This is a genomic window from Lacrimispora brassicae (assembly GCF_054772055.1).
In genome coordinates, this window is record NZ_BRYH01000055.1 from 57,672 (window position 1) to 115,342 (window position 57,671).

48 protein-coding genes, 1 other RNA gene, 1 riboswitch and 1 other annotated feature (2 of these 51 cut by a window edge) are annotated in these 57,671 nt (G+C 45.9%); of the genes, 44 read left to right on the forward strand and 5 right to left on the reverse strand.

What is annotated here, in order from left to right; all coding sequences use genetic code 11:
* Together ACYVD3_RS24495 and cysK are read left to right on the forward strand one after the other, a co-directional pair.
* Positions 1–49: the 3' end of a carboxypeptidase M32 gene (locus tag ACYVD3_RS24495; RefSeq protein ID WP_460645118.1), read on the forward strand. Its footprint begins 1,448 nt before the window's first position; the window shows 49 of its 1,497 coding nt (coding positions 1,449–1,497); the start codon falls outside the window, past its left edge; the stop codon is at positions 47–49.
* Between the two features lie 113 nt (positions 50–162).
* Positions 163–1,092, forward strand: coding sequence for a cysteine synthase A (cysK, locus tag ACYVD3_RS24500; protein ID WP_460645119.1), 930 nt, complete (start codon positions 163–165; stop codon positions 1,090–1,092).
* A gap of 72 nt (positions 1,093–1,164) precedes the next feature.
* On the opposite strand, the gene ACYVD3_RS24505 is transcribed toward cysK, so the two are convergent.
* Positions 1,165–2,001, reverse strand: a complete 837-nt coding sequence (locus ACYVD3_RS24505) for a YihY/virulence factor BrkB family protein (protein ID WP_460645120.1) — start codon at positions 1,999–2,001, stop codon at positions 1,165–1,167.
* A gap of 229 nt (positions 2,002–2,230) precedes the next feature.
* Between ACYVD3_RS24505 and ACYVD3_RS24510 the strand changes: the two genes are divergently transcribed.
* Positions 2,231–3,121 (forward strand): SPL family radical SAM protein, encoded by an 891-nt coding sequence (locus tag ACYVD3_RS24510; RefSeq protein WP_460645121.1) that lies wholly within the window; start codon positions 2,231–2,233, stop codon positions 3,119–3,121.
* Here ACYVD3_RS24510 and ACYVD3_RS24515 read toward each other — a convergent pair.
* Positions 3,118–3,288, reverse strand: coding sequence for a hypothetical protein (locus ACYVD3_RS24515; RefSeq protein ID WP_460645122.1), 171 nt, complete (start codon positions 3,286–3,288; stop codon positions 3,118–3,120). The genes ACYVD3_RS24510 and ACYVD3_RS24515 overlap by 4 nt on opposite strands.
* Positions 3,289–3,401: 113 nt before the next feature.
* Between ACYVD3_RS24515 and ACYVD3_RS24520 the strand changes: the two genes are divergently transcribed.
* The 18 genes from ACYVD3_RS24520 to ACYVD3_RS24605 all read left to right on the forward strand — a co-directional run bounded on the left by ACYVD3_RS24520 (position 3,402) and on the right by ACYVD3_RS24605 (position 29,146).
* Entirely contained in the window at positions 3,402–5,132 is a 1,731-nt protein-coding gene (locus ACYVD3_RS24520; RefSeq protein WP_460645123.1) for an ABC transporter ATP-binding protein, read from the forward strand.
* A 1-nt stretch (position 5,133) separates the two neighbouring features.
* The gene (locus ACYVD3_RS24525) at positions 5,134–6,879 is read left to right on the forward strand and encodes an ABC transporter ATP-binding protein (RefSeq protein WP_460645124.1); all 1,746 of its coding nucleotides are present in this window, start codon (positions 5,134–5,136) and stop codon (positions 6,877–6,879) included.
* Between the two features lie 313 nt (positions 6,880–7,192).
* Positions 7,193–7,432, forward strand: a complete 240-nt coding sequence (locus ACYVD3_RS24530; protein ID WP_460645125.1) for a hypothetical protein — start codon at positions 7,193–7,195, stop codon at positions 7,430–7,432.
* 254 nt (positions 7,433–7,686) lie between these two features.
* A complete protein-coding gene (locus ACYVD3_RS24535) occupies positions 7,687–7,878 on the forward strand; it encodes a hypothetical protein (protein WP_460645126.1) in 192 nt (63 codons plus the stop codon).
* 73 nt (positions 7,879–7,951) lie between these two features.
* Positions 7,952–8,199 (forward strand) — a binding site (T-box leader).
* 79 nt (positions 8,200–8,278) lie between these two features.
* On the forward strand, positions 8,279–9,298 hold the full coding sequence (gene pheS, locus ACYVD3_RS24540) for a phenylalanine--tRNA ligase subunit alpha (RefSeq protein WP_460645127.1): 1,020 nt from the start codon (positions 8,279–8,281) through the stop codon (positions 9,296–9,298).
* A gap of 18 nt (positions 9,299–9,316) precedes the next feature.
* Positions 9,317–11,737, forward strand: coding sequence for a phenylalanine--tRNA ligase subunit beta (gene pheT, locus ACYVD3_RS24545; protein ID WP_460645128.1), 2,421 nt, complete (start codon positions 9,317–9,319; stop codon positions 11,735–11,737).
* Between the two features lie 146 nt (positions 11,738–11,883).
* Positions 11,884–13,086: a phosphopyruvate hydratase family protein gene (locus ACYVD3_RS24550; RefSeq protein WP_460645129.1), complete on the forward strand. Its 1,203-nt coding sequence runs from the start codon at positions 11,884–11,886 to the stop codon at positions 13,084–13,086.
* Positions 13,087–13,740: 654 nt separating this feature from the next.
* Positions 13,741–16,302: an LPXTG cell wall anchor domain-containing protein gene (locus ACYVD3_RS24555; RefSeq protein WP_460645130.1), complete on the forward strand. Its 2,562-nt coding sequence runs from the start codon at positions 13,741–13,743 to the stop codon at positions 16,300–16,302.
* 381 nt (positions 16,303–16,683) lie between these two features.
* Positions 16,684–17,655, forward strand: a complete 972-nt coding sequence (locus ACYVD3_RS24560) for a DUF1861 family protein (protein WP_460645131.1) — start codon at positions 16,684–16,686, stop codon at positions 17,653–17,655.
* Positions 17,652–19,052 (forward strand): ABC transporter substrate-binding protein, encoded by a 1,401-nt coding sequence (locus tag ACYVD3_RS24565; RefSeq protein WP_460645132.1) that lies wholly within the window; start codon positions 17,652–17,654, stop codon positions 19,050–19,052. Before ACYVD3_RS24560 ends, ACYVD3_RS24565 begins: the two co-directional genes overlap by 4 nt.
* A gap of 61 nt (positions 19,053–19,113) precedes the next feature.
* The gene (locus ACYVD3_RS24570; protein WP_460645133.1) at positions 19,114–20,013 is read left to right on the forward strand and encodes a carbohydrate ABC transporter permease; all 900 of its coding nucleotides are present in this window, start codon (positions 19,114–19,116) and stop codon (positions 20,011–20,013) included.
* 35 nt (positions 20,014–20,048) lie between these two features.
* Positions 20,049–20,879, forward strand: coding sequence for a carbohydrate ABC transporter permease (locus tag ACYVD3_RS24575; protein WP_460645134.1), 831 nt, complete (start codon positions 20,049–20,051; stop codon positions 20,877–20,879).
* A gap of 69 nt (positions 20,880–20,948) precedes the next feature.
* Positions 20,949–22,028 (forward strand): glycoside hydrolase family 130 protein, encoded by a 1,080-nt coding sequence (locus ACYVD3_RS24580; protein WP_460645135.1) that lies wholly within the window; start codon positions 20,949–20,951, stop codon positions 22,026–22,028.
* 22 nt (positions 22,029–22,050) lie between these two features.
* Positions 22,051–23,088 (forward strand): LacI family DNA-binding transcriptional regulator, encoded by a 1,038-nt coding sequence (locus tag ACYVD3_RS24585; RefSeq protein ID WP_460645136.1) that lies wholly within the window; start codon positions 22,051–22,053, stop codon positions 23,086–23,088.
* Positions 23,089–24,675: an alpha-amylase family glycosyl hydrolase gene (locus ACYVD3_RS24590; RefSeq protein WP_460645137.1), complete on the forward strand. Its 1,587-nt coding sequence runs from the start codon at positions 23,089–23,091 to the stop codon at positions 24,673–24,675.
* 48 nt (positions 24,676–24,723) lie between these two features.
* Positions 24,724–27,162: a beta-mannosidase gene (locus tag ACYVD3_RS24595; RefSeq protein ID WP_460645138.1), complete on the forward strand. Its 2,439-nt coding sequence runs from the start codon at positions 24,724–24,726 to the stop codon at positions 27,160–27,162.
* Positions 27,162–28,895 (forward strand): phospho-sugar mutase, encoded by a 1,734-nt coding sequence (locus ACYVD3_RS24600; protein WP_460645139.1) that lies wholly within the window; start codon positions 27,162–27,164, stop codon positions 28,893–28,895. The genes ACYVD3_RS24595 and ACYVD3_RS24600 overlap by 1 nt, the downstream gene beginning before the upstream one ends.
* Complete coding sequence (locus ACYVD3_RS24605; RefSeq protein ID WP_460645140.1) at positions 28,892–29,146, forward strand: hypothetical protein; 255 nt, start codon at positions 28,892–28,894, stop codon at positions 29,144–29,146. The genes ACYVD3_RS24600 and ACYVD3_RS24605 overlap by 4 nt, the downstream gene beginning before the upstream one ends.
* A gap of 325 nt (positions 29,147–29,471) precedes the next feature.
* Here the strand turns inward: ACYVD3_RS24605 and ACYVD3_RS24610 are convergent, their stop codons facing one another.
* Positions 29,472–30,191, reverse strand: coding sequence for a MarR family winged helix-turn-helix transcriptional regulator (locus ACYVD3_RS24610; RefSeq protein WP_460645141.1), 720 nt, complete (start codon positions 30,189–30,191; stop codon positions 29,472–29,474).
* A gap of 502 nt (positions 30,192–30,693) precedes the next feature.
* On the opposite strand from ACYVD3_RS24610, the gene secG reads away from it, so the two are divergent.
* The 9 genes from secG to ilvC all read left to right on the forward strand — a co-directional run bounded on the left by secG (position 30,694) and on the right by ilvC (position 40,987).
* Positions 30,694–30,927 (forward strand): preprotein translocase subunit SecG, encoded by a 234-nt coding sequence (gene secG / locus ACYVD3_RS24615; RefSeq protein ID WP_013272878.1) that lies wholly within the window; start codon positions 30,694–30,696, stop codon positions 30,925–30,927.
* A gap of 176 nt (positions 30,928–31,103) precedes the next feature.
* Positions 31,104–33,212, forward strand: coding sequence for a ribonuclease R (gene rnr / locus ACYVD3_RS24620; RefSeq protein ID WP_460645225.1), 2,109 nt, complete (start codon positions 31,104–31,106; stop codon positions 33,210–33,212).
* Between the two features lie 300 nt (positions 33,213–33,512).
* Positions 33,513–34,385 (forward strand): zinc ribbon domain-containing protein, encoded by an 873-nt coding sequence (locus ACYVD3_RS24625; protein ID WP_460645142.1) that lies wholly within the window; start codon positions 33,513–33,515, stop codon positions 34,383–34,385.
* Between the two features lie 200 nt (positions 34,386–34,585).
* The gene (gene smpB, locus ACYVD3_RS24630) at positions 34,586–35,050 is read left to right on the forward strand and encodes an SsrA-binding protein SmpB (protein ID WP_460645143.1); all 465 of its coding nucleotides are present in this window, start codon (positions 34,586–34,588) and stop codon (positions 35,048–35,050) included.
* A gap of 87 nt (positions 35,051–35,137) precedes the next feature.
* Positions 35,138–37,120 carry a BMP family ABC transporter substrate-binding protein gene (locus ACYVD3_RS24635; protein ID WP_460645144.1) on the forward strand — a complete coding sequence of 661 codons (1,983 nt, stop codon included), beginning with the start codon at positions 35,138–35,140 and terminating at the stop codon, positions 37,118–37,120.
* Positions 37,098–37,703 (forward strand): metallophosphoesterase family protein, encoded by a 606-nt coding sequence (locus ACYVD3_RS24640; protein ID WP_460645145.1) that lies wholly within the window; start codon positions 37,098–37,100, stop codon positions 37,701–37,703. The genes ACYVD3_RS24635 and ACYVD3_RS24640 overlap by 23 nt, the downstream gene beginning before the upstream one ends.
* Positions 37,704–37,827: 124 nt before the next feature.
* Positions 37,828–37,922, forward strand: a riboswitch (NiCo riboswitch).
* 115 nt (positions 37,923–38,037) lie between these two features.
* Positions 38,038–38,976 carry a cation diffusion facilitator family transporter gene (locus tag ACYVD3_RS24645; RefSeq protein ID WP_460645146.1) on the forward strand — a complete coding sequence of 313 codons (939 nt, stop codon included), beginning with the start codon at positions 38,038–38,040 and terminating at the stop codon, positions 38,974–38,976.
* Between the two features lie 388 nt (positions 38,977–39,364).
* Positions 39,365–39,865 (forward strand): acetolactate synthase small subunit, encoded by a 501-nt coding sequence (gene ilvN, locus ACYVD3_RS24650; RefSeq protein WP_460645147.1) that lies wholly within the window; start codon positions 39,365–39,367, stop codon positions 39,863–39,865.
* 111 nt (positions 39,866–39,976) lie between these two features.
* On the forward strand, positions 39,977–40,987 hold the full coding sequence (gene ilvC, locus ACYVD3_RS24655; RefSeq protein WP_460645148.1) for a ketol-acid reductoisomerase: 1,011 nt from the start codon (positions 39,977–39,979) through the stop codon (positions 40,985–40,987).
* 82 nt (positions 40,988–41,069) lie between these two features.
* Here the strand turns inward: ilvC and ACYVD3_RS24660 are convergent, their stop codons facing one another.
* Positions 41,070–41,969: a LysR family transcriptional regulator gene (locus ACYVD3_RS24660; protein WP_460645149.1), complete on the reverse strand. Its 900-nt coding sequence runs from the start codon at positions 41,967–41,969 to the stop codon at positions 41,070–41,072.
* 179 nt (positions 41,970–42,148) lie between these two features.
* Here ACYVD3_RS24660 and leuC point away from each other — a divergent pair, with 179 nt between their 5' ends.
* The 5 genes from leuC to ACYVD3_RS24685 all read left to right on the forward strand — a co-directional run bounded on the left by leuC (position 42,149) and on the right by ACYVD3_RS24685 (position 46,398).
* Positions 42,149–43,414: a 3-isopropylmalate dehydratase large subunit gene (gene leuC, locus ACYVD3_RS24665; protein ID WP_460645150.1), complete on the forward strand. Its 1,266-nt coding sequence runs from the start codon at positions 42,149–42,151 to the stop codon at positions 43,412–43,414.
* Between the two features lie 12 nt (positions 43,415–43,426).
* Positions 43,427–43,915: a 3-isopropylmalate dehydratase small subunit gene (leuD, locus tag ACYVD3_RS24670; protein ID WP_460645151.1), complete on the forward strand. Its 489-nt coding sequence runs from the start codon at positions 43,427–43,429 to the stop codon at positions 43,913–43,915.
* 227 nt (positions 43,916–44,142) lie between these two features.
* Complete coding sequence (gene ybaK / locus ACYVD3_RS24675; RefSeq protein ID WP_460645152.1) at positions 44,143–44,616, forward strand: Cys-tRNA(Pro) deacylase; 474 nt, start codon at positions 44,143–44,145, stop codon at positions 44,614–44,616.
* Positions 44,617–44,926: 310 nt separating this feature from the next.
* Entirely contained in the window at positions 44,927–45,829 is a 903-nt protein-coding gene (locus ACYVD3_RS24680) for a cell wall hydrolase (protein ID WP_460645153.1), read from the forward strand.
* Positions 45,830–45,933: 104 nt separating this feature from the next.
* Complete coding sequence (locus tag ACYVD3_RS24685) at positions 45,934–46,398, forward strand: NanQ anomerase/TabA/YiaL family protein (protein ID WP_460645154.1); 465 nt, start codon at positions 45,934–45,936, stop codon at positions 46,396–46,398.
* A gap of 56 nt (positions 46,399–46,454) precedes the next feature.
* On the opposite strand, the gene ACYVD3_RS24690 is transcribed toward ACYVD3_RS24685, so the two are convergent.
* Positions 46,455–47,420, reverse strand: a complete 966-nt coding sequence (locus tag ACYVD3_RS24690; RefSeq protein ID WP_460645155.1) for a pectinesterase family protein — start codon at positions 47,418–47,420, stop codon at positions 46,455–46,457.
* Between the two features lie 154 nt (positions 47,421–47,574).
* Between ACYVD3_RS24690 and ACYVD3_RS24695 the strand changes: the two genes are divergently transcribed.
* The 9 genes from ACYVD3_RS24695 to ACYVD3_RS24735 form a co-directional block, all read left to right on the forward strand.
* Entirely contained in the window at positions 47,575–49,266 is a 1,692-nt protein-coding gene (locus ACYVD3_RS24695) for a phosphoenolpyruvate carboxykinase (ATP) (RefSeq protein ID WP_460645156.1), read from the forward strand.
* Between the two features lie 162 nt (positions 49,267–49,428).
* Complete coding sequence (locus tag ACYVD3_RS24700; RefSeq protein ID WP_460645157.1) at positions 49,429–50,073, forward strand: HAD family hydrolase; 645 nt, start codon at positions 49,429–49,431, stop codon at positions 50,071–50,073.
* A 103-nt stretch (positions 50,074–50,176) separates the two neighbouring features.
* A complete protein-coding gene (locus tag ACYVD3_RS24705) occupies positions 50,177–50,440 on the forward strand; it encodes an HPr family phosphocarrier protein (RefSeq protein WP_460645158.1) in 264 nt (87 codons plus the stop codon).
* Between the two features lie 91 nt (positions 50,441–50,531).
* Positions 50,532–50,710: non-coding RNA, 6S RNA (gene ssrS, locus ACYVD3_RS24710), on the forward strand.
* A 100-nt stretch (positions 50,711–50,810) separates the two neighbouring features.
* Positions 50,811–52,043, forward strand: a complete 1,233-nt coding sequence (locus ACYVD3_RS24715) for an AI-2E family transporter (protein ID WP_460645159.1) — start codon at positions 50,811–50,813, stop codon at positions 52,041–52,043.
* A 9-nt stretch (positions 52,044–52,052) separates the two neighbouring features.
* Complete coding sequence (locus ACYVD3_RS24720) at positions 52,053–54,329, forward strand: SpoIID/LytB domain-containing protein (RefSeq protein WP_460645160.1); 2,277 nt, start codon at positions 52,053–52,055, stop codon at positions 54,327–54,329.
* Positions 54,330–54,375: 46 nt separating this feature from the next.
* Positions 54,376–56,079 (forward strand): S8 family peptidase, encoded by a 1,704-nt coding sequence (locus ACYVD3_RS24725; RefSeq protein WP_460645161.1) that lies wholly within the window; start codon positions 54,376–54,378, stop codon positions 56,077–56,079.
* A gap of 77 nt (positions 56,080–56,156) precedes the next feature.
* Entirely contained in the window at positions 56,157–56,990 is an 834-nt protein-coding gene (locus tag ACYVD3_RS24730; protein WP_460645162.1) for an AraC family transcriptional regulator, read from the forward strand.
* Between the two features lie 155 nt (positions 56,991–57,145).
* Positions 57,146–57,671 carry the 5' portion of a deoxyguanosinetriphosphate triphosphohydrolase gene (locus tag ACYVD3_RS24735; RefSeq protein WP_460645163.1) on the forward strand. It continues 485 nt past the right edge of the window, so only the first 526 of its 1,011 coding nucleotides appear in the window; its start codon is at positions 57,146–57,148; its stop codon lies off the right edge, out of view.

The following is a 57,671-nucleotide window of genomic DNA, read 5'->3' on the forward strand; positions in this document are numbered from 1 at the left end:
CATTCAGTATCTGAAGGAAAAATACAGAAAGCTTTATGAACTGTCATGAGGGCTGGGCGAACCGCTTCCATCCGGTGAAACAAAAGGCAGAAGGGTCCGGCAGGGCTGAAATAAAAAAGGGAATTTAAATCACAATATTTTGCAGTCGAAAAGAGGATGAATATGGAAAATATTAAAAAAAGCGCATCTGAACTCATCGGCCGTACTCCCCTTGTGGAATTGTGCAATTATGGGAAGCGGCATAAGGCGGCAGCTTCCATTATAGCAAAGCTGGAATATTTTAATCCGGCGGGAAGCGTAAAGGACCGGGCTGCCCTTTACATGATTCAGGATGCAGAGAATTCCGGCGCCTTAAAGTCTGGTGCAACGATTATAGAACCTACCTCCGGCAATACGGGAATCGGCATTGCCAGCATTGCGGCCATGAGGGGATATAGGGCCATCCTTACTATGCCGGAGACCATGAGCGTGGAACGGCGCAATCTTTTAAAAGCATACGGAGCGGAAATCGTATTGACAGAAGGAGCAAAGGGGATGGCAGGAGCCATTGCAAAGGCAAAAGAGCTTCAAAAGGAGATCGCCGGTTCCCTTATTCTGGGCCAGTTTGACAATCAATCCAATTCCAGAGCCCACTTTGAAACCACCGGTCCGGAGATCTGGGAGGACACTGATGGAATGGTGGATATTCTCATAGCCGGTGTGGGAACCGGAGGCACTATCACCGGAGCAGGAGAATACTTAAAAAGCAGGAATCCTGAGATAAAGGTGATCGCAGTGGAACCTGCCGCCTCGCAGGTTCTTTCCGGAGGCAAGCCGGGTCCTCACGGGATCCAGGGGATAGGAGCCGGATTTATTCCATCCATCCTGAACAGGGAGATTTATGATGAAATCATACCGGTGGAAAATGGGGATGCTTACGAGACAGGAAAGGAAATCGCACAGACAGAAGGGATCCTGGTAGGAATATCTTCCTCTGCGGCCGTATGGGCTGCAAAAGAAGTGGCAAAGCGTCCGGAATATGCAGGAAAGAGGATCGTTGTAATCCTTCCTGATACAGGGGACAGATACTTATCCACTCCTTTGTTTACCTAAATGATTTTATTGAAGCTGAAATAAATTAAAAACCAGGGCTGCCCATATTCTGCAGGCCCTGGTTTTTCTTAGTTATGAGCGTGTATGCTCCTTCCAGCTTAAGGAATAATAATAATTAATCTCGGCTCCGAAAAACAGGATGCAAATGCAGGAGTAAATCCACAGCATCAGCAGCACAATGGCGGTAAGGCTGCCGTACATGACTGAGTAATTACCGAAATTATTAAAGTAAATGGAAAATGCAAAGGAAAAAGCGATCCATCCCAAGGTAGAAAAGGCGGCTCCCGGAAGCTGCTTATAAAATTCCTGCTTTTTTTCCGGAACATAAGTATAAAGAACGGCAAAGCAAGCTGTCAGCATGAAAACCAGCATGGTGCGAAATGTAAGAACATACTGGGTGATCTCGCCTAACAGGGGAAAATGGCGGTTCATAAAGCCTTGAATGGAGCTTCCAAGAACCAGGAGCACAAGGGTCATGAGGCAGATGGCCATAAAGATAATGGTATATCCTGCACAGATGATCCGGGTCACAAAATAATTCCGCTTTTTCTCATGACCGTATACCCGGTTTAAGCCCCTTTCAATGCTAAGCATCCCTCTGGAGGCGGACCATACGGCAGCTACTGCGGTAGCGGAAAGGACAGCCACAGGAGAATTGGTGTAAAGGTCATCAATGACAGTTACGATTATGCTGTTCATTTCCAGGGTACTTGGGATGATCGTGATAATAAGCTGAAGCAGATTGGCTTTTGTAATGGATGGAATAAGCTGTATCAATGCCAGCAAAAGCATCATAAAAGGAAATGCCGCAATGATGGAGAAGAAGGAGGCCTGGGCCGCATACACCGTCATTTCATCCTTGCTGTATTTGTCGTAGATTTGTTTACAGCGCAATAGCAATCGAATCATAAGATCTCCTTTTCCTGTCATGATTTTTTTTCGCTGGTATTAGCATATTATCATGGGACAAAAAAAATATCAAGGCATTCCGCTTCGCTTCTTATCAGTGGGGGGAGATTGCTTGTTTGCGTTCAAATAACCGGTAAATAATCCGTACATGATTGACAGATCCGGTCATAAATCATAGAATGGATCCAGTGAGTATCAGGATGGGCAGTGAGGAAAGGAATGAAAACGGATGGAATATATTCCTGCAAAGACCATAGTGACCAAAACAAAAGGCTCCCAGTGGTTTGGCATTGATTACAATATGAATATTTATAAAGGGTGCTGCCATGGCTGCATTTATTGCGACAGCCGTTCGGATTGTTACAGGATCCAGGATTTTGACACGGTACGGGTGAAGGAGGATGCCCTTCGGATCATCCGGGATGATTTAAGGCGCAAGGTAAAAACCGGCGTTGTGGGAACAGGAGCCATGAGCGATCCCTATAATCCCTTTGAACGAGAGCTTGAATTGACAAGGCATGCCCTTGAGCTTATTGATGCATACGGTTTTGGGGCGGCAGTTGCCACAAAAAGCGCTCTTCTTAAGCGGGATATGGACATTCTCAAAGGGATCAAGGAGCATTCCCCTGTTTTGTGCAAGGTGACTGTTACCACTATTGATGACGGTCTGGCGAAAAAAATTGAACCCCATGTGTCCAGCCCCACGGAGCGGCTGGATTTGATTGAGAGTTTAAGAGCAAACGGCATATTTGCAGGAATCTTATTAATGCCGGTGCTTCCGTTTCTGGAGGATAGTGAGGAAAATATCCGTTCCATTGTAAAAGCAGCCCATGATACAGGGGCCTGTTTCATTTATCCTGCTTTTGGCGTAACCCTGCGGAACAATCAAAGAGAATGGTATTTTGATTCCCTTAAGGAGCTGTTTCCTCAAAGAGATCTGGTTTCCCAATATATTAAAAGCTATGGAAACAGTTATGAATGCACAAGTCCAAGGGCAAGGAAGCTGTGGCAGGTATTTTCCAAGGAGTGCGAAGGGTACGGAATCTTATACCGGATGAAAGACATTATCCATGGATACAAAAAGAACTATGAGGTGACCCAGTTAAGCCTTTTTGATTAGGCAAGAGACATCAGCGCTCCGAAATAGGAAACAAATTCCCTGGCTATGATTGAAACATAGCCGTTTTTCTTATAAACGGCAGCCATTCTGGTTACAGTATCTTCAGAGTCGATTTCCCGGTAAACGAGATTGGTGTGCTCTGATGTTTTTCTGATGGATTCAGGCACATTGGGATATCCTCTATTTCATATTTATATATTGTAATATTATACTGAAATGATATAATGTTACAATATGCTGTATCAAAAAAGTGTGAATTTTTAATTGGGGAGGAATTAGGATGAAAAAACTCCTGAAATATCTGAAAGACTATAAAAGAGAAAGCGTTATGGGGCCGTTATTTAAGCTTTTGGAAGCCTGCTTTGAACTATTGGTGCCTCTTGTAATGGCAAAGGTCATTGATGTGGGGATCAAATCCCAGGACATGCCCTATATATTTAAGATGGGCGGATTCCTGGTACTGCTGGGTATCATAGGTCTTGTCTGTTCTATTACGGCCCAGTATTTTGCGGCAAAGGCAGCGGCGGGCTTCGGCACTGCCCTGCGGAATGATCTGTTTGCCCATATAAACAGGCTTTCCTACCAGGAGATCGATTCCATTGGAACCGCGACACTGATCACCCGGATCACCAGCGATGCCAATCAGGTTCAGTCGGGTGTGAACTTGTTCCTTCGTTTGTTTCTGCGTTCTCCCTTTGTGGTGTGCGGGGCCATGATCATGGCATTTACCATCAATGTCAGGGCAGCTTTTGTTTTTGCGGTCCTGATTCCCCTTCTTTCCCTGGTAGTATTTGGCATTATGCTGCTTAGCATCCCACTGTATAAAAAGGTGCAGAGACAATTGGACCAGGTACTTCTGACTGTCAGGGAGAATCTTGAAGGCGTCCGTGTCATCCGTGCCTTTGCCCGTCAAAACGATGAGATCCGGCGGTTTGATGAGGAAAACGGCCTTCTCGTTCGCTTTCAGGTATTTGTAGGAAAAATTTCAGCTTTAATGAATCCCCTTACCTATGTAATGATCAACGTAGGGATCATCGTTCTTATAAATACCGGTGCCGGACAGGTCCAAGGAGGCATCATCACCCAGGGGGCTGTGGTTGCTTTGGTAAATTACATGTCCCAGATTTTAGTGGAGCTTGTAAAACTGGCAAACTTAATCATCACGATCTCAAAATCCCTGGCCTGTGGGAGCCGTATAAACGCTGTGCTTGAACAGGAACCGGGAATCGTGGAAACCGTTCACAAGGCTGTGGAAGAGGAGCCAGGCGCACCAAAAGTGGAATTTGACCATATGTCTTTTACTTATGGAGGGGCAAAAGAGGCGGCCTTAAGCGGCATATCCATAAAGGTCATGAGGGGAGAGACCATTGGGATCATCGGCGGGACAGGCTCCGGCAAGACTACCCTGGTAAATCTGATCCCCAGGTTTTATGATGTCAGTTCGGGCTCCGTAAAGGTGGGAGGAGTTGATGTAAAACAATATCCTTTGAAGCAGTTGAGGGAGCTGGTGGGCATTGTGCCTCAAAAGGCAGTGCTTTTTAAGGGAACCCTTCGGGATAATATGAAGTGGGGGAAAAAGAATGCCACGGATGAGGAGATTTACCAGGCTCTTGCCATCGCCCAGGCAAAGGATTTCGTAGAGGAAAAGGGTCAGGGACTGGAGCTCATGATCCAGGCTGGCGGGAAAAACCTTTCCGGCGGGCAGAAGCAGAGACTTGCCATTGCCAGGGCTTTGGTAAAAGACCCTCAGATTCTTATTATGGATGACAGCGCTTCTGCCCTGGATTTTGCTACCGATGCAAAGCTGAGAATGGCAATAAAACAAAACACCAGAGACATGACCGTATTCCTTGTATCCCAGAGAGCTACCACCATTAAAAACGCGGACAAGATCCTGGTTTTAGATGACGGGCAGATGGCAGGCTGGGGAGATCATAAGGCGCTGTTTGCTTCCTGTGAGGTTTACCGGGAAATCTGTTTATCCCAGTTGTCAGAAGAGGAGGTACAATAACATGGATATGAAAAAATACAGATCCACCGTCAAACGGATCCTTGGCTGCATCGGCCGGTATCAATGGGGAGTCTTTGCTTCCCTGGCCTGTGCCTTTGTCACAGTCCTTCTGACCTTATACGTTCCCATCCTCATAGGCCGGGCCATTGACTGTATTGCTGGAACAGGAACCGTTGATTTTCCCGGCATGTGGAAGATTTTAAGGCAAATCGGAATCATCATAGCCATAACGGCAGCATCCCAGTGGCTTATGAGCCATATCAATAATCTGGTGACCTACCGGGTGGTAAAGGATATCAGGACCCAGGCATTTAATAAGCTGGAAATCCTGCCTTTAAAATATATTGACTCTCATTCTCACGGAGATATGATAAACAGGATCATTGCGGATATTGATCAGTTTTCCGATGGGCTGTTAATGGGCTTTACACAGCTTTTTACCGGAGTCCTGACTATTTTTGGAACTCTGTTTTTCATGTTTTCCATGAACCCGGCTATAGCCATTGTGGTGGTGGTGGTGACGCCTGTTTCCCTGTTCGTTGCCAGTTTTATTGCAAGAAGGACCTACCGGATGTTCAAGATGCAGTCCCAGACCAGGGGAGAACTGACTTCTCTTGTGGAAGAGATGCTGGGGAACCAGAAGGTGGTGCAGGCTTTCTGCCATGAAGATGATGCCCAGGAACAGTTTGAAACCATCAATGAGGATTTACGCCTGTGGAGCCTTAAAGCCACATTTTTTTCATCCATCACAAATCCGGCCACGCGCTTTGTAAACAGCCTTGTTTATGCCAGCGTAGGAATTGCAGGCGCCTTTGCTGCTGTAAAGGGACTTTTATCCGTTGGCCAGCTTGCCAGCTTCTTAAGCTATGCCAATCAGTATACAAAGCCCTTTAATGAAATATCAGGAGTGGTCACAGAACTTCAAAATGCCCTGGCCTCTGCGGCACGGGTGTTTGAATTGATTGACCAGGAGCCTCAGGTGCCGGAGGATTCTGACGCTGCTGTGCTTTGCAATGCAAGGGGTGAAATCTCCCTGGAGCATATGTACTTTTCCTATAATCCGGAGATTCCTTTAATCGAAGATATGAATCTAAAGGTACTGCCGGGCCAGAGGATCGCCATCGTAGGCCCCACCGGCTGCGGAAAAAGCACGGTAATCAATCTTCTCATGCGTTTTTATGATGTGACTTCCGGTTCTATCCGGGTGGATGGGACAGATGTGCGCCATATGACAAGGCAGAGTTTAAGGACCAATTACGGCATGGTGCTTCAGGAAACGTGGCTGAAATCCGGGACTATCCGTGACAATATCGCATATGGAAAGCCGGATGCATCGGAGGAAGAGATCATCCTGGCGGCAAAGGAAGCCCATGCCCACGGCTTTATCAGGCGAATGACTGAGGGATATGACACCGTCATATCGGAAGACGGCGGGAACTTATCCCAGGGTCAGAAGCAGCTTTTATGTATTGCCAGAGTCATGCTGTGCCTTCCTCCCATGCTGATCCTTGACGAAGCAACTTCTTCCATTGATACCAGAACCGAAATAAAGATACAGAAGGCTTTTGGAAAAATGATGGAGGGCCGGACCAGCTTTATTGTTGCCCACCGGCTTTCTACCATCAGGGAAGCGGATGTGATACTGGTAATGCGGGATGGCCATATCATCGAACAGGGAACGCATGAAAGCCTGATTTCCCAAAACGGTTTTTATGCGCGGCTTTATAATAGCCAGTTTGCTGTGTAACTCAGATGAAAAAGCTGACAAACAGCGCCAAAAACATATCCGGGATATGCTTTTCTGGCGCTATTCTTTTTTCTTATTATGAAATCTCCTATAAAGTTCGATATTCAATACAAAAAGAACTTTACAAAGGCGGTAGAAACATGTCTGAAATCACGATGAATGTCAGGGAAACTGCCTCTTTCAGGCCCGCAAGAATCCCGTTGCAGTATACGGATCAGGGAAGGGATTATGGGTGAGTTTTTAAGATACAGTTTCTGTAAAAGGCAGTGAAAATAATTGTTATATGTTATGTTTTAAAGAACAGGGGGAAAAAATGAGTTTTTTAGATATCATATTGATGGGTGCATTGCTTATTGAAAGTGCACTCCTGATTTTGTTGGTTCATTTTTATAAAAAAGAAAAAGAAAAGGTTCAGGTTGAAAAAGTTAAAAGAGCGGAAGATAAGGAATATATTGATGTTTTTATTGAGCACCTGGAAAAAAGGGCGGAAACATATGAGATACTCCTTGAGTTTAAGCGCATCCTGGAAGAATCCTATAAGGATGCCATTTGAGAAAAGAAAACAGACGGATGGTCCCATTTCTCTTAAGCTTCAGAAAAGGGAAGTGATTGAAAAAATAATGAAAATATAGTATAATTATAAATACTAAATGGTGGAGAGGGGGATAAAGGAACTGTTTTTACGTCCACAGTTCCTGGAAAATCATGAAAGTATGTCCGCACTGCGGGAATCAGATTCCTGATGATAACAACAATATTTACTGCCCTTATTGCAATCACATAGCAAATGAAGAGGTGCTGCTCCGTATGAAAATAGAGAAACAACTGCACAAGCCGGAGAGCGAGCCCAAAAAGCCGGTGACAGGCAAAAGCCGTTATGATGATGATGACTTTGATACAGTAAAGGTTTCCCATGACAGGAACCCTTATATTTCTGCGGCGGTCAGTATTGCTGTAATCGCAGTTGTTATTGCGGCCTTTTATTTCCTTTTGAGATAAGCCATATAAAAATAATCCTTGACATTTTGAACATCCGTTATTACAATGGTACCTAACGTTACAATTAAAAATATCAAATGCAATGAAGGTGTCAGTAAATCCTTATTTTCTTCCAGAGAGAAGGGGCCATCGGCTGCAAGCCCTTTTAAGTTCAGATAAGAGATTGAATTTCCCACCGAAGCAGCATGATTGAAACCAGAAGACAGCTTTGGCTGCCGGTCTGGCGGGTAAGTCATGACGTCCGTACACGTTATGTATACCGAGTGCCTGTGTCACACACAGGAATGAGGGTGGTACCGCGAATATAGCTTCGTCCCTTTTTGGGGCGGAGCTTTTTTTAGTGCATTTTGACGTTAAAGCGGGCGAAAACAAAATTTGATCATGAAAGAAGGAGAGCAGGATGAAAGATCAATTAGAAAAAATCAAACAGGAAGCATTGAAGCAGATTGAAGCTTCGGATGCTCTGGAAAAACTTAATGACATCAGGGTTGCTTATCTTGGAAAAAAGGGCGAGCTGACCAGTGTATTAAAGAGCATGAAGGATGTTGACCCGGAAGACAGGCCAAAGGTGGGCCAGATGGTCAATGACGCCAGGGCTTTGATCGAGGGAAAATTAGAAGAGGCCATGTCCGTTCTCCAAAAAATGGCCAGGGAGGAACAACTGAAAAAGGAAGTGATTGATGTAACACTTCCTGCTAAACGGAACAAGGTAGGTCACACCCACCCTAATACCATAGCCCTGGAAGAGGTTGAGAGAATCTTCATTGGCATGGGATATGAGGTCATCGAAGGGCCGGAGGTGGAATACGATTCCTATAATTTTGAAAAATTAAATATACCCAAAAATCATCCGGCAAGAGATGAACAGGATACCTTTTATATCAGTGACAACATCGTATTAAGAAGCCAGACATCACCGGTCCAGGTGCGTACCATGGAAAAGGGCAGGCTGCCCATCCGCATGCTGGCTCCGGGCCGGGTATTCCGTTCCGATGAGGTGGACGCCACCCATTCTCCTTCCTTCCACCAGATCGAAGGACTGGTAATTGATAAAAATATCACATTTGCGGATTTAAAGGGAACCCTGGCAGAATTCGCAAGAGAGCTTTTTGGACTGGAAACAAAAGTGAAATTCCGTCCTCACCATTTCCCATTTACAGAGCCAAGCGCGGAAATGGATGTTACCTGCTTTAAATGCGGGGGAAAAGGCTGCCGTTTCTGTAAAGGCTCCGGCTGGATTGAGATCCTGGGCTGCGGCATGGTTCATCCAAACGTGCTGACAATGAGCGGAATTGATCCGGACGAATATTCCGGCTTTGCATTCGGTGTTGGATTGGAGCGTATTGCCCTGTTAAAATATGAAATTGATGACATGAGATTATTATATGAGAACGATATCAGATTCTTAAAGCAGTTTTAGGGAAAGGGAGATAGATCAATGAATACACCATTATCATGGATTAAAGCATATGTTCCGGATTTAGATGTAGCGGCTCAGGAATACACGGATGCCATGACGCTTACCGGATCAAAGGTTGAGGGCTATGAATGCCTGGATAAAAACTTAGAAAAAATCGTAGTTGGACAGATATTATCCATTGAGCGCCATCCGGATGCGGATAAGTTAATCATCTGCCAGGTTGACGTTGGAACGGAAACCGTCCAGATCGTTACAGGCGCATCCAATGTAAAAATAGGAGATAAGGTTCCTGTGGTATTGGATGGAGGAAAAGTGGCAGGAGGCCATGACGGCGGTCCCCTTCCGGAAGAAGGAATCCGGATCAAAAAGGGAAAGCTGAGAGGAATCGAATCCTGCGGCATGATGTGCTCCATCGAGGAATTGGGATTTTCCAATGAAATGTATCCGGATGCTCCGGAAAGCGGAATTTACATTCTGCCTGAGGATACAAAAACAGGTGCTGACGCCATTGAAGTGCTGGGCTTACATGATTCCGTATTTGAATACGAAATCACCTCAAACCGTGTGGACTGTTACAGTGTCATAGGAATTGCAAGGGAAGCGGCTGCAACCTTTCATAACCCCTTTGTGCCGCCGGTAGTGGCCGCTACAGGCAACGGGGAGGATATCAATGATTATTTGAAGGTGACCGTGGAGAACAGCCGCCTCTGCCCCCGTTATTGTGCCAGAATGGTGAAAAATATAAGGCTTGCTCCTTCTCCGGCCTGGATGCAGAGACGTCTGGCAGCATGCGGAATCCGCCCCATTAATAATATCGTTGACATTACCAACTATGTGATGGAAGAGTATGGCCAGCCCATGCATGCATTTGATTATGATCTCCTTGTAAATCATGAGATCGTTGTAAAATGCGCCAAAGAAGGGGATACTTTCCAGACCCTTGACGGACAGGAGAGAAAGCTGGACAGCGCGGTTCTCATGATCAATGATGGGGAAAAGGCGGTGGGGATTGCCGGTATCATGGGGGGAGAGAACTCCAAGATCACCGATGAGGTGAAGACCATGGTATTTGAAAGCGCCTGCTTTGATGGAACCAATATCCGTCTTTCCTCCAAAAAAGTGGGATTAAGAACGGATGCTTCCGGTAAATTTGAAAAGGGCCTTGATCCTAACAATGCAGAAGAGGCGATCAACCGCGCCTGCCAGTTAATCGAAGAGCTGGGAGCAGGAAAAGTCGTAGGGGGAATGATCGACATTTATCCAGAAAAGAGAGAAGGAAAAAGACTTCCTTTTGAGCCGGAAAAAATGAACAGGCTTCTGGGAACAGAGATCCAACCGGAAACAATGCTGGGATACTTTAAAAAGCTGGATTTGGGATATGACGAGGCTGCCGGTGAGATCCTTATTCCCACCTTCCGCCAGGATTTAGACTGTATGGCCGATCTTGCGGAGGAGGTTGCCAGATTCTTCGGATATGACAAGATCCCTGTATCCCTGCCAACAGGCGAGGCAACCACCGGTAAGCTGTCCTATAAATTAAGGGTGGAAGAGGTGGCAAGAGAAGTGGCGGAATTCTGCGGATTCTCCCAGGGAATGACTTATTCCTTTGAAAGCCCCAAGGTATTTGACCGGCTTTTGATTCCAAAGGACAGCCCCCTCCGTGTGGCGGTGAATATTTTAAATCCTCTGGGAGAGGATTTCAGCGTTATGAGGACCTCTCCACTTCATGGATTGTTAAATTCTTTATCCACCAATTATAACCGCCGGAATAAGAATGTCCGCCTTTATGAGCTGGCTAATATTTATCTTCCAAAGGCGCTTCCTTTAACCGAGCTTCCTGATGAAAGAATGCAGTTTACCCTGGGCTTTTACGGAGACGGTGATTTCTTCCATATGAAGGGCGTCATTGAAGAATTTTTCGATAAAACGGGAATGCACAAAAAGCCACATTATGATCCAAAGAGCGGAAAAACATTCCTTCACCCGGGAAGACAGGCAGATATTGTTTATGATGGAGTGACCATTGGATATCTGGGAGAAGTCCATCCGGAGGTAGCTGACAATTACAAGATCGGAGACCGGGCCTATGTGGCTGTGATTGATATGCCATCCATGATTCCGTTCACCAGCTTTGACCGGAAGTACACCGGAATTGCAAAATATCCGGCTGTTACCAGAGATATCAGCATGGTGGTTCCCAAGGAAATCCTGGTTGGGCAGATTGAAGAGGTTATTGAACAGCGGGGCGGAAAAATATTGGAAAGCTATGAGCTTTTTGATATTTATGAAGGATCACAGATTTTATCAGGATATAAGTCCGTTGCCTATTCCATCACCTTCCGCGCAGGAGACCACACTTTGGAGGAGCAGGAGGTTCTTACTGTGATGAAGAAGATTCTTAACGGATTACAGGGACTGGGAATTGAACTTCGGGCATAAGAGCTTTTTATGGATAATTAATTAGGAAAGATGTCAGGATGAAAGGCGAATTCATCCTGGCATTTTTTTCTCTGTACTTGCATGGATATGGTAAATTCCGTCAATCCTTACGGTAAGAATGCAAGAAAAGGCAGGGAGGCAAAACAATGTTAAACGAACTTGATATTATAGAAGTAACAGCAAGGACAGTCCGGGATTCCTGGGGATATCCCGGGATTGAAGCCGAGGTGGTGCTGGAAAACGGCGCACATGGAAGGGCGGCAGTTTCTCTGGGAAACACAGGCAGGGCAGAAGAACTGGCAGACACCGTCAATGACCGGCTTTCGGAAATCATATTATTTGAGGATGCATCGGATCAGGGAAAAATAGACCGGATGCTTTTGCAGGCAGCAGAGGAGAGCGGAGCGGAAAAAAACGGAAATCAAGGAATTCTGGCTTTATCCATGGCCGTTGCAAGGGCGGCAGGCGCGGGACTTGGCCTTCCTCTTTACCGTTATCTGGGAGGCACTTCTGCTCCGGTGATGCCGGTTCCCATGATGAGCATGATAAGCGGAGGCGGCGGAGATAAAGGTCTTGATTTTCATGAGATCATGATCGTGCCTCAGGGAGCCCGGTCTTATTCAGAAGGGCTTCGTATGGGGGTGGAAATTTATCAGACCTTAAAAAGGCTTTTATCCATGAGCGGGCTAAGTACCTCCACGGGAGACGGCGGCGGCTTTGAGCCGGATATGAAAAATTCAGAGGAAGCGCTCCACTACTTAATGGATTCCTTTAAGCTTACGGGATATAAACCGGGGACTGATGTGCTGGTGGCCATCAATGCAGGGGCGGACCGGCTATATGTAAAGGAAGATGGGACTTACTGTTTTTCAAAAGAAAGTAAAAAAGGCGGAATCTCCATCAACAGGGAGCAAAAGGATATGATTGCCTATTACATGAGGCTGGCGGACGGATTTCCCATTTGTGCGGTCATGAACGGACTGTGGAAAGCGGACTTAGAGGGTAGAAGACAAATGATGAGTCTGCTGGAGCATCGTACTCTCATGGTATCCGATGATTTTACTGCAGCTAACGCCACGATCATCCGCATGGAACAGGCAGGGACCGTTACCGGGGCACTGGAAATGGTGGAAAAGGCGAGGAAAGCCGGGCATAAGGTGATCATTGCCAGTGATGTCAGGGATACGGAGGAGTCTTTCATTTCCGATATGGCTGCGGCTGTCCGTGCCGACTATGTGAAAAGCGGCGCACCCTGCAGAGGGGAGTGCACCGCCAAATACAATGAGCTTTTGCGCATTGAAGAATTTTACAGGAAGCCTTGGCGGTTGGCGGCAGAATATTCTTATTGACCGGCTTGAAGAAAAAAGAAATGGGGTCAGCTTCCTGCCGGGAAAATCCCGCGCATATGGCTATATAATTACGGTCATTTCGTAATTTTAAGACCGGAACAATTTATGCTGTTTTGCCTGAAAACTGACTGTTATAAATATCAGCATAAACACCGTCTTTGGAAATCAGTTCTTTGTGGGTACTTGTTTCTGTAATGTCACTGTTTTGCCTTACCACAATGTTGTCACCATATGGCATTTTGTATAACCATTTCGGTGCGCTGTTCATATGGATGTGGTGCTGATGATGCAGGAAAGTTTTTCAATAATTCATTAAAATTTACAGGTCAGCCAACTATAAATGGCTGGCCTTTTTTACTTTATAGGAAATTTTTCATATCGCAAAAAAATAGTGTATAACAGGTTTGAAATAAAAAAAGGCATGGCATAAGAGTGAGGTGTGACTTCGCGATGACATTGTTTGTGAAGTTTTTTGTTTCAAGTGTTGACTGCATTATTTGACGATTTTGAGAATGCCGGGAATCAGCCACAGGAATCAGTCAGAAGAAAAAATCGCTACATGAAAAGCCTTATTAAGTACATTTTAAATCAATTTCTTAATTCTCAATCTATACTTATCGTTTCAAAGTGCTTTAATATGCTAGGAGGAATGCTATGAAAATAAAAAAGGTGCTATCACTGCTTTTGGCTGTGTATTTGCTGATACTCATATTTCCCGCAGCAGCATTCGCATTGGACGAATCGGCAGAAAAATTTTCGCTATCTGGGAGCGAGACTGTAATAGAAAGTCCGTCGGTGGAGGAACAAGCGGCAGAAGAGCAGGAGGTCATATCTGCAGGAGGGTCAGAATCAGAGGCAGCGGAAACAGAGACAGCAGAAACAGAGGCAGCAGAAACAGGGGCAGCAGAAACAGAGACAGCAGAAACAGATGCAGCAGAAACAGGGGCATCAGAGGCAGAGGCAGCAGAAACAGAGGCATCAGAGACATCAGAGGCAGCAGAAGTAGAGACAGCAGAAGCAGAAGCTTCAGCAGAGGAGGAGCCGACGGAAGATCCTGACCTTCTTGAACTGGATTTACTGGATTCGTTTCCTATTGAGATCGACATTGAAACTGTTTCAGGAAGCGGCAACGGTTATATCTTTAACAATGATATATTGTCTTTCACTGGGAGTGCAACGGGCAATGAATATGTTCTTACCGGAACCTCCGCCACTAGAAGAATTGTAGTGGAGAATGGCGCAGATACACAGATTATGATTAAGGATCTTCATATAGAAGCCAATGATGAGCCGGCTTTTGAGCTTCAAAACAATGCAAGGTTAACGCTCATTCTTGAGGGAATGAATACCTTGAAGTCTCAAGGAATTGGATTTACGAATACTGCAGGCTTAAGCGTTTCTGCCGGGACAGAAATCAACATTAGCGGTGACGGAAAGCTTGAAGCCATAGGAGGAGAGTTGGGGGCGGGAATCGGCGGCGGCTATTACGGTGCCGGCGGTACGATCATTATTTCTGATAAGGCAGTTGTTACCGCAAAAGGCGATTTTTATGGAGCAGGAATCGGAGCCGGCTTTGGTGGCGCTGGCGGTACGGTTACCATCTGTGATGATGCAGTTGTTGATGTAACGGGCCCGTATGGAGCAGGAATCGGCGGGGGCTGTAGTGGTGCCGGCAGCACGATTACCATTTCTGATAGGGCAAATGTTAATGCAACGGGCGGTTGGACTGGAGCGGGAATCGGCGGCGACTATGGTGGTGCTGGCGGTACGATTACCATCTCTGGTGATGCAGTTGTTAATGCAACGGGTGGTGAATTTGGAGCAGGAATCGGCGGGGGCGATAGTGGTGCCGGTGGCACCATTACCATTTCTGATAGGGTAGCTGTTACCGCCAAAAGCATTTTATTTGGAGCAGGAATCGGCGGCGGCTATTACGGTGCTGGCGGTACGATTACCATCTCCGATGATACAGTTGTCGATGCAAAGAGCAGTTGGGCAGGAGCAGGAATCGGTGGCGGCTATGAGGGCGACGGCGGTACGATTACCATCTCCGGTAATGCAGTTGTTGAAGCAACAGGTGGTGCATATGAGGGGGCCGGAATCGGTGGCGGCACAAATGGCAATCCTGCAAACATCCATATCGGCAGCGCAGTGGTTGTAAAGGCATATGCGCGTAATGTTGCCGCGATTCATGCTTCGGGAAATAATAACGGCATCGGCGGAGATGTGGGATATTATGTAAATGTATATTTTGATAATCCCGATTTCTCCGGAATGCATTCAGCCGTAGATCGCAACAATGAAACAGAGTTTCGCATTTTCAATACGAATCAGAAGACCGGTCCTTTAAAACTTCCGGCGGACTATACCAGTTTTGCTTATACGACGAGAAATACGAATCCGGAGGACAGCAAGATCTTCGCATACAATATGGGAGGAACCGCGTTGGGAACGGTCGTTACGGTGGCGGGCGATTTGCCGCAAATCGGCTCTGTCAACACAAACGCAGTCCTGCCAGTGAAGCTGGTTTCTCTTCCGGCACCTTTTGCTGGAACACCTTCCGCAGTCAATGTTACTCAAACCAGTGCGGAGCTTATTAACACAGGCCACTACCTTGACGGTGATGTTTTCCTGTCCGGCAGATTTCAGTACTCCACTCAGACTGATGCGGCCGGCAAGCTTACCGGCAGTATCGTAACTGTTTTATGGGATCATGATCAGTCTGCACCTGTTACAAAGGGAGTCATTGGACTTACGCCGGATACGAAGTATTATCTGCAAACCTGTTTAAGTACCGACACCGGAGAGTATTTAAGCACCGTAGTTTCCTTTACCACTCTGTCCAGCTCAGGAGGCGGCGGAGGCAATAGCGGAGGAGAACCCGGTGGAGGAGAAACCGGCAACGGCGGCAGCGAAACCGGCAGTTCCGGAAACAAAGAAACCGGTGGTGCATCCACACCTAGGCCTGTTCCCGCTCCAAGCCCCGGAACTCACAATCCAGGTAATCGGCTGGAACCCCAAGCTGACGGCGACGTCCCTCTGGGCACCTGGATCCTGGGAGATGACGGACAGTGGATCTTTGACGAGGCTGTTCCGCTGGATGGCCTGCCAAAGACCGGAGAAAGCAGGGATTTGTCGATTGCAGCCATCTTGATGCTGGCGTCTATGTCCGCATTGATTTATCTGTTTGTTAAGCGGAAGAAACTTTCTGCGTGATTTCATGCGGTTTTCCTGAGGGCCGTTCCGTTACTTAGAACTACATGGAAATCACTGGGATTGATCTTGTAAATTTTTAAAAGTATATATGATTGTATCTTTATTGAGAGGCGGATTCATCTGCCTCTCGTTTTTTTTGTACATAAATCAAGCACTGAAGGAATTGGCTTTTCCCCCAAAACCCATAGAAGGTATGACGGGGCAGGAACAGAAAGTATTTGGAGCAGCTCTGGAAATCGAATCTCTTCATTCCCTGATATAGATTGTATAATTCAAGTAACTATTAATTGAATTAAAGTAAAAGTAAGAATAGTATAAAACCACAGACAAAATAAATAAGCAAAAAGTGTAAAAAACCAAAGGGAAAGGGGGGAGAAAAACATGCATATATCACAATTTAAGACAAAAACAATACGGACTTGCAGGGAATTGCAGCTTGAATTAGACGAAAAGAAGATTCAAGTAAATTCAAGTAAAATAAAGTTTGTGCTCAGGCAGAAGAAAAAAGACATCTATAATATCACTTCTCCATTTTTGTCAGATGGAAAAACATGGATTGCAGGGAGAGTGGAATCAAGAGACAATGAATACTCCAGAATCGGTTTTTTTGAAGAAGGGGACGGTGAGTGGGTAGAAGCCGAACCGGAACCGATCCATCTTCAGGACCCGTTTGTAACAAGAATCAGGGGTGAATTGATTCTTGGCGGTGTAGAAGTCTTTGATGATGAAGAAAATCCGGGACGTCTGAATTACAGAACCGTATTTTATAGGGGAGATGGGATTTGGAATTTGACCCGGTTTGCCAGCGGCCCCGACCGGATGAAGGATATCCGGCTCTGTGAAATGGAGGATGGAAGAATCCTGACGTTTACAAGACCCCAGGGAGAAAAGGGCGGCCGCGGAAAGATCGGCTGGTGTTTTCTTGATGGTTTAGAGGAATTGACCGCAGAGAAACTGGATCAGGCCGTTTTGATGGAAGAACAGTTCATGCCTGAGGAATGGGGAGGGGCAAACCAGCTTCACCGTATAAGGGGAAGAAAAATCGGGGTGCTTTCTCATATTGCGCGGTTTGATGAGGAAGGAAACCGGCATTACTATTCTACAGCCTTTTGCTTTGATCCGGAAACCGGGGAGTACGGCCCCATGAAAATGATTGCAGAGCGGAAATATTTCCAACCGGGACCGAGTAAGCGGCCGGACCTGGAGGACGTCATTTTTTCTGGGGGATTGTTAAGACTTGGAAATGGAAAGGCGGAGTTGTACTGCGGAGTCGGCGACGCTGAAGGTCAGAAAGCAATAATAGATGATCCATTTGACGAATATGAAAATGAAGAGAAGGAGAAGAGGGTATGAAGATGAAGAGAGCAATGGCAATTGTGACAGCAGCGGTAATGGCGGCAACGGTCCTGGCTGGATGCGGAAAATCAGGGGGAAACAGTGCGGCAGCAAATGGAAGCAGCTCAGAAGGAGTGATTGCGGTGGAATTTTGGACGGCTCCACAGCAGGTTCAGTATAATTTCTGGGAATCCAAGGCGCAGGCGTTTAATGAAGCAGGGATTACAATAGACGGGAAAAAAGTGGGGGTCAGGGTCCAGCAGATGCCGGAATCCCCATCTTCCGAAGCGGGGATTCAGAACGCCATTGCAACAGGAACCGTACCGGCCGTTTCTGAGAATATCAACCGGGGATTTGCAGCAACCCTTGCAGCCTCTGGTGCAGTCTATGATTTGTCCGGGGAGGAGTGGTTTAAGGAAGTGATCGGGGCCAGGAAGATGGAAGAAACGATCACAAACTGGGCAATTGGCGGAAAGCAGTATGTCCTGCCGGTCTATGTCAATCCGATGATATGGCAGTGGAACATGAAGGCGCTCAAGGCTCTGGGATTTGAGGAAGCTCCCAAGACTGTGGACGAATTAACTGTGGTTATTAAAGAGTTTGCTGCACAGCGCGGCAATACCATGAAAGAGATGGGAGTGACCCATTCCTTCTACCGTCCATCCTTAACCCGTCCGGACCAGTGGTGGGACAGATGGTATGATTTCCAGATGCCTTATGAGGCGTTAACAGGCGGTAAGCCATGGGTAGAGGGCAATAAGCTGGTGCTTGATAAAGAGGGAGCCATAGAAGCGTTTGAGCTGATCGGTCTGTTCGGCAATTCCATTCAGTCCGGTGAGATTTCCAGTATCTGGACAGAAGCCAATCCCTCCGTTCTGGTGACCATCAATGCGCCATGGGAGATTTCTCTTTATCGCGAAAATAACAAGGTTTACGGAGAAGATTACATCTATGGACAGGCAATCGTGAAGAACGAAGGAGATGTTCCCTATAACTTCGCTGATTCCAAGGGTCTGGTTTTCTACAATAATAAGAGCATCAGTGAAGAAGAGCATAAGGGCGCGGTGGAGTTCGTGAAATGGGTTTACAATAAAGAGAATTCAGCCCAGACCGATTTAGACTGGCTGAACGCTACCACCATGCTCCCGGTCCGGGGCGATTTAAATGACAATGAAGCATTTGCGGATGTCATGAAAGAGTATCCGGAGCTTGCCGCTTTAGCGGAGGCAGTGCCGTATTCAATCCCCAGCATTGCCACGGAAAAGGTAACTGAAATTCAGACTGCGTTGACGGAAAACGGGACGGCGCCATATATGAACGAAGTGATGAATGCGGAACCGGGGAATGCGCCGGATGCGACCCCTTATGTGGAAGCGGCCATGGAAGCCATGAAGCAGGCCGGAGGTTTGGAATAACGCGGCTTTTCGGAGGCAGGATCTGTTTCCTGTCTCCTCATAAAAAAGGAGAATGGTTTTTATGAAGAGAAAAAGCATTACGGGCAGTAGGAAGAGCGGAGTCATGGGGTGGCTGCTCAATGCCCCTTATCTGATTTATTCCCTCATCTTTTTCCTGATTCCGTTATTGTGGGCATTCTGGCTTTCTACGATGGACTGGAATCTGATGGCCGAGAAAAAAACCTTTGTGGGAATAAAAAATTTTACCAATCTTTTTTCAGATGCCCGGGTCAGAGCGGCATTTATCAATTCCTACCGTTATCTCCTGCCCATTGTGCTTCTGTGTTTTCTGGGCGGCCTGATCATAGCGCTTCTGGTATCCAACCTTCCGGAAAAGGTCAAGGGCCTGGTGGCGGTGCTGTTTTTTATCCCCTATCTGACGTCGGGAGTTGCTACCAGCGTGGTGGTAAAGTATTTCTTTAATTACAATTCCGCGTTTAACGCTTTTTTGAGGGAGCACTTTGATCTCACTATAAACTGGCTGACAGACCAGAGGTATGCGTTTGCCGTTATGGTCGGAATCGTGATCTGGAAAATGTCGGGCTATTACGCCTTATTCATTCTTTCGGGAATCGAGAATATCGGAGACGACGTGACGGAAGCGGCAATGCTGGATGGCTCTACAGGGCTTCACAAGCTGCTCTATATTACGCTTCCTATGATTATGCCTACATTGACCACGGTTATCGTGCTGGCTACCGGCCTGGCATTCGGAGTTTTCACTGAGCCTTACCTGCTGACAGGAGGGGGGCCAGGCATGAGCACCACCACGTGGCAGTTGGAAATCTACAATACATCCTTTACCAGATTCCAGTCCGGCTATGGTGCGGCCATGGCAATTGCCAGTGCGGTGCAGATTTTTATAACTCTGAGGATTATCAATGGGGTTACAGACCGGCTGAACAGAAGATTTGGATGGTAAGTCTATATTAGTGCACATAACAAGGAGGAGATAAGATGGGAAGAAAAAAGAAATTCGGCGTAAAGACCTGCATCATAACGGCGGTCACCCTGGCGCTTCTGGCAATATCTTTGTTCCCTTACTATTATATGGTGATCCAGTCCTTTACTGCCTGGGACAAGGTGGATAAGGTGATGGTTCCCCGTGGGTTTTCGTTCAGGAGCTATGAATATCTGATTGGAAAAGGAGGGGCCACGAATTCCATGATGTGGGGCAGAGCCTTGGTCAATTCATTTCTGGTGGCATTCCCCACTGCTATTATTTCGGTCATTATTGGTCTGTGCAACGGATATTCCGTGTGTAAGCTGAAATTTAAGGGAGACCGGTTCATTATGGACTCTCTTCTGTTCCAGATGTTTTTCCCGACCATCATCCTCCTGGTTCCCAGATATATGATTGCTAAATCCATGGCGAATACATATGGTGGCATGATCATTCCAATGTGCATTTCCATCTGGGCTATTTTCATGTATATCAACTACTTTAAGACGTTGCCGGATGAAGTATTTGAAGCTGCGAAGATTGATGGCGCCGGAGAATTGCGGATCATCTTTTTCGTCGCATTTCCGGTGACGAAATCGGTAACGACCATTGTATTTTTATCCATCTTCATGCAGAGGTGGTCGGAACTGATGTGGGATATGCTGATTGCGCCCAATATTCAGATGCAGACGTTAAACGTGCTGATTTCCACACAGTTCAGACCTATGGGAGCATTTCCGGGACCTATGTATGCGGCATCCGTGATTCTGACTTTGCCGATCATCATTCTGTTCCTGTGCTTCTCCAGGTATTTCAAAGAAGGTATCAGCTTTATGCTTAAATAAGATAATCTAAGGAAATCAGACACGAAAGTGCCCTGACAGGATTTGATCAAGAAAAATAGGAGAAATAACATGTTGGAAGTAAAAAGATGTGCCGAAAATCCCCTTCTGTCCCCGGAAATAGTAAAGCCCAGCCGGGAAGATTTTAAGGTAGAAGGGGTGTTCAACTGCGGTGTTGCAAGATATGAGGATGAGGTGATTCTGCTGTGCAGAGTGGCGGAATCCGTCCGTGGAGCCAGTGAGGGCGAGGTTCTGGTTCCTGTTGTAAAGAAGGTCAGGGGAAAGGATGAGATCACCGTGGTTCGTATGAACAAGGCGGAATACCCGGACTTGGATTTTACGGATTCCAGGACCATCAATAAGATGACAACGCAGGGAAAGAGAACTGTGTACTTAACGTCGCTGTCCCATCTGCGGGTGGCGAGATCAAAGGATGGCGTTCATTTCACCATCGAGGATACCCCATTTGTATTTCCCAGTTCAGAGGAAGAAAGCTGGGGCATGGAAGATCCAAGAATTACGCAGATCGGAGACACCTATTACATCAATTATACTTCCGTAACGGAAAACGGTGCTTCCACTTCCCTGATCAGTACAAAAGATTTTAAACAGTATGAACGCCATGGGATAATTTTTGCACCTGAGAATAAGGATGTGACGATCTTTCCTGAAAAAATAAGCGGGATGTACATAGCATTCAACCGCCCGGTTCCTGGTGGGATCGGCAACCCGGAAATGTGGCTTGCAGAATCGCCGGATATGATCCATTGGGGCCGCCAGAAGCATTTCTGCGGAATTTCCCATGAGGACGGTTGGGATAATGGCCGGATTGGCGGAGGTGCGGTCCCCTTTAAGACAGAAAAGGGCTGGGTGAAGATCTACCACGCCGCCGACAGAAATAACCGTTACTGCCTGGGTGCATTCCTTCTGGATGAAAAAGACCCTTCCAGGGTCCTGGCGAAGACGGCGAAGCCCATTCTGGAGCCCGAGGCTGTTTATGAGACAGATGGATTCTTTGGAAACGTGGTCTTTACCTGTGGCTGCTTGGTGGAGAATGGAATCGTATCCATTTACTATGGAGCCGCGGATGATAAGATATGCCGGGCAGATTTTTTCGTCAACGATCTGTTGGCCGAGATGAAAACGCTTTAAAGGATGAAAGGTGAAATGTGATATGAAGAAGCGGGTTACCATGAAGGATATAGCGAAAAGACTGGATCTTTCCATCAATGCCGTTTCCCTCGCATTAAATGACCGGGCCGGTGTCAGTGATGAGACGAGGAGGCTTGTTTTAAACGCCGCTGAGGAGACCGGGTATTTAGACCAGAGCGCAAAATATACGGCATCCTATTCTAATAAAAATATTTGTATCCTTCTGGAAGACCGTTTCTTTAAAGATATGCAGTTCTACGGAAGAATTCTTCTTGGACTGGAGGAGGCGGCAAAGAAAGCAGGGTACGACTTATTTATTAATTCCTTTGAAAAAAACCATGAAATACCCGCCTGTGTGGAGCAGCACAAGGTTTCCGGGCTGATTGTGGTAGGAAAGATCGACGAAGAGTACTTAAAGAGGCTGAAGGGCTATGCCATACCGGTTCTTTTACTGGACCACGAGTCCGTGGAAACGCCTACTGACTGTGTGATGACCAACAATGTGGCCGGTGCCTATAAGCTGACGAAATACCTGCTGGATAAGGGGTTTAAGAAGATCGGTTTTTTCGGTGATTTAAAATATACGCCCAGTATCAGGGAACGTTTCTGGGGCTATCAGGAGGCGATGCAGCAGTACCTGGATTACCCTTCTTTTGAGGAGGGGATTTCCTACATCAGAAGGTATTCTGTCTTAAGTAAGGTAGAGGATGCGGTCATCAATCAGGACGCAGCCAGTCTGGCGGCGTTCTATCAGACACTTGAGGAACAGCCGGACGCCCTGATCTGTTCCAACGACAAAATGGCCATTCTCCTGTGCAAGGCCCTGTCCCAATGGGGACTGAAGGTTCCGGATGATATCAGCATCGTGGGCTTTGACGACATTGAGCTGAGCAATATGGTTGCCCCGCGGATTACCACCATGAGGGTGGATAAAGTGCTGATGGGGAAGAAGGCCATGGAATGTCTGTTAAAATCCATGGAAAAGCCAAAGGAAAAGGTGGAAAAGCTGGTGTTGGATGTCCAGCTTATTGAAAGAGATTCTGTGGGGGAGTTAAAATAGATGATTCAGTGGTGGAGACATACCGTTTTTTATGAGATTTATATGATGTCCTTCTGTGATGGCAACAGGGATGGAGTGGGTGATATTCCGGGAATCATCTCAAAGCTGCCATATTTAAAAAAACTGGGAGTGGGCGGAATATGGCTCACTCCTTTTTATCCCTCTCCCAAAGTGGATAACGGATATGACGTCTCGGATTATTGCAATGTGGACCCGGATTACGGGACAATAGAGGATTTCAAACGGCTGGTGGCGGAGGCGCATAAGCTGGGGATCAAGGTCATAGCCGATATGGTGCTGAACCATACGTCCACCAGGCACCCGTGGTTTTCAGAGGCATCTTTGTCCAGGGACAGTCTGAAAAGAGACTGGTATATCTGGAAGGACCCTTTAGAGGGAAGGGAGCCTAACAACTGGGAATCCTTTTTCGGAGGGAGCGCATGGGAGTATGACCGGAATTCCGGGCAGTATTATTATCATTCTTTTGCCAGGGAACAGGCGGATTTAAACTGGAGAAATCCCCAGGTAAAGGAAGCTGTATACCGGATTCTTGACTTTTGGCTGGAAACAGGGATCGATGGGTTTCGGTTTGACGTCATCAATAATCTGTCGGTGTCCGAAACCATGGAGAACAATCCTGCCGCGGGAAATGGTGGGCAGCTCCATGTAAACGACGTGAATCAGCCAGGCATATATGAGGTGCTTGCTCAAATCTGCAGGCAGGTCCGGGAGAAAAAGCCGGACGTGTTTCTGGTTGGAGAAATCAGCAGTGACCAACTGGAGCGGATCCATTCCTATACTCTATTGGATGGACTGGATACAACCTTTAATTTTAACTTGGGGAGCAGGGAACAGTTCCGGTTTGGAGAGATTTTGGAGGAAATGAGGCGGATGCAGGCTCTGTACGGTCCGTCTGAGAGTCCCACGGTGTTTTTCGGCAGCCATGATATGAGGCGTTTTCCCGATCGTTTTTCCTTTTCAGAAGGTAAGGTGAAATGTCTTCTGACCCTGATGATGACCTGTAAAGGAATTCCCTTCCTGTATTTTGGAGATGAGCTGGGATTGAAAAGCCAGATTCTGTCATCCATAGAAGAGGCAAAGGATGTTCAGGGAATTTTGGCGTATGAAATAGCTATAAAGAGAGGGAAGAGCGAAACCGAAGCAATAAAGGTTCTGAACGAAAAGTCCAGGGACGTCTCGCGAAATCCCATGGACTGGGAAGAAGCCGCAAGGCAGATGAAAGCGCCTTCTTCTATTTGGAACTATGTCAGAAGCCTGATTAATATAAGGAAGAGAAAAGAAGAACTGGTATCTGGAGAAATGTGCCTGCGGGAATTGGCACCGGAAGTGATGGAAATAGAAAGAACCCTGGGGAAACAGAGGATCACGGCCGTCATCAATTTTTCGGACAAGGAAGTCGGCATACCTGTGGAGTGCGGTTTTCGGCTGATTCTGGCTTCCGAGAAAAATATGAAATGGGGGCCGGAAAATCGTGTACTGCTTCCTGGGGGAAGTTGCGTGATTCTGGAAGATAAGACAGGGGAAGTTTCCTCACTGGATATTGGAAACTTTGAGGCAGTTCTGTAAGCGGATAACATTTTGTGCTTTGAGAGAATGTGAAAGGAATGGATATTAATGATAATACAGAAGTTAGAGAACGGCTGGAAGCTTAGAAATTGTTCTTCCGGAGAGTGTTTTGATACGAAAGTTCCTGGAACCGTTTACGAAACCTGGCTGGAATATGGAGCGATGGAAGATCCTTACTGGAGGGACCGGGAGGATCAGGCCCTTGCCATGATGGAAGCAGATTATGAATACAGCCTTACCGTAACTCTGGAAAAAGAGGCTGCAGAGTGGGACATGGTCTGGCTTCGGTTCGAAGGGATCGATACGCTGGCAGATATCTGGCTGAATGGGCATTACCTGGGACGGGCGGATAACATGCACCGGACCTGGCAATACCCGGTAAAGCCCCTGGTTAAGGCGGAAAATAAAATCCGGGTTCTGCTCCATTCGCCCCTGCCCTTTATCCGAAAGGCATATGAAGAAGATCCATATGATGGAGCGCCAGAATCCATGAAGGGTTTTCCGTTTCTGAGGAAGGCTCATTGTTCTTTTGGCTGGGACTGGGGGCCAAGGCTCCCCGATGGGGGCCTGTTCCGCAATGCTGCGTTTATGGGTGGAAAAAAGGCGGCGATCCGTGATGTGCACATCAGACAGTCACAGGTGGAGGAGGCTGTGGTGCTTTCCGTATATCCGGAGGTTGAAACATTTTGCGGTGAAGAAATGTACTCCTGTGAAGTGAGAATTATAGACCCTGAAGGAACGCTTACGGTGTATCCGGATTCTCCGAAAACGGTGACAATTCCCCAACCCAAGCTTTGGTGGCCCAACGGATATGGGGAACAGCCTCTCTATCTGGTGGAGCTGGTTTTAAAGGCGGGGGATGTGATCCTGGATACGTGGAGCAGAAGAATCGGCCTCAGAACCATGAGGGTGAACACGGATAAAGATGAATACGGAAGCCGGTTTGCCCATGAGGTCAACGGAGTGGAAATCTTTGCCATGGGGGCCGATTATATTCCGGAAGACTGTATCAGGGGGAGAATCAGCCGGGAACGGACGAAAAAACTATTGGAACACTGCCGTGAATGCAATTTTAACATCATCCGGGTATGGGGAGGAGGATATTACCCAGATGACTTTTTTTACGACCTTTGTGACGAGCTGGGGCTTATGGTCTGGCAGGATTTTATGTTTGCCTGTGCTGTTTATCCTCTGACGCCGGAATTTGAGGAGAACGTAAAGGCCGAAATCCGTGACAATGTAAAACGGATCCGCCATCACGCCTGCCTGGGGCTGTGGTGCGGAAATAATGAGATGGAGATGTTTATCTCCGGTAACCAGTGGATCAGGAAGCCTCTTCAGAAGACGGAATACTTAATTATGAATGAGAGGATTATACCGGAACTTTTGAAAATATATGATCCGGATACATTTTACTGGCCTTCCAGTCCGTCGTCCGGCGGTGATTTTGACACGCCTAATGATCCGGACCGGGGGGACGTGCATTACTGGGAGGTATGGCACGGAGGGGTGCCTTTCACGGAATACCGGAAATTTTATTTCCGCTATCTTTCGGAGTTCGGCTTTCAGTCCTTTCCTTCCCTTAAGACAATAGAAAGCTTTACGGAGCCGGAGGACAGAAACATATTCTCCTATGTGATGGAAAAGCATCAGAGAAACAATGGGGCCAATGGAAAAATCCTTCAGTATATGAGCCAAATGTACCGGTATCCGGAGTCGCTTTCCCACCTTGTCTATGTATCCCAGCTTCTTCAGGCAGAGGCTGTCCGGTATGGAGTGGAGCACTTTAGGAGGAACCGCGGCAGATGTATGGGATGTGTCTACTGGCAGTTAAATGACTGCTGGCCGGCTGCCTCCTGGTCTTCCATCGATTACGACGGAAGGTGGAAGGCACTTCACTATTTCGCCAGACGGTTTTTTGCTCCGATCCTGCTTTCCTGTGAGGAAGAGGGGGCTTTAACCTGGTCAATGGATGTAAATGAAGAAAACCGGACCATCCGAAACACTGCCCGTTTCTGCGTAACCAACGAAACCAGAAACCCCTTTCAAGGAACTGTCCGCTGGAGCCTGAGGAATTCCCGGTCCGATGTGCTTAAACAGGGAAAGTTTGAGGCTGACACAGCCCCCTTATCGGCGGAAAAATTCCCATGTCTGGACTTTTCAGAAACAGATGGGAGGGAATGCTACCTATCTTATGATCTGTATCTGGATGAGACACTGGTTTCCCACAGTTCCAGCCTGTTCGTGCCGCCCAAACATTTTGAGTTTTGGAACCCGGAGTTGAACGTGTGGGCGGAAGGAGACGAAATCTTTGTAAAAGCCGGGGCCTTTGCCAGGGGAGTCGAGATTGGTAACAGCGCCGGTGATCTGCTTCTTTCCGATAACTATTTTGATATGGATTCTGGCATAAAAAAGGTACGGATCGTTGACGGCGGACTGGAGGGGCTGTATGTCAGGAGCATCTATGAGATAGGGAGAATAATGTGATGAGTGATTACAGGAAGGAATACCGGAAATGGTGCCGGGACGCATATTTTGACGGGGAGACGAGAAAGGAGCTTCTGGGACTCGGCGATGAGGAAGAGATCAGAGACCGGTTTTACCGGGAACTGGAGTTTGGAACTGGCGGTTTAAGGGGCGTGATGGCAGCAGGATTAAACCGGATGAACTGCTATACCGTGAGAAAGGTTACCCAGGGGCTGGCCAATTACATGAAGCAGCAGGAAGGTGAGAAAAAGGCGGTAATTGCTTATGATTCCCGCCATAATTCCGGAGAGTTTGCCATGGAAGCAGCCCTATGCCTCTGCGCCAATGGAGTCCGTGTGTTTCTTTTTGATGGCCTGCGTCCGACGCCGGAATTGTCTTTTGCTGTCAGAGACCTTGGCTGCATGGCAGGAATTGTGGTAACGGCCAGCCATAACCCGCCGGAATATAACGGCTATAAGGTTTATTGGGCGGATGGAGCCCAGATCACATGGCCGAGAGATATGGAGATTCTTAAAGAGGTGAAGGCGGTAACCGATTTCTCCTGTGTTAAGACCATGCATAGGGAAAAAGCCCAATGGGTGGGACTGCTCCGATTCCTCGGCGAGGAGATGGACGCCCGCTACATAAACGCCTTAAAAGGACTTGTTCAGGAGCCTGAAGCTTTAAGAGAAAGCCTGCCGGATTTAAAAATTGTATACACGCCCCTTCATGGAACGGGAAACGTGCCGGTCAGGAGAATTTTAAAAGAGCTTGGATTTGAAAATGTATATGTTGTGGAGAAACAGGAACAGCCGGACGGTGATTTTCCTACGGTCCAATCTCCTAATCCAGAGGATGAGAAGGCGTTTGCCATGGCGCTTGCGCTGGCAAGGGAGGTGGATGCCGACCTGGTGTTGGCCACTGATCCGGATGCTGACCGTCTGGGGGTGTACGCAAAGGATGGAAAAACCGGGGAATACGTGGCCTTTACCGGCAATATGTCTGGAATGATTATCTGTGAATACCTTTTAAGCCGCAGAAAGGAAAAACACACGCTGCCAGAAAACGGCGCCGTGGTGATGACCATTGTTTCCGGAAAAATGGCGAAAGCCGTCTGCCGTGAATACGGGGTGACACTCATAGAGACTCTGACTGGTTTCAAATACATTGGAGAACAGATCAGGCTTTTTGAAGAACAGGGAACCTATGAGTATCTTTTTGGTTTTGAAGAAAGCTATGGCTGCCTCGTCGGTACGAATGCAAGGGATAAAGACGCGGTAGGTGCTGTTATGACTCTCTGCGAGGCAGCCGTGTATTATAGAAATCAGGGGTTAACCTTATGGGACCAGATGGAGAACCTTTACAGGAAATACGGCTGTTACAGGGAAAGCCTCCATACCATTGTGAAGACGGGAACAGAGGGGGTAGCGGAAATTAACGGCATGATGGAGGAGATGAGGCGCCATCCGCCAGAGTCCGTGGGAGGATTTCAAACCGTGGAATTATGTGATTACAGGGAGGGCAGGAAAATCAGGCTGCAAGATGGAACAAAAGAGCGGACAGGACTTCCCAGGTCCGATGTTCTGTATTACTTGTTGGAAGAGGACAACTGGATCTGCATCAGGCCCTCGGGGACAGAACCAAAGGTCAAGATTTACATAGGGACGCGTGGAAAGACACTGGAGGAAGCAGAAGATCGGCTTTCCCTTATCTGGAATGAAGTAAAACGCAGGCTCGGGGCAGAAGATGCATGAATAAATTTAAGGAACAATTCAAGCACTGTTTGCACTTGTGTAACATCGTTGGTATTGGGGGGATAAGGGCCGAAGGGCCGAATCTGTCATATTCTGTTTTGGAAAAGCTAAGAACCTTTATAAAAATCTCATCCCTTAATTCTCTGCCAATTTTAAAGGCGATATTTCCGGCAATGTACATATTGAGCAGTGCAGCGGCCAGGCTGCATACGGTAAAGATCAGCATAAGGCCGCTCTGGCGCCAGATATAACCCATGTCTCCGGCTATAATGCCCTTATGAACAATGCCTGGATGAGATAAGGGAGATACAGGGTGCATCCCGTTTGTACAAGCAGGAATGCAATGGCCAGTACGGTCTTCACCGGAGGCAGTCGCTTTAAAATTCTAAGTATGGGCAGCCCCTCCTTTCTGACCCAGGATAGTGCGAATGAGATGGTTTATGCCGTAAATAAAAAGTATAATAAAAGACATAATGACTCCTTTCTGCCTGAAAAAAGGCGTAAAAAAACAAAGGCGCTGCCAATGAGCTTTTGGGAAAGACAGCGCCTTTGCTGTTGTTTGTGGCGTGATGTTATTTATTCTTCATCATCATGAGGAGCTTTGGGCGGCGCAGGCACAGGCCGGCTGCCACCTCGCCCGCCAAAGAAATTGGGACCGTGTCCCTTGAGCCTTGGATCATCGTGGCCCGGTTCAAAATGCCTGGGGCCGTGGGAATCTTCTGCCCGTCCATGCTGCCAACCGCAAAAGTCTTCTCTGCGGTCAAAAGGATGTCTGCCGCCGCGCATGAACATCATTTCAAACCTTTCATTTCCCATCCGCTCACGGGCAGAGCGCATCCATGCGAACCTCTCATCATCTTCATCATCCCCAAGCTGGGCTTCAAGTGATGCAATGACGCGGTCCAGATACTCACCGAAAACAGTTTGTTCCTCCTGGCTGAGACAGTTAAAAATATCTCCAAAATCCGGGTGGGGCTGTTGCTCATTCTTCCCTTTTTCAGTGAGCTGCACCAGCATGACCCGTCTGTCTGCTTCTGAAGGAATGCGGGTGATGTAGCCGCCTTTTTCCAGTTTGTTAAGAAGCTCATTAAGGGATTGTATCCGAATGCCCAGCAGATAAGACAAGTCTTTTGTACTGATTTCAGATTGCATTTTGAGCATTGCCAAAACCCTGCCTTGCCCGCGGGTCGGGTCGGCCATGGGGCCATGCTCCGAATGTTTCTGTAAATGATGGCGCTGCAAGAGCCATTGCAGGGTTGAGAGTTTTTCGTAAAGTTCCGTATATTGGTTTTTCATTATAAAAGCCTCCTTAAATTTTAATTTCATCAGGTACCTTAAATACATTGTACTGGTACCTGATGAAAAAGTCAAGAAGTTTTTTTGAAGGTACCTGTTTGTTTTTTGAAAAACCCTTTGCAAGAACATTTTTGCTTTAAAACTTTATATATAATAAGAAGGAGGAATCAAACTTTCTAAAATTCTCGGAGAGACTGGAGACTGGAGCATGGGAACAGAAAAAAATTACCTGGAACGTAATAACTCCAAGGATAAAAAGTTATAATATAGAAATAGTGGCTGCGAAAGAAATCATTTTAAGAAAATTCCTGGGGGGATGAAACCTTCTTATCCTTAAGATGGAGAGGGAAATTGAAATGGACATCCTTATATGAAACAACCCTCAGGGCAGGACCTGATGCTGTGGCACAGAAACAAACGAACAGAAAAATATAAAAATATATTGTATTTTCAGAAAAATTATGGTATGATAACCTGTGTTTGACTATAGGAGGTGGGAAGCGTGATCAGGATTATTTTATCAATCATATTTGTTATCATATGTGTTGCTTTATCAGCAATAATCCTTTTACAGGAAGGAAAGAGTCAGGGCCTGGGTTCTATCGGCGGAATGGCAGATACCTACTGGGGTAAAAATAAAGGCCGTTCCATGGAAGGAAAACTGGAGAAATTCACAAAATACGGAGCAGTCCTGTTTTTCATTCTGGCACTGGTACTGAATCTGAATATACTGTAAAGATTAAACACTCTTGTATGGTAACAAGGGTGTTTTTTTCGCATCATGGGGAAGTATTTGTAATACCTCCCGGCAAAGTGCAGATAATAAGGAAAAGAATGAAATGAAAAATAGATAAAAATGATATTTAAGAGAGGAAAACAATGACAGAAGAACAGTTAATGCAGCGGAAAGCCATGCTTCTCCAGTTGCTTGAAGACCCTACCTATGTTCCTATGAAATTAAAGGAACTGGCAGTGCTCTTTGACGTTCCAAAGGAGCAGAGGGAAGATTTAAAAGAGGTGCTGGATGCGCTTTTGGCAGAAGGAAAGATTGGCGTATCACAAAAAGGAAAATACGGAAAGCCTGATCTGGGTTCCATAGCCGGAGTGTTTTTCGGCCATCCCAAGGGCTTTGGTTTTGTTTCGGTGGAAGGACTGGCTCAGGATATTTATATTCCGGAAGATAAAACAGGCGGCGCACTTCACGGGGACACTGTGATGGTATCCGCCGAATCAAAGCCGGGAAATGGAAAAAGGGCGGAAGGTCATGTGGTCAAGGTACTGGAACATGCCAATGAGCAGATCATAGGATATTTTCAGAAAAATAAGAATTTTGGTTTCGTCATCCCGGATAACCAGAAGCTTTCAAAGGATGTTTTCGTTCCTCAGGGCAAGGATATGGGTGCCATGACCGGTCACAAGGTGGTGGTTAAGGTTACGGATTTCGGCGGGCCGGGACGCAAGCCGGAAGGGATCATAACGGAAATCCTTGGCCATGTCAATGACCCGGGAATCGATATCCTTTCGATTGTAAGGGCATACGGGCTTCCTGAGGAATTTCCCGACAGCGTGATGAAACAGGTGGCAGCAGTGCCGGATGAGATTACCGGAAAAGATATGCAGGGACGCCTGGATTTAAGAGATTTGCAGACAGTAACCATTGACGGGGAAGATGCAAAGGATCTTGACGATGCCATTACCATATCAAAAAAAGACGGAGTCTATACCTTAGGCGTCCACATTGCGGATGTTACCAATTATGTAACAGAAAACAGTCCTTTGGATGAAGAAGCCTTAAGGCGGGGGACCAGCGTTTATCTGGTGGACCGGGTAATTCCCATGCTGCCTCATAAACTGTCAAACGGAATCTGTTCCCTCAATCAGGGAGAGGACCGTCTGTCCTTAAGCTGTATCATGGACATTGATGAAAACGGCAGCGTACTGGGTCACAGGATCGCGGAAACCGTTATAAATGTGGACCGGAGAATGACCTATACGGCAGTGAACGCCGTCGTAACCGAACGGGATGAGTCGGTGATAAAAGAATACGAGGCCTTTGTTCCCATGTTTGAACAGATGAAGGAACTGGCTGATATCCTGCGGGAGAAGAGAAAAAAGAGGGGATCCATTGATTTTGATTTCCCGGAGACAAAGGTGATTCTTGATGAACGGGGAAAGCCCTTGGAGATCAAGCCTTATGAGAGAAATGCGGCTACTAAAATCATTGAGGATTTCATGCTCATGGCAAATGAAACAGTAGCAGAGGATTATTTCTGGCAGGAGATCCCGTTCCTTTACCGTACCCATGACAATCCGGATCCGGAGAGGATGAAGAGCCTTGCTACGTTAATTAACAATTTTGGATATTCCATCCGCTTCCATAACGGGGAGGTTTACCCCAAGGAGGTTCAGAAGCTGCTTGCCAATGCAGAGGATACGCCGGAGGAAGCCTTAATCAGCCGTCTGGCTCTGCGTTCCATGAAGCAGGCCAAATATACGGTGGCAAATACCGGGCATTTTGGTCTGGCGGCCAAATATTATACCCACTTTACCTCTCCAATCAGAAGGTATCCGGATTTACAGATCCACCGTATCATTAAGGAGAACTTAAGGTCTGGCTTGAATGAGAGGCGGGTCATCCATTACGATAAGATCCTCGGGCAGGTATCTGTCCAATCCTCTGCCATGGAGCGGAGGGCCGATGAAGCCGAGCGGGAGACCATTAAGCTTAAAAAGTGTGAATATATGGCAAGACATATTGGAGAAGAATTTGACGGAGTGATCTCCGGTGTGACCAACTGGGGACTTTATGTGGAGCTTCCCAATACTGTGGAAGGATTGATTCATGTCAATCAGCTTCAGGATGATTATTATCATTTTGATGAAGAGCACTATGAACTGGTAGGTGAAATGACAAGGAAAACGTTTAAACTTGGTCAGCCTATCCGGGTTATGGTGGCGGGTACGGATAAGCTTTTGCGTACTATCGACTTTATTCCGGCTAAGAGTCTTGATGAGGAATAATAAGAAAAATTTGTTACCATTAGGCTTAAAACAGATTGATGTTTTAATTTTAATAAAGCCATTGTTTAAAGAACTACTATCTATCAGTATGTTAATGATAGTAGTTCTTTTTTCTCAATTACAGTTATAAATAATGAGATGATTTTTACTGACGATCTTATTTTATAATTTAGGCAAGAATTGTATTTATATAGAATAATCTCTTTTATTTTTTTGAATTGTGTTTTATAATTATATAGCACAATTGAAATTTAAAACAGATTAAGGAATCTATAAATATATGATTGAGAGGGAATAACTATGTTTTGTATGAACTGCGGCACACAATTACCGGATGGTGCAAAATTTTGTATGAACTGCGGGACTTCACTAGATATGGGGAATGCTGATAGATTAGATAAGGGGGAGGCATTTTCAAAGGCTAAACTAATACCTGCAAAATGTACCAGTTGTGGTGCCGCTCTTGAAGTGGATGCCAATCAGCAAGCAGCCATATGTCCGTTTTGTAATTCTGCCTACATAGTGGAGCAAGCTATCAATAATTATAATATAAGCGTAAATGGAAATTTAAATGTAGAAAATGCTACGTTCAATATAAATGGAACAGATATTGATAATTTACTTTTACGCGCTAAGGAATATGAATCTGAATGTGAATATGAAATGGCATTGGACTATTATAATCAGGTATTAGATGCTGATATTGAGAAGCAGGATGCACGTGACGGTATAGAGCGGATTAATAAGACTATAAGTGACTATGTATATTTTGAATCTCCTGTAAATAGGGATTTTACAGCCGGTAAACTGCAATTAAAAAAAGATAAATTATTATTTGCAGATAAAAAAGGAAGGGTAACTGTGTATGAATTAAGATGGGTAAAAAAACTTGTTGAATTTTCTAAAAGCTTTGCAATCGTTTATGGTGAAATTCCATCTCAAATCAATTTTCCCTGCCCCGGGTATCATGTCGAGTGGATTAAAGTGATTAACAATGCTAAGAACGGAGTTTATCCGCCGATCTATAAACCTGAGTTCAATGGAATTGATAACTATATTGTAAACAATTTTAATTCAAAAACAATGATTCAGGCAACCATGTACTATAAAGATATGGCAGGGGTTAGCCGTTCAGAAGCCGTGAAGAAGGTTAGTGAGCTTTTAAAAATTTAGTAAATATTTACTAAGGGTAATCATTGATAATAGATTACCCTTTTTAGTATAATAACAATTATTTATTTAATGCACCTATTAAATAGGGAATCTTGATATGATAATTATACTGTTATGCTTATTCCAATTCTATTATTGGACCTTTACTTGACATAAACATTGTAGTATCATAATTTAAATACAATAGTGGGAGGAATGAAATGGGGAAAGAAAGTTTTAAACTGATTGCCAACAACAAAAAGGCATATCACGATTATTTTATTGATGAAAAATACGAGGCCGGCATTGAGCTGGCCGGAACAGAAGTAAAGTCCATCCGTATGGGCAAATGCAGCGTCAAGGAATCCTTTGTCCGGATCGACAAAGGAGAGGTTTATGTCTGCGGCATGAACATCAGCCCATATGAAAAAGGGAATATCTTTAACAAGGATCCCTTAAGGGTCAGAAAGCTGCTGCTTCACAGGGCAGAGATCGGAAAGCTGGATGGGAAGATCACTCAGAAGGGGTATACTCTGGTTCCTCTCCAGGTATATTTTAAAGGCAGCCTGGTAAAGGTGGAAATCGGCCTTGCCAGAGGTAAAAAGCTATACGATAAGAGAGATGACATTGCTAAAAAGGATCAGAAAAGAGAACTGGAAAGAGATTTTAAGGTGAAGAATCTTTAACTGAGACACTTTAAGCTTCCTAAACAATCTGTACAGAATGCTGCTTTAATGCTAAAATAGCCTTAGAAAAGGATGGAGGAAAAGCGGATGGCATTATATGATTATGTAGGGGCATTAAGGCGGGGGCGCAGACAATATCAGGCTTCCGTATCAAAGGGTGAATATCCGTATCTGCCGGTTCTGGATCAGATACTGTCCTATACGGATATTGTTTCAGAAGTGAATCTGGGAATCATGGATATTCCCCTGGAAAAGGTGGTAGGCACGAAAACCGAGGGTCGAACCAGCGCTTTTGCCAGTAATTTCATGCCTCTTTTGTCGGAAAAATCAGAATTTGGGGCGAAATGGGCGTATTTGTATGACCATCAGATTGAAGAGGGGATCCACGATCCGATTGCAGCCTATGAATTTATGAACCAGTATTATGTTCAGGAAGGCAATAAAAGGGTCAGTGTTTTAAAATATGTAGGTGCTTTCAGTATTTCGGCCTCCGTTACACGGCTGATTCCAAAGAGGACCGATGATTTGGATAACAAGCTTTATTATGAATTCCTGGATTTTTACCAGGTTTCCTTTAACTGCGACATCTGGTTCAGCAAGGAAGGAAGCTATGACAGGCTGATCAAGGTCATGAATAAGAATCCGGGAGAGCCCTGGAGCGAAGATGACCGGATCGTATTCAAGTCCGCCTATGACCGTTTTTCCAAGGCATTCCATGCCTTTGGCGGCGATGATTATGATATGACGTGTTCCGATGCCTTTTTGGTTTATGTGGAGTTGCTGGGATATGATGAGGTAAAGGACCGGATCGAAGGGCGGATTAAAAAGGATCTGGTAAAGATAAAGGATGAACTTCTTCTGTCCTCCAGAGGCAATAAGATTGCTTTGGTTGAACAGCCGGAAGAAATAGAAGAAGCATCGGATAATAGTCCTCTTAAGCTCATTAACTGGCTGCGTCCCTTCCAGACCATTGAACCGCAGATGCTGAAGATCGCATTTATCCATGCGAAAACAGCGGAAACCTCAAGCTGGACTTATGGCCACGAACTGGGCCGGATGCACCTGGAACAGGCTTTTGACGGCGCCATACAAACAGTAGCGTTTTTTAACGCAGATTCCGAGCCTGAAATTGCCAATGCCATTGAACTGGCAATCACAGCCCGGTGCAACGTGATATTTACCACTGCCTCTCAAATGATCAGTTTATGCGTGAAAGCAGCAATTGACCATCCGGAGGTAAAGGTTTTCAATTGTTCCGTTAATATGTCCTATTCTTCCATCTGCACCTATTACGGAAGGATGTATGAATCAAAATTCCTTATGGGAGCTTTGGCGGCTTCCATGTCCCAGAATGAGAAGATCGGATATATTGCCGATTATCCCATTTACGGAACCATTGCCAATATTAATGCATTCGCCCTGGGAGCAAGGATGATCAATCCATATGCCAAGATATACTTAGAATGGTCAAGGGTGAAGGAACGGGATGCCCATGAAGAGCTTGAAAAAGAGGGGGTTGCCTTTATTTCCGGAGATGACATGATAACTCCTCAGACACCCACCAGAGAATACGGACTTTACCAGAAGAATCCTGACGGAAGTCTTAAAAATCTGGCGACTCCCATCTGGCATTGGGGAAAGTTTTATGAAAGAATCGTCAACATCATATGCCATGGGGATTTTGACAGGAAAGAAATGAAAGGAAAGCAGGCCATTAATTATTGGTGGGGCATGTCGGCAGACGTGATCGATGTCATTTGTTCCCAAAATCTGCCTCATGGCACAAGCCGGCTGATTGCATTTCTAAGGAATTCCATACGGACAGGAAGCTTCCAGCCTTTTGAGGGAATCATTTATTCCCAGGACGGACACCTCCAGTGCGAGGAACATTTCAGCCTTGCTCCTGAGGATATAACCACCATGAACTGGCTGACAGAGAATGTGGTGGGGCAGATTCCGTCATTTGACGAGCTTACGGAAGAAGCACGGTCTCTGGTACGCCTTCAGGGACAGACAATATACGAAAACATGGATATGGAGGAACAGCGTGAAAATTCTGGTACTGTCTGACCATGAGTCAAAATCACTCTATGAATATTATACACCGGAAAAACTAAAGGACATTGATTTGATTATTTCCTGCGGAGACTTGAGGGCGAATTACCTTGCATTTTTTGCCACGTTTTCCCATGCCCCGGTCTACTATGTCCGGGGAAATCATGATTGCAGGTATGAGGAATGCCCTCCTGAGGGCTGCACCTGTATTGAAGATGATATCGTGACCTTCCGGGGAGTCCGGATTATGGGGCTGGGCGGTTCCATGGAATACATTCCAGGCTCGTCCAACCAGTACACGGAACGGGGGATGGAGCGGAGAATCAAAAAAATGTGGTGGAAGCTTAAAAAGAACAAAGGCTTTGATATTCTTGTTACCCATGCTCCGGCTTATCAGCTCAACGATCTGCCGGACCTGCCTCATCAGGGATTTTCCTGTTTTAAGGCACTGATGGACAAGTATTCTCCCAAATACTTTCTCCATGGACACGTCCATGCCAATTATGGAAAAACCTTTAAGAGGGAAGACCAGTATGGCTGTACAACGGTGGTAAATGGGTATGAATATTATATTATCGAGTATCCGGTGAATCTGTAACATCTTAAGCCATGGGTTACATATAATATAAGAGAAGCCTGATGGGTAAAACCTTAAAAGTAGTATTGACAATCTGGCTCTATTTTTATAAGATGTAGAGACACTCTTTGCACTGCATAAATCTACAGTACAAACTGAACAGGCGATAGCTGATTTAAGCTATAGGGCCGGGTTGCCGAGCGCGACAACGGATGACTTTCATGCATCTGTGGGACAGTAGTTTACTCGTATTGTTCCACAGGTGCATTTTTTGTGTCACGAAATATGAAAATACACAGATTGGGGATTCAACGCAGGTGCCATAGGGCTATCTTATTTAATGGGGGTAACTGTTATGGAACGGATTTTAAAAAGGGAAAAGGAAAGAGATCCAAGAGGCATTGCCATGCACGTATCAATGGTCACCATTATGATCAATTTGTTTCTTTCGGTGTTTAAGCTGGCAGCCGGTGTCCTGGCTCATTCCGGAGCAATGATTTCCGATGCGGTGCATTCGGCATCTGATGTATTAAGTACCATAGTGGTCATCATAGGGGTGAACATAGCCGGTAAAAAGTCTGATAAGGAGCATCCTTACGGTCATGACCGCATGGAATGCGTAGCAGCCATCATTCTGTCAGCCATGCTCATGGCTACAGGAATTGTGATCGGTATGAGCGGAGTCAGGAAGATCGTGGCCGGAAACGGGGAAGAAGCCGTCATACCGGGACTGTTGGCGCTGTTTGCTGCGGTTTTGTCCATTGTTGTAAAGGAATGGATGTATTGGTACACAAGAGCGGCGGCAAAGAAGATACATTCAGGAGCAGTCATGGCAGACGCCTGGCATCACCGCTCCGACGCCTTGTCTTCTGTGGGAGCTATGATCGGCATTGCCGGAGCAAGGCTTGGCTATCCGGTTCTGGACTCTGTGGCCAGCGTGGTGATCTGTGTCTTTATCGGTAAGGCTGCCGTTGATGTTTTTCGGGATGCCATGGATAAAATGGTGGATAAAGCCTGTGATGATGAAACAGTCCGGAAAATGAAGGAATCTGCCATGGCAGTCATGGGAGTGAAACAGATTGATGACATCAGGACCAGGATGTTCGGAGATAAGGTGTATGTGGATATTGAAATTGCTGCAGAGGGAGATCTGGTTCTTGTGGAATCCCATGAAATTGCGGAGAACGTGCATTTATCCATTGAGAAGCATTTTCCTGATGTAAAGCATTGTATGGTACATGTAAATCCATTGCCGGAGCGTGAATCTCAAGAAAATGACCGGGGGTGCTTGTAGGTTTTCCTTCCTGTGATATAATAAGCATAAAACGTTTATTATACCGGTGATGTGCACAGTTTCATAATGAAATTGTTTGCTTTGCAAACTGAAACCGGGGCTATATCATGCATTCCTCCCAATCATGATATAATAGTAAGAAGATTTTACATCTGACAGGAGGTAGAGTACATGAATGAAGCCATTAAGAATCTGGTAGAGAGAAGGCCCATGGCTGTGCAGAAACAGGAGATCCGTGACCGGCTGCGTAAGGGAAAGACGCAGCCTTTTGAATAGCGGCCTTTTCAGATATAACTTCAAATTATAATACACATTCCTATTATTTAGTTGACAAATAGATGATGGATTGTTATCATTTAAATTACTATACAAAAAGGCAGGGATAAGGATGGAAAGAATCGTATTATCATTGTTGGTTGATAACACCTCCGGCGTTTTAAGCCGTGTGGCCGGACTGTTCAGCCGCCGTGGCTATAATATTGAAAGCCTAACGGTAGGTGTGACTGCGGATGAGAGATATTCCAGAATGACAGTGGTGTCCACAGGCGATGAGGAGATATTAGACCAGATTGAAAAACAGTTGAGAAAGCTGGAAGATGTAAGGGATATCAAAGAATTAAAGCCGGGCCGTTCTGTTTACAGAGAACTTATTCTGATTAAAGTGCATGCCAATGCCAGTGAGCGCCAGGCGATCAGTGCCATAGCAGAAATTTTCAGGGCCACCATTGTGGATGTTGGCAAGGATTCTGTGACTGTCATGCTGACAGGAGACCAGTCCAAGCTTGATGCACTTATTAACCTGCTTGAAGATTACGAAATTTTAGAGCTTGCGAGAACCGGCCTTACAGGTCTTGCCAGAGGCTCTGACGACATTCGTTATCTGCCATAGGCAGTCTGGATTTGTAAGCTAGAGGTATTGTCAAAGGCGGACAGTGAGTCGTCGGCAGGATTCCTTTAACAAAAATATATCAAGAGTCAGTATATGAGGAGGAAATAAAAGATGGCAAAGATTTACTATCAGGAAGATTGCAATTTATCCTTATTGGAGGGTAAAACCATTGCAGTTATTGGATACGGCAGCCAGGGCCATGCCCATGCGCTTAATTTAAAGGAGTCCGGATGCGATGTTATTGTAGGACTTTATGAGGGAAGCAGTTCCTGGGCAAAAGCAGAAGCACAGGGATTAAGCGTTTATACAGCAGCAGAGGCTGCAAAAAAGGCTGATATCATTATGATTCTGATTAACGATGAGAAGCAGTCAGCTATGTACAAGGAATCCGTAGAGCCTAATTTAAAGGATGGGGACATGCTCATGTTTGCCCATGGCTTTGCTGTTCATTTTGGACAGGTCATTCCTCCAAAGAATGTTGATGTTACCATGATCGCACCAAAGGCTCCAGGCCATACCGTAAGAAATGAATATCTGGTAGGCAGAGGAACACCATGTCTGGTTGCCGTTCATCAGGATTACACAGGCAAGGCAAAGGACAAGGCCCTTGCTTATGCATTGGCTTTAGGCGGCGCAAGAGCCGGCGTGCTGGAGACAACCTTCAAGGATGAGACAGAGACAGATCTTTTCGGCGAGCAGGCCGTATTGTGTGGTGGTGTATGTGCACTGATGAAGGCTGGCTTTGAAACTCTGGTAGAAGCAGGCTATGCTCCTGAGAATGCTTATTTTGAATGTATCCATGAGATGAAGCTGATCGTAGACTTGATTTTTGAAAGCGGTTTTGCCGGCATGAGATATTCCGTTTCCAATACTGCTGAATACGGTGATTACATCACAGGACCAAAGATCATTACCGATGAGACAAAGAAGGCAATGAAGCAGGTTCTTGCAGATATTCAGAATGGAATCTTTGCCAAGGACTGGCTGCTTGAGAACCAGGTAGGCTGCTCTCACTTTAATGCAGTCAGAAAGAAAGAGGCTTCTCACCAGTTAGAAAAGGTAGGAAGCGAGCTTCGTAAGCTTTATAGCTGGAACGACGGCGGAAAGCTGATCGATAACTAAGATTTATGCTGCAGGCAGTATGCCTGTAAAATAGAAGAAGCCAGGAAAAAGGTAAGTCTTTTTCCTGGCTTTTTTCAATTTCTCAAGTCTGAATCCCGGCTCCTCTCATGGCGTCAAAAAAATTCTCCATAGCTGTGGAAGCTCCGCCGGGGTGATAAGCGAACCCAATGGTTCTCTTCCTGATGGACGATTCCATGGGTATCTGGATCAAATCGCCCCGGTCCAGTTCCTCCTGGACAAATTCCTTGATCACACATCCGATACCCAGGCCGATTTTAGCAAACTCAATCAGCAGATCCATGGTGGTGACCTCCAAAAGCTGGTTTGGTACTATCTGGTTTTCATTGAGATATTCATCAATGTATTTTCTGGTTATGTTTTTTTTATCCAAAAGAAGAATATTTCCTGTCTGGAAAAGGTCTGCATCCGGGCCTTCCCTCAAATACAGGTTATCCAGATAGGATCTGGTAGTCACAAAAATATCCTGGATGTCCATAACCGGCTTAAACAAAAGGGGACGGCGGTTGGTAGGCTCTGCAATGAGACCCAGATCGATCCGCTGCTGTTCCAGCATGGTGATCGTATGGGAAGTGGACTGGCTTTCAATGGTGATCTTAATATGAGGATACTTCTCAATGAACCCCTTTAAATAAGGAAGAAGGATATACTTGCAAAGGGTATTGCTGACACCGATTTTTAAGTGCCCGATGTTGAAATCCTTAACCCGCTTCAGTTCCAGTTCCCCCCGGTTCAATTCTTCAAAGGCAGCCTTTGTATGATTATATAGAAGCTTTCCCTCATCGGTAAGCTGGACGCCTCTTGAATTTCTCGTAAACAAAGCCACCTCCAGACAGTCCTCCAGCTTGCTGATGGATTTGCTGATGGCAGGCTGGCTGATGTAAAGCTCCTTTGCAGCCTTTGAAATATTTCCGGCTTTTGCAACTTCATAAAAAATCTTATACTGGGAAAGGTTTTGATCCATAATAAGGTTTCCTTTCATCTTATAACTAACTATTATATTAAATATTCATATTATGTATTTCTATTATATCAATAAGTATGTTAGAATGTAAAGCAGGAAAATGATTACAGTTCAGCCCGCCAAACTATGAATGGCATGGCTGAACTGTAATAGTGATAAATTAACAGGAGGACGCGGAAATGGGAATGACGATGACTCAGAAAATTTTGGCAGCCCATGCAGGGCTTTCCCAGGTGAAAGCAGGACAATTGATTGAAGCGGAACTGGATCTGGTATTGGGAAATGATATCACATCTCCGGTTGCCATTAAGGAAATGGAGAAGTTTAATAAGGAAACGGTCTTTCATAAAGATAAGATCGCTTTGGTCATGGACCATTTTATTCCTAATAAGGATATTAAATCCGCAGAAAACTGCAAATGCTGCCGTGATTTTGCCAGCAGACACGAAATTACCAATTATTTCGACGTAGGACAAATGGGAATTGAGCATGCCCTTCTTCCGGAAAAGGGTCTGGTGGTTGCAGGAGACGCAGTTATTGGAGCAGATTCCCATACGTGTACCTATGGAGCGCTGGGCGCTTTTTCCACCGGTGTCGGCAGCACAGATATGGCGGCAGGCATGGTGACTGGAAAAGCCTGGTTCAAGGTGCCTTCTGCAATAAAATTTGAGCTGGTAGGAAAGCCCTCCAAATGGGTCGGCGGCAAGGATGTCATTCTGCATATCATAGGCATGATCGGTGTAGACGGTGCCTTATATAAATCCATGGAATTTTATGGGGAAGGCATCAGAAACTTATCCATGGATGACCGTTTTACCATTTGCAACATGGCCATTGAAGCAGGCGGGAAAAACGGTATTTTCCCGGTGGATGACTTAGCGATCCAGTACATGAAGGATCATTCAAAACGTGATTACAAAATTTATGAGGCAGACGAGGATGCAGAGTATGAGGCAGTTTATACCATTGACTTGTCCAAATTAGAGCCTACGGTTTCCTTTCCTCACCTTCCTGAAAATACCAGGACCATAGGAACCTTTGACGAGATCAAAGTGGACCAGTCGGTGATCGGCTCCTGTACCAACGGCAGGCTTGACGATATGCGCATAGCTGCTGCCGTCATGAAAGGGCAGAAAGTGGCAAAAAATGTCCGCTGCATTGTGATCCCCGCTACCCAGGAAATCTATCTGCAGTCCATGAGGGAAGGACTTTTAGAGATTTTTATCGAAGCAGGAGCTATAGTCAGCACACCAACCTGCGGTCCCTGCCTTGGCGGCTATATGGGAATCCTGGCGGCAGGAGAGCGCTGTATCTCCACAACCAACCGGAATTTTGTCGGACGGATGGGACACGTGGACTCAGAGGTATATCTGGCCAGTCCTGCAGTGGCTGCTGCCAGCGCTATTACCGGCCATATATCTGCGCCGGATGAACTGGGATTATAGGAGGTATATAATATGAAGGCATGTGGATCTGTTTTTAAATACGGAGATAATGTGGATACGGATGTTATCATTCCGGCAAGATATTTGAATATCACAGATGGAAATGAGCTGGCAAAGCATTGCATGGAAGATATTGACAAGGGTTTTGTAACCAATGTGAAAAAAGGAGACATTATTGTCGCAAATAAAAACTTTGGATGCGGTTCTTCCAGAGAGCACGCCCCCCTGGTGATCAAGTGCGCCGGAGTGAGCTGCGTCATTGCTGAGACATTTGCCAGGATTTTCTACCGGAATGCCATTAACATTGGCCTTCCTATTATAGAATGTCCGGAAGCTGCCAGGGCCATTCAGGCAGGAGATGAGGTTGAGGTGGATTTTGACAGCGGCATCATTACCGACAATACTACCGGCGAATCCTTCCAGGGACAGGCATTTCCTCCCTTTATGCAGGGAATCATTTCAGCAGGAGGATTATTTCCATATATAAATAAGAAGAAGTAACTGATTTTCCCATGGAAAATACGTCCGTAATTGCCAGAGATTCCATCCGGCAGTTGCGGATTTTTTGTTTGTGGGGGCAATGAGCCGAACGAATTTGCTTGCACACTCATTGGGCCAATGCCACGGCAGCTAAGAAAAGTTCGCAAAGCATGTTTATCTTAGCTGCCGGCATTGCCAATCAGAGAAAGGCGTATTATAATTAGAAAAAATTCAAGGAGCTGATTGATATGGTAAAGACAAATGCAATGCGCATGCTTGACAAGGCAAAGATTGAATATACCACCAGGGAGTATGAAGTAGATGAGCAGGATTTATCCGGCAGCCACGCAGCGGATATGATGGGGGCGGATCATGGAAGTGTATTTAAAACTCTTGTATTAAAAGGTGAAAAAATGGGATATCTGGTCTGTTGCATTCCGGTGGATGGAGAACTGGATTTGAAAAAAGTGGCGAAGGCTGCCGGAGATAAGAAGGTAGAAATGATTTCAATGAAGGATCTGCAGGGGATCACCGGATACATTCGGGGAGGCTGTTCTCCCGTCGGCATGAAAAAACAATTTCCTACGTTTATCGAGGAATCGGCCCGTTCTTATTCGGAAATTGTCGTCAGCGGAGGATTAAGAGGCCAGCAGATCGTCCTTTCTCCACTGTCTCTGGTTGACTATGTAAAGGGCAGATTTGCCCCCTTAATGCAGGATTAGTTTACATAAAACAAAAAAAGATGGGGACAGGCCATCTGATCGGAACTGAATAATTAACATAAATGTAACAATATTGTAAAATATGAATATATAAATATTATAATTATTTTAATGAAATCTAAGATTTGTTAGTATAAAGTGCATAAAACAAAAAGGATGGTAAAAAAAATAAATTTAAAATATCACAAAAATGTTAAATGACCATTGACTTTTTTAGCAGGCTTCTTCTATAATTACGGACGTCACCAGGAAACGGCTGTGGAGTGAGTCCCCGGCCCAGGCAAGTGATATAAGAGAAAGAGGTGTATGTATGCTTACACTACGCTCTATCCTTCAGCAGATTAGTCAATTTTTCAGAGGGATGACCCTTAAGGTCACAAAGCGGATGTATCGTTCTTCCGCAGTTTTCATGGCGGGTGCGGCAATTATTACTGTTGTGGCATTTACCTCAGCAGGATTTGGAAGCGGCGGCAGAAATGCGTTAACGGCATTTGCGGAAACGCCGGAATCAGAAGACGTCACGGATCAGGAAGAAGTTAAGGAAGAAACCGTTGCTCAGGCAAAAGGCCAGATAAAGCTTACAGAATCCCGGATGCAGGCACAGCAGCTAGCTGGTCATTTTCTGGAAAAAGAAGTGATTCAGAAGCAGGAGCAGGCGGAAGAATCTAAGGCGGACATAGAACGTCTTAATGCCCGGATCGCTTTGGAAGAAGAGGCGAAACGGCAGGCAGAAGAAGCGGCTAAAAGGGCAGAAGAAGCAAGAAAAGCGGAAGAAGCAAGAAAAGCGGCGGAAGAGGCAGCCAGAAAGGCAGAGGAAGAAAAAGCCATTCAGGCCATGTCTATATCCCTGGAGGATTATCAGGTATTGCAGCGGATCGTGCAGGCGGAGGCCGGCATTTGCGATGACAGGGGAAAGATACTTGTTGCCAACGTGATTATAAACCGTGTAAAGAGCGGAGAATTTCCCGATTCGGTAAAAGGGGTCGTTTATGAGCCTTCCCAGTTTTCACCGGTATCAAATGGCAGCATTAATTCCGTAAAAGTGACAGATGATACGAAACAGTGTGTTGACCGTGCTTTGGCAGGAGAGGATTATTCCAATGGAGCCTTGTATTTTATGAACCGGGGAGGTTCAAGGAGAGGTGCCATAAGCTGGTTTGATTCCCATCTGACCTATTTGTTCCAGCACGGGAACCATGAATTTTTTAAATAAAAACATTGTAGAATATTCTGCTTTGGGTGTATACTATAGGTGTCTGGCAGGTACCTTTGGAGTCTGCTGTTAAACTATGCGATACATAAAAGGAGAGTAGGATTATGATTTTTGACTCAGCAAAAAACCTTGATTTTTACAGAAATCTTGGACTGGATGGAAGATACGAAAAAGCAGTTGATTTTCTTAAGAACACTGATTTGGAGAGCCTGGCGCCAGGCAAGTATGAGATTGACGGCAGCAACGTTTTTGCCAATGTAACAGAGTATACAACGGTTCCTTGGGAGGATGCCAAGTACGAGGCACACCATAATTATACAGATATCCAATATATGATATCCGGTTCTGAAACCATGACATATGCATTGATCGATGAACTGGCTGAAAAAGTACCTTATAACGAAGAAAAAGATGTTGTATTTTACGACAATGAGAATCCAGGCTTAAAAGTGGTAGTAAAGGCTGGAGAATATATGATTTTCAATCCTTGGGACGGCCATAAGCCTAAGGCAGCCGCCGGTGAACCGGCTTTGATTAAAAAGGTGATTGTTAAAATTAAGGAAAACTGATTAGAAAACGGGAACCAATTCCTTGTGTAAAGGATTGGCTCCCGTTTATTTTTGATCTATGGCTGCCAGCCATCCGGGCCGGACAGGACGGCTTCTTTTGTAAATCTTTTAAGCTCAGCTTCTGTCAGGCGGTGGATCCAGTCCGGCCGCTTTTCCATCACAGCCCCGGGACCAAAGCTGCCATACTCGGCGTAGAAGGTATGTATATGGGCTTCTTCCTTGTTCCAGTCATGCCAGCCTTCTTTGCAGATATGGTCATCCATGTAGCAGTTTAACAGCACGGTTTTTCCATACTCTCGCCATGGACGCCCCAGATATGCGTTGTCGGCGGGGCAATTGCTTTCAAAGCGGCAGTTTTCCATAACATAGCCGTACTCCTGTCCTTTTGGAGTAGAAGCGGCGGTTACATAGCTGCTGATTTCCTTTCCCGTGTATTTGGAAAAGAAGGTGCAGCCCTCAAAATAAGCCGTTGCACTGCCGAAAATAAAGTCGATGTCCCCTTCTATGTAACAGTTTTTGTAATAGTGGCGGCCATTGATCCGTGGGGCATGCTGCTTTGGCCCTATAAAGCCATTGGGCTCGATTTCCTTTGGAGGAAGGGGGCCGGTAAAAAGAGTATCCTGGTTTCCCAGGAACCGGCAATTTTCGAAAAACAGCCGGTCTCCATCGGCGTAAAGGGCTAAAGCCTGTCCCACGTCTTCCCCTTTTCCTGCGCTGTTTTCAAAGGTGAGATTCCTGGCGGTGAAATCATGGGTATCGATCAGACAGGAATAGGTGCGGAAGGTACCCCGCTTCATCCCATCCTCCATGACCATGCGGGCGTAAAGGCCGCAGGAGAGAATGGTATTTTCAGGATCTTCCCCTACAAAGGTTACATGGGGGACGGTTACGGTAATCTGTTCTTCATAGAGCCCTTTGTGAATGTAGAGGATCTGTTCCGAAACATGGTCCGCCGGGAGGGAACGAAGAGCCTCTCCAATGCTTTTAAAATCTCCTGTGCCATCTTTTGAAATATGAATCATAATTAGCTTTCCTTCCCTATATTGTACGTATAATGTATAGCATATCTTAAATATATTCATTTTTTTGGAAAATTGCAATAGAAATCATTGACTTTTTCTTAACAAAGTGAGATAATAGTGACAAATTTGGATTTTATAAAAGGAGGATTTTTCTATGTCAACAAAAGCTTATTATCCAATTAATGAAATCGGAAAGGGTAAACCAGGTTTTGCAACCACTCGTTCGATCATTGAAGCTCCGTTTTATGGAAACAATGTAATTAAAGTCAATACTCTGAGAGAGGCATATGAATTGGCAAAAAATTCGCCGGGAACCGTAGTAACGGATATGCCGGTATATAGGGGAGAGGAGTTTGGCCTTGATCAGGATGCCAAAGTTCTCTTATTTAACGATGGGGCGATTACGGGACGTTATGCCACTGCAAGAAGAATTGCAGGAGAGCCTGGAGTAAATTGCCCAGCTCTGGATAAGGTAGTCATGGATGCGGTTTATGAAACCCGTTGGAAGACAATGTATCATGCGGAAGTTTTTGCTGGACTTGACCCTGAATTTATGGTGAAGGTACATCTTCTTATTCCGGAAGGGGAAGAAAATATTCTGTATAACTGGATGCTGAACTTCCAGTATATGTCTGATGAATATGCGAAAATGTATAAAGCTTCTAAACCGGTGGGTGATGGAAAAGAAACGGATATCTATATCTTCTCTGATCCTCAGTGGAACGGTTCTGACCGTCCCGGAGTTGATCTGTCCTGTTTAAGCGATCCAAAATGTTTATGCTACTTTAATACGGACCAGAACTGTGCGGCAATCCTGGGTATGAGATACTTCGGAGAGCACAAAAAAGGCACCCTTACTATGGTATGGGCTCTTGCTAACCGCAACGGATATGCTTCCTGCCATGGCGGACAGAAAGAATATAACTTAACTGATGGTTCAAAATATGTTGCATCTGTATTTGGTTTATCCGGCTCAGGAAAATCCACCATTACCCATGCAAAGCATGGCGGAAAATATGATGTTACGGTTCTCCATGACGATGCATTCATTATCAATACCGACACCTGTTCATCTGTGGCAATAGAACCTACATACTTTGATAAAACACAGGATTACCCCACCGGCTGTGAAGATAATAAATATCTTTTAACTGCCCAGAATTGCTCCTGTACCTTAGACGAAGATGGAAAGATCCAGTTGGTAACAGAGGATATCAGAAACGGCAATGGACGTGCCATCAAATCAAAACTGTGGTCTCCTAACCGTGTGGATAAGATCGATGCTCCGGTCAATGCGATTTTCTGGATCATGAAGGATCCTACCATTCCGCCGATAGTAAAATTAAAAGGAGCTTCCCTGGCATCTGTCATGGGTGCAACTCTTGCAACAAAGAGATCATCAGCGGAAAGACTGGCACCGGGAGCTGATCCCAATGCTCTGGTGGTTGTACCTTATGCAAACCCATTCAGAACCTATCCTCTGGTCAATGACTATGAGAAATTTAAAAAACTGGTAGAAGAGAAGAACGTAGATTGCTATATTATTAATACCGGTGATTTCATGGGTAAGAAGGTTCAGCCAAAGGATACCTTAGGCATCCTGGAAGCCATTGTGGACAAGACAGCCCAGTTCAAGCAGTGGGGACCATTCTCTGATATCGAAATCTTTGAGTGGGAAGGCTTTGTTCCGGACCTTAATGATGCTGCTTACGCAGAGCAGTTAAAGGCACGTATGGAAGACCGCGTGAAATTCGTTGCCAATACTGCAACTGTTAAGGAAGGCTATGACAAGCTTCCTGATGATGCCCTGGCAGCTCTTCAGAAAATTGTTGAGGAATTAAAGTAAAAATTTCATAGAGACGAAAAAGGAATTCCCTTTTTCGTCTTTGTTTTTTGCCCGGGCAATGAGCCCGATGAATATGCTTGCTTATTCATTGGGTGAGTGCCGCATCAACTAAGAAAAACTCGCAAAGGGTGTTTTCCTTAGTTCCACCATACAGGAGGAACCATGAATAAAGATTATTTTTTGTTTGATTTAGACGGAACCCTTACAGATCCAAAAGAAGGGATAACCAAGTCTGTCCAGTATGCTCTCCGGCATTTTGACATTGAGGTGGAAAACCTGGATGAGCTTTGCTGCTTTATCGGGCCTCCCCTTAAAGACAGCTTTATGGAGTATTACGGCTTTGACGAGGAACAGGCAAGAAAGGCCATTGACATTTACCGGGAGTATTTTTCCGGGAAAGGGTTGTATGAAAATAAGGCGTATGAGGGCGTTGCAGAGGTTTTGCAGTCTTTTCTTACGGCAGGAAAAAAACTTTATGTGGCTTCCTCAAAGCCCGAGGTCTTTGTCAGGATGATCCTCAAACATTTTGAGCTGGATTCCTATTTTTTGTTTATGGGCGGCGCCGACATGGATGAAACCAGGGTGAAAAAGGCCGATGTGATCCGTTACGTTTTAGAAGAATGCGGGATCAGGGATTTGGACAAGACGGTGATGATCGGAGACAGAAAACATGATGTTTTGGGAGCAAAGGAAACCGGAATTGCCTCTGTAGGGGTGCTGTACGGTTACGGAAGCAGGCAGGAGTTAAAAGAGGCCGGAGCAGATGTTCTGGCAGAAACAATTTTTGATTTGCAGAATCTTTTATAGTATGCTATACTGAGTCTCTGACGCTGGAACAGGAACGCGTTCTCCTGTGCCGGTCCGGCAGAAAAACCGGGATACATTTGGATAATCAGGAGGAATACAAGAGATGAAAAAGGTGGAGATCGGATTCTGGGGAGTTGAATCCATCCTGGAGTTTGTCTCAATTGCGGGAGCGTGTAAAGAAAAAATGAATTTAGCTTACGGAGACAGCATGGTAAATGCAAAATCGCTGCTTTCGGTATTGGCTTTGTCCACTGCAGAAGGGTTGGAATTGATCATCCATGAAGAATCCTGCGATTCTCTTTTAAGACTTCTGGAACTGTATGTTGAGCATGGAAGACTGCTTGGCAGCAAACATATTGCGGTCTGATCCCATATATGAAAATTAAAACTGACAGGAAAAGGAACTTGAAAAACAAATCGAAGTAGTGTATACTAAGACCATAGAAAACATGGGAATGTAATTCCTGAGATGTGCGACACTCTTACCTTTTTTGAACCTACATTATGACTCATGGGATTCCGATATTTTCAGGCGGATGTCAGGCCTCCGTTGCAGTGGAAGGCAGAAACCTGAGTGAGGTTGCCCACCTAGCAAGGCTAGGCGTCAATAAGTAAGAACCGGCATTTTGGGGTTACTAAAGAAAAAAGCAGCGAGAAATCGCTGCTTTAACTTTATGGTAAAGTATGGTAAAGTATAGAATAGACAGAAGTCAATCTTAAAACTTAGGAGAATTTCAATGAAAGAAAGAAAATTTGGGAGCTATATATGCTGGGGGATCACAGCCCTTTCCGTTATTGCTTTGAGTATTGCCTTTGCCTTTTTCCTTTCCAGGTTCCAATCTGTAAAAGATACGGCAAAATTAATTGTGGGAATTCTTATGCCGGTTATTTACGGCGCTGTGCTTGCATATCTTTTACTGCCGGTATATAACAAGTCCAGAGACATTACAAAACGCATGCTTTCTTCCATGTGGAAAAACGGAAACGGGGTGAGGTCCGTATCCAGCGCCATGGCAACCTTAGTCAGCCTCATTTTTCTGTTTGTGATCGTAGTCGGCCTCTTTTGGATGATCATTCCCGAGATTTATACCAGTGTCATGGGACTCCAGGAGACACTGGGCGATAATATCAACAATCTGGCTTTGTGGCTTCAGAAGATGTTTGAGGATAATCCTTCCGTGGAACGGGCAGTCATTCCCATGTATGACCGGCTGACAAGCCAGCTTCAAAGCTGGATGACCTCTGACCTTGTCCCCAACATGTCTACGCTGATCGGCAGCCTTTCCAGCGGACTGTTAAGCGTGGTGCTTGTTCTTAAGAACATTCTGATCGGCGTCATAGTTATGGTTTATCTCTTAAACATTAAGGGAACCCTTTCTGCCCAGAGCAAGAAAATCATTTACAGTGTTTTTTCTGTAAAAACGGCTAACCAGGCAATTGATGAGGTCCGCTTTGTTCACCGGGTATTCGGCGGATTCATAACGGGTAAGATTTTGGATTCCCTGATTATCGGAATCATGTGCTTTGTCCTTTTAAACGCCATGAAAATGCCTTATGCACTGTTAGTGAGCGTGATCGTGGGAGTAACTAATGTGATCCCGTTTTTCGGTCCGTTTATCGGAGCAGTACCAAGCGCGTTCCTGATCCTTTTGGTCAGCCCAATCAAATGCCTGTATTTCCTGATATTCATCCTTTTGCTCCAGCAGTTTGACGGAAATATTCTGGGGCCGAAAATACTGGGACAATCCACAGGCCTTCCCAGCTTTTGGGTGCTGTTTTCCATCCTGTTTTTCGGAGGGCTTATGGGCTTTGTGGGAATGATCATAGCTGTGCCCACCTTTGCGGTGTTCTACAGCGTGGTTTCAAGACTGGTGAACCGTTCTCTTGGGAAAAAGAACCTTTCTCTTAAAACGGCAGACTACTTTGACCTGGAACGGATCGATGAAGATAAAAAAACATATATGAGATAAGAGGAGCGCATGAATAAAAAGACATTTATCGGATTTGTTGTCGGTATTCCTCTTTTGGTTTTGATTCTCATTATAATTATCCTGGTAAGTGAACCAGAACCGGAGGGAATATCAAGAGGGGCTGCATATAAGTCGGCCGCTCTCCTTCTTACCGATAGAGGAAGCTGCGAAAAAATGCTGACAGATCAGAAGCAGGAGTATTTTCCGGAAAAGGAACAGAATAACTGGTATGTGAAATACATGAATTACCTGTACGCAGGCGGCTATCTTGATCCTGATGAAATACCGGCAAAAAGGGACACCGCAGAAGGCTTTCTGACCTATCAGGAGGCGGAAAGCCTGGCAGAAACTTTGGTTCCGGGCGCAGGAAAGAAAATTCATGAAAACGGGAAAAAGCAGAACAGGAAGATTCCGGCTGATGAATGGTGGTATTTGTATGAAGAATTAAGGGAGACCCTGGACAAGGAAGGAAATATAAAGGAGCTTGACGTACTTCTTTACGGCACTCCCACCAACGTAACAACCGCATCAGCCTGGACTGCCTATACCAGCGGAGGAAACTTCCAATTTGAAGGCATCAGCCTGGATTCTTACATAGACTGGGAGTTAAAGCTTCTGGTAAGGGGCGGAGAGATTATCGCATTAAAAGAAGCTGTGACTGATTCCATAACCTATAAAAATGTCTGGCTTACCGCAGGAGAGGGAGGAGCCTTCCACGTATACTTAGGTTCAGTAGAACGAACCTTTCCCCTGGAGGCATCTTTGGGGCAGCCTGAGGAATTTGCCAATAACATTGCGGATATCAGTTTAAAAAGAGGGAGCCTGCAGAAGGTCACCATGAAGAAAAAGAAGATATCCGGAAAGGTTTTGGCAGTAAAGGATGATTCCGTTGAAGTTGAGGGGTATGGCAGCCTGAAGCTGGATAAGGATTTTAAAGTATACCGGCTGTATGGACAGTTTGAAGAGCGAAGTATTTCCGACATTCTGGTAGGATATGACATACAGGATTTTGTGGTAGCTCACGGGAGAATATGTGCAGCTTTGCTGGTAAGGGAATTCGATGCAAAGAGCATCCGGGTCCTCTTGATGAACACCAATTTTCAGTCGGTTTTCCATTCCTCCGTGACCCTCTCTGCCGAAAGCGGCCTGTCATTGTCTTATGGGGAAAAGGAAGTAAACGTTCCGCCAAAGGCGGAAGTGATCATTGATACCACAGACGAACGGCTGAAGGATGGACGGATCGTAGCAGCGCCCCTGGAAAAAGGGGACACCATATCCGTTAATTCCATCCAGAGATCCTATGGAACTCCAACCTATGACGGCACCGTTGAGATACGAAAGGAAGGGGAGGGGCTGGTGCTGATCAACGAGCTGTACCTGGAAGACTATCTGACCAGGGTCGTGCCCAGCGAAATGCCTGACAGCTATGAAAAGGAAGCATTAAAGGCCCAGGCTGTCTGTGCCAGAACCTATGCCTTCCGTCAGATTCAGGGCAACGCCTACAGCAAATACGGCGCCCATGTAGATGACAGCACCAGGTTCCAGGTTTATAACAATCTTCCCACCTCATCGAAAACAGCAGAGGCAGTGCGGGAAACCTATGGAAAGCTGTTGTTTTACGACAATAAGCCAATTGAAGCCTTTTATTTTTCCACCTCCTGCGGACACACCACCGACGGAAGCGTATGGGGCGGCGATCCGGTCCAGTTTCCCTATCTGGACGGCTGCCTTCTTCAGGAGAACAGGGGAGTTTTAAACCTGTCTACAAACTCTGATTTTGAAGAATTTATAAAGAAAAAGGACTATCCGGCCTATGACTCGGCATTCCCCATGTACCGGTGGGAGACCACCGTTACCAACCGGCAGTTGGAGGAGGAGATCACCGAAGTAGGCTCCATCTTAAACATTACGGTAACGGAACGGGGAGTCGGCGGAATCGTGAAAAAACTCAGGATCGAAGGTTCCGACGGCATTATGACTGTCAATGGAGAAGGACAGGTGAGGGCAAAGCTTGGAAATAAGTATATGGCCATCACCAAGCTGGATGGCACCCTGATGAAGAATTTTGACTCCCTTCCCAGTGCTTATATTGCAATAGAAAACCAGGGTGTTGATGACAATAACATTACAACCTTCCGTATTTATGGAGGAGGCTTCGGGCATGGAGTGGGAATGAGCCAGAATGGGGCTCAGGGCATGGCAAAGGGAGGAAAGAATTTCGAGGATATCCTGAAATTCTACTATTATGGGACAGAAGTGAAGGAAGCAGAACAGAGCAAGGAATGAGAATGACATTTCCAGCGTAGGATGATAAAAAACGCAGGAATGTCATATGCAAGATCAGAAACTGGAAAACCTGTTAAACCTTGCCCTCAGCGCAACTCCTGAAGAGCGGGAGAAATCAGGCAATTTAAACGTAGGATATAATCCCGAGGAAAAGTCATGGGATGTGATCGTAAAGCATTCCGGAGACATAAGCGGTCTTTCTCAGGTGGGAATCCGGGTAGAGCAGATGGTGAACGAATACTCCATACTTACGGTTCCCGAATCCCTCATTGACAGGTTAAGTGAACTACCGCAAATCGAATATGTGGAGAAACCAAAGAGGCTGTTTTTTGCAATCAATCAGGCAAAGGCGGCCTCTTGTGTCAATCTGGTCCAGCAGGGAAGCAGTACCCTGACAGGAAGAGGAGTTTTAACAGCGATCATTGATTCCGGAATCGATTATTATCACAGTGATTTCCGGAATAATGACGGAACCACCAGGATTGTAAGTCTGTGGGACCAGACCCTGGACCGGGTGTTTACGGCGGAAGAAATCAATGCGGCCCTGGCCACAGGAAGCAGGGCGGAAGCAAGACGGCTAGTTCCTTCTGTGGACATCACCGGCCATGGCACAGCCGTGGCATCCATTGCGGCCGGAAACGGAAGAGAAGGCAATGGGCAGTACCGTGGAATTGCTTTTGAAAGTCCGCTTTTGGTGGTAAAGCTTGGAGTCCCTCAGGAAAGCGGGTTTCCAAGGACCACGGAGCTTATGCGGGCAGTTAATTTTGCGGTGCAGGAAGCCGTTGCTTTGCAGATGCCTCTGGCCATTAATCTAAGCTTTGGAAATACGTATGGTTCTCATGACGGAACCAGCCTTTTGGAAACCTTTCTTGACGATATATCCAATTACGGGAAGACCGTGATCGTGGTGGGAACAGGCAATGAAGGGGTGGGCGGCGGCCATATCTCAGGAGTCCTGACAATGTCCAGACCTGAGGAGATTGAACTTAGCGTGGGAGGATACCAGCAAAGCTTCAGCGTGCAGCTTTGGAAATCCTATGCGGATTTGTTTGATATCAGTGTCATAACTCCTTCCGGAGAAGTGATCGGACCCATCAGCAGCAGACTGGGGCCTCAGACTATAAACTACAGAAATACCAGGATCTTGCTGTACTATGGAAAACCCGGTCCTTACAGCGTGGCCCAGGAAGTTTATCTGGATTTCCTTCCCCTTGATACCTATATAGACAGCGGGATATGGAGATTCCGCCTGACTCCCAGGCAGATCGTAGAAGGTAAATACGATCTCTGGCTGCCCTCTGCCGGAGTGCTGAGCCAGTCTACCCGGTTTTTAAGAGCCACGCCTGAAACCACCCTGACCATTCCTTCCACGGCCTCCAAGGTCATTTCCGTGGGAGCTTATGACGACACTTATCAGTCTTATGCAGATTTTTCCGGCAGAGGATTTACAAGGAGGACCAATCAGGTAAAGCCGGATCTGGCCGCTCCCGGGGTGGGGATCATCGCCGCAAAGACCGGAGGCGGCTATGAAACAGTAACAGGCACTTCCTTTGCAACTCCTTTTGTCACCGGCAGCTCCGCCCTTTTGATGCAGTGGGGGATCGTAGATGGAAGGGATCCGTTTTTATTCGGGGAAAAGATCAAGGCTTATTTGATTCGAGGGGCCAGGCCTCTTCCTGGAATTACCCAATATCCCAATCCGGAGCTTGGATACGGGGCTTTATGTGTCAGCGACAGCCTCCCCGTATAACAGGGGAGAAAGAAAAGCCGTTGGAAAAATGGCCGGAATGCTTTATAATGGAATCAGTATGTTTGGGGAGGTGTGAAATGGAAGTCAGACATGAACTGGTCATTCCCAATGATGACCTGCCTTTTCGGATGTTTATCTTTGAGGGCAGGGATGGAAATTATAAGGTCACAAAGCATTGGCACCACTCTGTTGAGATCTTTCTGGTTCAGGAGGGGGAAATTGATTTTTACATCAACAACAGCCATCTATCCCTTGAAAGGCAGGATTTTGTTCTGGTTAACTCCAATGAAGTCCATTCCATTGAATGCCCGAATCCCAATATCACCATAGTGCTCCAAATACCGGCAGAGACCTTTGAGGGGTACATGGGAGAGGAAAGCTATGTGAACTTTGAGAAAAAGGGGGAGGCTCAAAATAAAAGGCTGACACAACTGGTGGTTTCCATGTTCTCCATCTACGAAAAGCAGGAATACGGCTACAGCCTGAAGGTGAAAAGCCAGTTTTATGAGCTTTTATATCTTCTGGTTACGGAGTTTAAGACGGAAACTATGGATAAGGAGGTTCTCCGCCAGAAAAGACAGCTCGACAAGCTGTCAAAGGTCACCCAGTACATGAGGGAAAATTATGACCAGGACATAAAGCTTGACCAGGTGGCGGGGCGTTTTGGTTTCAGCCCCACCTATTTGTCCCGGATCTTCCAAAAATATGCGCAGGTCAATTACCGAACCTATTTGATTGACCTGCGTGTCAAATACGCGGTTAAGGAGCTAGTGGGAACCCGCACCGAAATCGGAGAAATCGCCATGAAGCATGGATTTCCGGACAGCAGAGCTTTTTCCAAGGCATTTAAAAAGCGGTATGGCTGCCTTCCCAGCCAATACAGGAAATGTCTGGACAGACCACATGAATAATTTGGCGGCATATGCATCCGTCTTTGGGAATTGTGATAGATCCGCCAAATCAGGAATGGCATGGATGAACTGTAACAATTATTTTAATATAGGGTATTATAATTACTGAAAATATGATATAATGTACCATAACTTTGGGCGAAGGATGTGATTGTATGAATATCAGAGAATCCACGGAACAATGGGAGGAAGCATATTTAAATCCTTATGCCGCTTTCAGTAAAAACAGCAGAGGAAGAGAGCGGGAGGAGGAGGCTTGTGATATCAGGGCTGCCTATCAGCGGGACCGGGACCGGATCATTCACTGTAAGGCATTTCGCAGGCTGAAACACAAGACGCAGGTTTTTCTGGCACCGGAGGGAGATCATTACAGGACCAGACTGACTCATACCCTGGAGGTGTCCCAGATCGCCAGGACCATAGCCAAGTCCCTGCGCATGAACGAGGACTTAACGGAGGCAATCGCCCTGGCACATGATCTGGGTCATACTCCTTTTGGTCATTCCGGGGAAGCGATTCTAAATAAGATCTGCTCCCAGGGATTTGCCCACTACAAACAGAGCGTCCGGGTGGTAGAGGTTTTGGAAAAGAACGGACTGGGCTTAAATCTCACCTGGGAGGTCCGGGATGGGATCTTAAATCACCGCACCAGCGGGCACCCTTCCACATTAGAGGGAGGCA

Excerpts from the sequence above, each read along its gene's own strand:
- cysK (WP_460645119.1), top strand. The coding sequence starts at position 163 with ATGGAAAATATTAAAAAAAGCGCATCTGAACTCATCGGCCGTACTCCC.
- ACYVD3_RS24505 (WP_460645120.1), bottom strand. The coding sequence starts at position 2,001 with ATGATTCGATTGCTATTGCGCTGTAAACAAATCTACGACAAATACAGC.
- ACYVD3_RS24510 (WP_460645121.1), top strand. The coding sequence starts at position 2,231 with ATGGAATATATTCCTGCAAAGACCATAGTGACCAAAACAAAAGGCTCC.
- ACYVD3_RS24520 (WP_460645123.1), top strand. The coding sequence starts at position 3,402 with ATGAAAAAACTCCTGAAATATCTGAAAGACTATAAAAGAGAAAGCGTT.
- ACYVD3_RS24525 (WP_460645124.1), top strand. The coding sequence starts at position 5,134 with ATGGATATGAAAAAATACAGATCCACCGTCAAACGGATCCTTGGCTGC.
- ACYVD3_RS24530 (WP_460645125.1), top strand. The coding sequence starts at position 7,193 with ATGAGTTTTTTAGATATCATATTGATGGGTGCATTGCTTATTGAAAGT.
- ACYVD3_RS24535 (WP_460645126.1), top strand. The coding sequence starts at position 7,687 with ATGAAAATAGAGAAACAACTGCACAAGCCGGAGAGCGAGCCCAAAAAG.
- pheS (WP_460645127.1), top strand. The coding sequence starts at position 8,279 with ATGAAAGATCAATTAGAAAAAATCAAACAGGAAGCATTGAAGCAGATT.
- pheT (WP_460645128.1), top strand. The coding sequence starts at position 9,317 with ATGAATACACCATTATCATGGATTAAAGCATATGTTCCGGATTTAGAT.
- ACYVD3_RS24550 (WP_460645129.1), top strand. The coding sequence starts at position 11,884 with ATGTTAAACGAACTTGATATTATAGAAGTAACAGCAAGGACAGTCCGG.
- ACYVD3_RS24555 (WP_460645130.1), top strand. The coding sequence starts at position 13,741 with ATGAAAATAAAAAAGGTGCTATCACTGCTTTTGGCTGTGTATTTGCTG.
- ACYVD3_RS24560 (WP_460645131.1), top strand. The coding sequence starts at position 16,684 with ATGCATATATCACAATTTAAGACAAAAACAATACGGACTTGCAGGGAA.
- ACYVD3_RS24565 (WP_460645132.1), top strand. The coding sequence starts at position 17,652 with ATGAAGATGAAGAGAGCAATGGCAATTGTGACAGCAGCGGTAATGGCG.
- ACYVD3_RS24570 (WP_460645133.1), top strand. The coding sequence starts at position 19,114 with ATGAAGAGAAAAAGCATTACGGGCAGTAGGAAGAGCGGAGTCATGGGG.
- ACYVD3_RS24575 (WP_460645134.1), top strand. The coding sequence starts at position 20,049 with ATGGGAAGAAAAAAGAAATTCGGCGTAAAGACCTGCATCATAACGGCG.
- ACYVD3_RS24580 (WP_460645135.1), top strand. The coding sequence starts at position 20,949 with ATGTTGGAAGTAAAAAGATGTGCCGAAAATCCCCTTCTGTCCCCGGAA.
- ACYVD3_RS24585 (WP_460645136.1), top strand. The coding sequence starts at position 22,051 with ATGAAGAAGCGGGTTACCATGAAGGATATAGCGAAAAGACTGGATCTT.
- ACYVD3_RS24590 (WP_460645137.1), top strand. The coding sequence starts at position 23,089 with ATGATTCAGTGGTGGAGACATACCGTTTTTTATGAGATTTATATGATG.
- ACYVD3_RS24595 (WP_460645138.1), top strand. The coding sequence starts at position 24,724 with ATGATAATACAGAAGTTAGAGAACGGCTGGAAGCTTAGAAATTGTTCT.
- ACYVD3_RS24600 (WP_460645139.1), top strand. The coding sequence starts at position 27,162 with ATGAGTGATTACAGGAAGGAATACCGGAAATGGTGCCGGGACGCATAT.
- ACYVD3_RS24605 (WP_460645140.1), top strand. The coding sequence starts at position 28,892 with ATGAATAAATTTAAGGAACAATTCAAGCACTGTTTGCACTTGTGTAAC.
- ACYVD3_RS24610 (WP_460645141.1), bottom strand. The coding sequence starts at position 30,191 with ATGAAAAACCAATATACGGAACTTTACGAAAAACTCTCAACCCTGCAA.
- rnr (WP_460645225.1), top strand. The coding sequence starts at position 31,104 with ATGCTTCTCCAGTTGCTTGAAGACCCTACCTATGTTCCTATGAAATTA.
- ACYVD3_RS24625 (WP_460645142.1), top strand. The coding sequence starts at position 33,513 with ATGTTTTGTATGAACTGCGGCACACAATTACCGGATGGTGCAAAATTT.
- smpB (WP_460645143.1), top strand. The coding sequence starts at position 34,586 with ATGGGGAAAGAAAGTTTTAAACTGATTGCCAACAACAAAAAGGCATAT.
- ACYVD3_RS24635 (WP_460645144.1), top strand. The coding sequence starts at position 35,138 with ATGGCATTATATGATTATGTAGGGGCATTAAGGCGGGGGCGCAGACAA.
- ACYVD3_RS24645 (WP_460645146.1), top strand. The coding sequence starts at position 38,038 with ATGGAACGGATTTTAAAAAGGGAAAAGGAAAGAGATCCAAGAGGCATT.
- ilvN (WP_460645147.1), top strand. The coding sequence starts at position 39,365 with ATGGAAAGAATCGTATTATCATTGTTGGTTGATAACACCTCCGGCGTT.
- ilvC (WP_460645148.1), top strand. The coding sequence starts at position 39,977 with ATGGCAAAGATTTACTATCAGGAAGATTGCAATTTATCCTTATTGGAG.
- ACYVD3_RS24660 (WP_460645149.1), bottom strand. The coding sequence starts at position 41,969 with ATGGATCAAAACCTTTCCCAGTATAAGATTTTTTATGAAGTTGCAAAA.
- leuC (WP_460645150.1), top strand. The coding sequence starts at position 42,149 with ATGGGAATGACGATGACTCAGAAAATTTTGGCAGCCCATGCAGGGCTT.
- leuD (WP_460645151.1), top strand. The coding sequence starts at position 43,427 with ATGAAGGCATGTGGATCTGTTTTTAAATACGGAGATAATGTGGATACG.
- ybaK (WP_460645152.1), top strand. The coding sequence starts at position 44,143 with ATGGTAAAGACAAATGCAATGCGCATGCTTGACAAGGCAAAGATTGAA.
- ACYVD3_RS24680 (WP_460645153.1), top strand. The coding sequence starts at position 44,927 with ATGCTTACACTACGCTCTATCCTTCAGCAGATTAGTCAATTTTTCAGA.
- ACYVD3_RS24685 (WP_460645154.1), top strand. The coding sequence starts at position 45,934 with ATGATTTTTGACTCAGCAAAAAACCTTGATTTTTACAGAAATCTTGGA.
- ACYVD3_RS24690 (WP_460645155.1), bottom strand. The coding sequence starts at position 47,420 with ATGATTCATATTTCAAAAGATGGCACAGGAGATTTTAAAAGCATTGGA.
- ACYVD3_RS24695 (WP_460645156.1), top strand. The coding sequence starts at position 47,575 with ATGTCAACAAAAGCTTATTATCCAATTAATGAAATCGGAAAGGGTAAA.
- ACYVD3_RS24700 (WP_460645157.1), top strand. The coding sequence starts at position 49,429 with ATGAATAAAGATTATTTTTTGTTTGATTTAGACGGAACCCTTACAGAT.
- ACYVD3_RS24705 (WP_460645158.1), top strand. The coding sequence starts at position 50,177 with ATGAAAAAGGTGGAGATCGGATTCTGGGGAGTTGAATCCATCCTGGAG.
- ACYVD3_RS24715 (WP_460645159.1), top strand. The coding sequence starts at position 50,811 with ATGAAAGAAAGAAAATTTGGGAGCTATATATGCTGGGGGATCACAGCC.
- ACYVD3_RS24720 (WP_460645160.1), top strand. The coding sequence starts at position 52,053 with ATGAATAAAAAGACATTTATCGGATTTGTTGTCGGTATTCCTCTTTTG.
- ACYVD3_RS24725 (WP_460645161.1), top strand. The coding sequence starts at position 54,376 with ATGCAAGATCAGAAACTGGAAAACCTGTTAAACCTTGCCCTCAGCGCA.
- ACYVD3_RS24730 (WP_460645162.1), top strand. The coding sequence starts at position 56,157 with ATGGAAGTCAGACATGAACTGGTCATTCCCAATGATGACCTGCCTTTT.